This window comes from Terrilactibacillus tamarindi, from assembly GCF_009718825.1.
GTDB classification, from domain to species: Bacteria; Bacillota; Bacilli; order Bacillales; family Sporolactobacillaceae; genus Terrilactibacillus; species Terrilactibacillus tamarindi.
The window spans coordinates 1-55750 of record NZ_WNHB01000022.1 but is presented as its reverse complement, the minus strand read 5'-3'; the positions used below and the strand labels follow the sequence as shown (position 1 = coordinate 55750).

Annotated in this window: 53 protein-coding genes; 5 read left to right on the top strand and 48 right to left on the bottom strand. The window is 36.6% G+C overall.

The genetic code is table 11. The features are described 5' to 3' along the window. Nucleotides 1-124 precede the first annotated feature (124 nt). A complete protein-coding gene (locus GMB86_RS12915; RefSeq protein WP_408033841.1) occupies nucleotides 125-754 on the top strand; it encodes a LysE family transporter in 630 nt (209 codons plus the stop codon). A gap of 25 nt (nucleotides 755-779) precedes the next feature. On the opposite strand, the gene GMB86_RS12910 is transcribed toward GMB86_RS12915, so the two are convergent. Next, nucleotides 780-1625, bottom strand: coding sequence for an MBL fold metallo-hydrolase (locus tag GMB86_RS12910; RefSeq protein WP_155220580.1), 846 nt, complete (start codon nucleotides 1623-1625; stop codon nucleotides 780-782). 221 nt (nucleotides 1626-1846) lie between these two features. On the opposite strand from GMB86_RS12910, the gene GMB86_RS12905 reads away from it, so the two are divergent. Next, entirely contained in the window at nucleotides 1847-3211 is a 1365-nt protein-coding gene (locus GMB86_RS12905) for an amino acid permease (RefSeq protein WP_230459112.1), read from the top strand. A gap of 93 nt (nucleotides 3212-3304) precedes the next feature. On the opposite strand, the gene GMB86_RS12900 is transcribed toward GMB86_RS12905, so the two are convergent. Then, nucleotides 3305-4600 carry a GH25 family lysozyme gene (locus GMB86_RS12900; protein ID WP_155220576.1) on the bottom strand — a complete coding sequence of 432 codons (1296 nt, stop codon included), beginning with the start codon at nucleotides 4598-4600 and terminating at the stop codon, nucleotides 3305-3307. Between the two features lie 169 nt (nucleotides 4601-4769). Here GMB86_RS12900 and GMB86_RS12895 point away from each other — a divergent pair, with 169 nt between their 5' ends. Next, nucleotides 4770-4868 carry a YjcZ family sporulation protein gene (locus GMB86_RS12895; RefSeq protein WP_155220574.1) on the top strand — a complete coding sequence of 33 codons (99 nt, stop codon included), beginning with the start codon at nucleotides 4770-4772 and terminating at the stop codon, nucleotides 4866-4868. An 84-nt stretch (nucleotides 4869-4952) separates the two neighbouring features. Here the strand turns inward: GMB86_RS12895 and glnA are convergent, their stop codons facing one another. The 24 genes from glnA to recA all read right to left on the bottom strand — a co-directional run bounded on the left by glnA (nucleotide 4953) and on the right by recA (nucleotide 30587). After that, nucleotides 4953-6290, bottom strand: a complete 1338-nt coding sequence (glnA, locus tag GMB86_RS12890; protein WP_155220572.1) for a type I glutamate--ammonia ligase — start codon at nucleotides 6288-6290, stop codon at nucleotides 4953-4955. 60 nt (nucleotides 6291-6350) lie between these two features. Beyond that, on the bottom strand, nucleotides 6351-6755 hold the full coding sequence (locus tag GMB86_RS12885; protein ID WP_155220570.1) for a MerR family transcriptional regulator: 405 nt from the start codon (nucleotides 6753-6755) through the stop codon (nucleotides 6351-6353). A gap of 163 nt (nucleotides 6756-6918) precedes the next feature. Next, nucleotides 6919-8175, bottom strand: a complete 1257-nt coding sequence (locus tag GMB86_RS12880) for a methionine gamma-lyase family protein (protein ID WP_155220567.1) — start codon at nucleotides 8173-8175, stop codon at nucleotides 6919-6921. Nucleotides 8176-8186: 11 nt separating this feature from the next. After that, nucleotides 8187-9428 carry a GTPase HflX gene (hflX, locus tag GMB86_RS12875; protein ID WP_155220565.1) on the bottom strand — a complete coding sequence of 414 codons (1242 nt, stop codon included), beginning with the start codon at nucleotides 9426-9428 and terminating at the stop codon, nucleotides 8187-8189. 74 nt (nucleotides 9429-9502) lie between these two features. Continuing rightward, a complete protein-coding gene (locus GMB86_RS12870; protein ID WP_329602918.1) occupies nucleotides 9503-10447 on the bottom strand; it encodes an AAA family ATPase in 945 nt (314 codons plus the stop codon). A 395-nt stretch (nucleotides 10448-10842) separates the two neighbouring features. After that, a complete protein-coding gene (hfq, locus tag GMB86_RS12865) occupies nucleotides 10843-11073 on the bottom strand; it encodes an RNA chaperone Hfq (protein WP_155220563.1) in 231 nt (76 codons plus the stop codon). A gap of 318 nt (nucleotides 11074-11391) precedes the next feature. Beyond that, nucleotides 11392-12336 carry a tRNA (adenosine(37)-N6)-dimethylallyltransferase MiaA gene (gene miaA / locus GMB86_RS12860; RefSeq protein ID WP_155220561.1) on the bottom strand — a complete coding sequence of 315 codons (945 nt, stop codon included), beginning with the start codon at nucleotides 12334-12336 and terminating at the stop codon, nucleotides 11392-11394. A gap of 265 nt (nucleotides 12337-12601) precedes the next feature. After that, nucleotides 12602-12775, bottom strand: coding sequence for a hypothetical protein (locus GMB86_RS15585; RefSeq protein ID WP_196220226.1), 174 nt, complete (start codon nucleotides 12773-12775; stop codon nucleotides 12602-12604). Between the two features lie 770 nt (nucleotides 12776-13545). Continuing rightward, nucleotides 13546-15456 carry a DNA mismatch repair endonuclease MutL gene (gene mutL, locus GMB86_RS12855; RefSeq protein WP_155220559.1) on the bottom strand — a complete coding sequence of 637 codons (1911 nt, stop codon included), beginning with the start codon at nucleotides 15454-15456 and terminating at the stop codon, nucleotides 13546-13548. A gap of 146 nt (nucleotides 15457-15602) precedes the next feature. Continuing rightward, entirely contained in the window at nucleotides 15603-18242 is a 2640-nt protein-coding gene (mutS, locus tag GMB86_RS12850) for a DNA mismatch repair protein MutS (protein WP_155220557.1), read from the bottom strand. 193 nt (nucleotides 18243-18435) lie between these two features. Then, a complete protein-coding gene (gene cotE / locus GMB86_RS12845) occupies nucleotides 18436-18981 on the bottom strand; it encodes an outer spore coat protein CotE (RefSeq protein ID WP_155220555.1) in 546 nt (181 codons plus the stop codon). A 143-nt stretch (nucleotides 18982-19124) separates the two neighbouring features. Next, on the bottom strand, nucleotides 19125-19511 hold the full coding sequence (locus tag GMB86_RS12840; RefSeq protein WP_155220553.1) for a RicAFT regulatory complex protein RicA family protein: 387 nt from the start codon (nucleotides 19509-19511) through the stop codon (nucleotides 19125-19127). Further along, on the bottom strand, nucleotides 19508-21016 hold the full coding sequence (gene miaB / locus GMB86_RS12835) for a tRNA (N6-isopentenyl adenosine(37)-C2)-methylthiotransferase MiaB (protein WP_155220551.1): 1509 nt from the start codon (nucleotides 21014-21016) through the stop codon (nucleotides 19508-19510). The genes GMB86_RS12840 and miaB overlap by 4 nt, the downstream gene beginning before the upstream one ends. A gap of 244 nt (nucleotides 21017-21260) precedes the next feature. Next, nucleotides 21261-21452 (bottom strand): transcriptional regulator, encoded by a 192-nt coding sequence (locus GMB86_RS12830; RefSeq protein ID WP_155220549.1) that lies wholly within the window; start codon nucleotides 21450-21452, stop codon nucleotides 21261-21263. Beyond that, nucleotides 21445-21750, bottom strand: a complete 306-nt coding sequence (locus GMB86_RS12825; protein WP_155220547.1) for a YxlC family protein — start codon at nucleotides 21748-21750, stop codon at nucleotides 21445-21447. The genes GMB86_RS12830 and GMB86_RS12825 overlap by 8 nt, the downstream gene beginning before the upstream one ends. Then, nucleotides 21737-22273: an RNA polymerase sigma factor SigY gene (gene sigY / locus GMB86_RS12820; RefSeq protein WP_155220545.1), complete on the bottom strand. Its 537-nt coding sequence runs from the start codon at nucleotides 22271-22273 to the stop codon at nucleotides 21737-21739. The genes GMB86_RS12825 and sigY overlap by 14 nt, the downstream gene beginning before the upstream one ends. A 27-nt stretch (nucleotides 22274-22300) precedes the next feature. After that, nucleotides 22301-23893: a hypothetical protein gene (locus GMB86_RS12815; protein WP_155220543.1), complete on the bottom strand. Its 1593-nt coding sequence runs from the start codon at nucleotides 23891-23893 to the stop codon at nucleotides 22301-22303. After that, nucleotides 23886-24599, bottom strand: a complete 714-nt coding sequence (locus tag GMB86_RS12810; protein ID WP_155220541.1) for an ABC transporter ATP-binding protein — start codon at nucleotides 24597-24599, stop codon at nucleotides 23886-23888. Before GMB86_RS12810 ends, GMB86_RS12815 begins: the two co-directional genes overlap by 8 nt. Nucleotides 24600-24734: 135 nt before the next feature. Then, nucleotides 24735-25193, bottom strand: a complete 459-nt coding sequence (locus tag GMB86_RS12805) for a CBS domain-containing protein (protein ID WP_155220539.1) — start codon at nucleotides 25191-25193, stop codon at nucleotides 24735-24737. A 132-nt stretch (nucleotides 25194-25325) separates the two neighbouring features. Continuing rightward, nucleotides 25326-26252: a dipeptidase gene (locus tag GMB86_RS12800; RefSeq protein ID WP_155220537.1), complete on the bottom strand. Its 927-nt coding sequence runs from the start codon at nucleotides 26250-26252 to the stop codon at nucleotides 25326-25328. Nucleotides 26253-26321: 69 nt separating this feature from the next. Next, nucleotides 26322-26582 (bottom strand): stage V sporulation protein S, encoded by a 261-nt coding sequence (locus tag GMB86_RS12795; protein ID WP_141189340.1) that lies wholly within the window; start codon nucleotides 26580-26582, stop codon nucleotides 26322-26324. Nucleotides 26583-26735: 153 nt separating this feature from the next. After that, entirely contained in the window at nucleotides 26736-27530 is a 795-nt protein-coding gene (locus tag GMB86_RS12790) for a TIGR00282 family metallophosphoesterase (RefSeq protein WP_155220535.1), read from the bottom strand. A 138-nt stretch (nucleotides 27531-27668) separates the two neighbouring features. Continuing rightward, a complete protein-coding gene (gene rny / locus GMB86_RS12785; RefSeq protein WP_155220533.1) occupies nucleotides 27669-29234 on the bottom strand; it encodes a ribonuclease Y in 1566 nt (521 codons plus the stop codon). 315 nt (nucleotides 29235-29549) lie between these two features. Beyond that, the gene (gene recA / locus GMB86_RS12780) at nucleotides 29550-30587 is read right to left on the bottom strand and encodes a recombinase RecA (RefSeq protein WP_155220531.1); all 1038 of its coding nucleotides are present in this window, start codon (nucleotides 30585-30587) and stop codon (nucleotides 29550-29552) included. A 309-nt stretch (nucleotides 30588-30896) separates the two neighbouring features. Here recA and GMB86_RS12775 point away from each other — a divergent pair, with 309 nt between their 5' ends. Both GMB86_RS12775 and GMB86_RS15580 read left to right on the top strand, forming a co-directional pair. Then, on the top strand, nucleotides 30897-31148 hold the full coding sequence (locus GMB86_RS12775; protein WP_155220529.1) for a hypothetical protein: 252 nt from the start codon (nucleotides 30897-30899) through the stop codon (nucleotides 31146-31148). Next, nucleotides 31129-31287, top strand: coding sequence for a hypothetical protein (locus tag GMB86_RS15580; RefSeq protein WP_196220225.1), 159 nt, complete (start codon nucleotides 31129-31131; stop codon nucleotides 31285-31287). The genes GMB86_RS12775 and GMB86_RS15580 overlap by 20 nt, the downstream gene beginning before the upstream one ends. A gap of 2 nt (nucleotides 31288-31289) precedes the next feature. Here the strand turns inward: GMB86_RS15580 and GMB86_RS12770 are convergent, their stop codons facing one another. From GMB86_RS12770 to dpaA, 22 genes are all read right to left on the bottom strand, one after another. Then, nucleotides 31290-32537, bottom strand: a complete 1248-nt coding sequence (locus tag GMB86_RS12770) for a competence/damage-inducible protein A (RefSeq protein ID WP_155220527.1) — start codon at nucleotides 32535-32537, stop codon at nucleotides 31290-31292. Nucleotides 32538-32644: 107 nt separating this feature from the next. Further along, nucleotides 32645-33223, bottom strand: coding sequence for a CDP-diacylglycerol--glycerol-3-phosphate 3-phosphatidyltransferase (gene pgsA / locus GMB86_RS12765; RefSeq protein ID WP_155220525.1), 579 nt, complete (start codon nucleotides 33221-33223; stop codon nucleotides 32645-32647). Nucleotides 33224-33351: 128 nt separating this feature from the next. Beyond that, nucleotides 33352-34230 carry a helix-turn-helix domain-containing protein gene (locus GMB86_RS12760; protein WP_155220523.1) on the bottom strand — a complete coding sequence of 293 codons (879 nt, stop codon included), beginning with the start codon at nucleotides 34228-34230 and terminating at the stop codon, nucleotides 33352-33354. 97 nt (nucleotides 34231-34327) lie between these two features. Then, complete coding sequence (locus GMB86_RS12755; protein ID WP_155220521.1) at nucleotides 34328-34423, bottom strand: DUF3388 domain-containing protein; 96 nt, start codon at nucleotides 34421-34423, stop codon at nucleotides 34328-34330. A 256-nt stretch (nucleotides 34424-34679) separates the two neighbouring features. After that, on the bottom strand, nucleotides 34680-34937 hold the full coding sequence (locus GMB86_RS12750; protein ID WP_155220519.1) for a DUF3243 domain-containing protein: 258 nt from the start codon (nucleotides 34935-34937) through the stop codon (nucleotides 34680-34682). A 116-nt stretch (nucleotides 34938-35053) separates the two neighbouring features. After that, nucleotides 35054-35788, bottom strand: a complete 735-nt coding sequence (gene ymfI / locus GMB86_RS12745) for an elongation factor P 5-aminopentanone reductase (protein WP_155220517.1) — start codon at nucleotides 35786-35788, stop codon at nucleotides 35054-35056. Between the two features lie 56 nt (nucleotides 35789-35844). After that, the gene (gene yfmH, locus GMB86_RS12740) at nucleotides 35845-37128 is read right to left on the bottom strand and encodes an EF-P 5-aminopentanol modification-associated protein YfmH (protein ID WP_155220515.1); all 1284 of its coding nucleotides are present in this window, start codon (nucleotides 37126-37128) and stop codon (nucleotides 35845-35847) included. Continuing rightward, on the bottom strand, nucleotides 37125-38411 hold the full coding sequence (gene yfmF, locus GMB86_RS12735) for an EF-P 5-aminopentanol modification-associated protein YfmF (protein WP_155220512.1): 1287 nt from the start codon (nucleotides 38409-38411) through the stop codon (nucleotides 37125-37127). Before yfmF ends, yfmH begins: the two co-directional genes overlap by 4 nt. 238 nt (nucleotides 38412-38649) lie before the next feature. Next, nucleotides 38650-39747 (bottom strand): BMP family lipoprotein, encoded by a 1098-nt coding sequence (locus GMB86_RS12730; RefSeq protein ID WP_155220510.1) that lies wholly within the window; start codon nucleotides 39745-39747, stop codon nucleotides 38650-38652. Nucleotides 39748-39877: 130 nt separating this feature from the next. Then, nucleotides 39878-40843, bottom strand: coding sequence for an ABC transporter permease (locus tag GMB86_RS12725; RefSeq protein ID WP_155220508.1), 966 nt, complete (start codon nucleotides 40841-40843; stop codon nucleotides 39878-39880). Then, entirely contained in the window at nucleotides 40844-41905 is a 1062-nt protein-coding gene (locus GMB86_RS12720) for an ABC transporter permease (RefSeq protein ID WP_155220506.1), read from the bottom strand. Continuing rightward, a complete protein-coding gene (locus GMB86_RS12715; protein ID WP_155220504.1) occupies nucleotides 41902-43425 on the bottom strand; it encodes an ABC transporter ATP-binding protein in 1524 nt (507 codons plus the stop codon). The genes GMB86_RS12720 and GMB86_RS12715 overlap by 4 nt, the downstream gene beginning before the upstream one ends. Before the next feature lie 192 nt (nucleotides 43426-43617). Beyond that, on the bottom strand, nucleotides 43618-44691 hold the full coding sequence (locus GMB86_RS12710; protein WP_155220582.1) for a BMP family lipoprotein: 1074 nt from the start codon (nucleotides 44689-44691) through the stop codon (nucleotides 43618-43620). A 171-nt stretch (nucleotides 44692-44862) separates the two neighbouring features. Next, nucleotides 44863-47190, bottom strand: a complete 2328-nt coding sequence (locus GMB86_RS12705) for a DNA translocase FtsK (RefSeq protein ID WP_329602916.1) — start codon at nucleotides 47188-47190, stop codon at nucleotides 44863-44865. Between the two features lie 150 nt (nucleotides 47191-47340). Continuing rightward, complete coding sequence (locus tag GMB86_RS12700; RefSeq protein ID WP_196220223.1) at nucleotides 47341-47583, bottom strand: YlzJ-like family protein; 243 nt, start codon at nucleotides 47581-47583, stop codon at nucleotides 47341-47343. Between the two features lie 2 nt (nucleotides 47584-47585). After that, the gene (locus GMB86_RS12695; RefSeq protein WP_329602919.1) at nucleotides 47586-48344 is read right to left on the bottom strand and encodes a ClpP family protease; all 759 of its coding nucleotides are present in this window, start codon (nucleotides 48342-48344) and stop codon (nucleotides 47586-47588) included. Nucleotides 48345-48579: 235 nt separating this feature from the next. Next, on the bottom strand, nucleotides 48580-50247 hold the full coding sequence (locus tag GMB86_RS12690) for a ribonuclease J (protein WP_155220496.1): 1668 nt from the start codon (nucleotides 50245-50247) through the stop codon (nucleotides 48580-48582). Between the two features lie 421 nt (nucleotides 50248-50668). Further along, a complete protein-coding gene (gene dapA, locus GMB86_RS12685; RefSeq protein ID WP_408033840.1) occupies nucleotides 50669-51553 on the bottom strand; it encodes a 4-hydroxy-tetrahydrodipicolinate synthase in 885 nt (294 codons plus the stop codon). A gap of 12 nt (nucleotides 51554-51565) precedes the next feature. After that, entirely contained in the window at nucleotides 51566-52807 is a 1242-nt protein-coding gene (gene dapG, locus GMB86_RS12680; RefSeq protein WP_155220492.1) for an aspartate kinase, read from the bottom strand. Between the two features lie 18 nt (nucleotides 52808-52825). Beyond that, nucleotides 52826-53878, bottom strand: a complete 1053-nt coding sequence (gene asd / locus GMB86_RS12675) for an aspartate-semialdehyde dehydrogenase (RefSeq protein ID WP_329602915.1) — start codon at nucleotides 53876-53878, stop codon at nucleotides 52826-52828. Nucleotides 53879-54068: 190 nt separating this feature from the next. Continuing rightward, nucleotides 54069-54662 carry a dipicolinate synthase subunit B gene (gene dpaB / locus GMB86_RS12670; protein WP_155220490.1) on the bottom strand — a complete coding sequence of 198 codons (594 nt, stop codon included), beginning with the start codon at nucleotides 54660-54662 and terminating at the stop codon, nucleotides 54069-54071. Beyond that, the gene (dpaA, locus tag GMB86_RS12665; protein ID WP_155220488.1) at nucleotides 54659-55558 is read right to left on the bottom strand and encodes a dipicolinic acid synthetase subunit A; all 900 of its coding nucleotides are present in this window, start codon (nucleotides 55556-55558) and stop codon (nucleotides 54659-54661) included. The genes dpaB and dpaA overlap by 4 nt, the downstream gene beginning before the upstream one ends. Nucleotides 55559-55750: the final 192 nt, after the last annotated feature.

Genomic DNA, 55750 nt, shown 5'->3' with positions numbered 1-55750 from the left:
ATTTTTCTATATAATTCCTCCTCATTCCATATTTCTTTTTCCCTTTAAAATGTAACTGAAATGGTTTTAACCTCCTTAGGTTGTACATAAAATATATAAGCCCCTATCTTAAGGAGTGAGCCAATTGAACTTCAGCTTAATGATTAGTTTCGTTTTTTTAGGGTTATCTTTAGCCGCACCAATGGGTCCAGTGAATTCTGCTGAGATAGATAAAGGAATTAAAAATGGCTTTTTTCATGCTTGGTTAGTGGGAATCGGTGCGATGATCGCGGATGCTTTTTTTATGTTATTAGTATATTTAGGTCTTCTGCAGTTTTTAAATATACCCCCTGTTCAGGTTTTTTTATGGCTGTTCGGATCCTTTGTTCTTATTTACACTGGCTTTGAAGGTCTTCTAAATTTAAACAAGCTCACGCTAATGGATTACAGAAAAAAGGATTCATTATTTTCCTGTCTTTTATCGGGATTTCTGTTATCCATTTCAAGCCCATTGTCTATCCTTTTTTGGTTAGGCATTTACGGTTCTATCCTTGCGAAAACAACCGAAAGTTCGCCAAATCAGATCTTAATCTATAGTACGATGATCTTTCTTGGTTTAGCGTTGTGGGATTTATTTATTGCTGTTCTAACTAGTGGTTTAAGACCATTACTCAACACACGAATATTAAAAATGATCTCCCTACTATCTTGTTTATCGCTGATAGCGTTTGGTGTTTACTTCGGTATAGAAGGTGTTCAAACTTTATTAAATTAATTTTATCTATCTCATAAGTAAGGTTTTAATTCAGGTAACGACCATAATCCGGTATGGCTAGTTGATCAAAATTGGTTGCAAGAGTGGTTAGTCCCTTCTCGAGTGTCACGCCTTGTACAGGCCTACCGTGACCAGTAATCGCTACGTTTGGTTTGAGTGCTTGTAACTTTTCTACTGACTTCCATGCTTTCTGCCAATCCATGGTTAAATATCTTGGAGGGCCACTAATTTTTAGATTTTGAACAAGGACATTAAACAGTGAGTCTTGTTTAACCGTAATAAAAGCATCCCCGGCAATTAAAGTTTGGTCCTTATTTCTAAATAATGATATATGGCCTGGTGTGTGTCCAGGTGTATGAATCCAGCTCCATTCAGGCATTTCGGGGATTTGGTTATTTGCTGGCAAAGGCTGAACATGTTGTCCTAAATTGATAGGATCATGTGGAAGTATGAAGGACATTTTAGCAATTAAACCTCCCTCGACAGTTGGATCCGGCTCTGGATAACTTTTTTGCCCTTTTAAATAAGGTAATTCACTTTCATGTGCGTAAACTGGAACATTCCAATAGTTGACCAAATCAACAATTGCTCCAACATGATCAAAGTGGCCATGAGTTAGAATAATCATCTTAGGCGGTCTAGAACCAAACCGATTCTCCGCTTCTAAAATAATCTTATTGGCCGATTTGGGCATTCCCGCATCGATCAAAATCCACTCGTTATTCTTTTCTGGATCACCCACAAAACAAACATTAACAATCTGAACGGTATAACAATAAAGATCTTTTAATACTGCTTGACCCAAACCTGAATCTATGGAAGTCATCGGTATATATTTATGATCATCACTATAATGCATATCTTCGTTCAATATTCCACCCTCCCTCTAGAATCCATTCACGGACCTTATTATCCCTTTCTACATTTTTACTATTCGGATGAAAAAATGATCTCCCTTTGTTTGATCGTCTAGAGCTGATCATTAGATATAGATCACACAGATCATCACCTATAAAAAAGTTATGTATCACAATAAAAATGTAACGCATACTATCCATTAGTCTAGAGTCGTAACGCTTGGAGGGATACCACTTGAGTAAACAATCTCATTCCTGTAACTCAGGATCACAAAAAAAACAGAATGAAAAAAACAAGTTAGAATGGTGGCAACTATCATTAATAGGGGTTGGCTGTACCATTGGAACGGGGTATTTTCTCGGATCTAGTATTGGTATCATAACAACCGGTCCTTCCATCGTTTTTTCATTTATTATGGCTGCTGTTGGAACCTACATTGTTTACCGTTTCTTAGCTAAAATGACAGCTGATGACCCATTGGAGGGATCCTTTTGCTCTTACGCCAAAAAAGCCTTTGGGCAATGGGCTGGATTTAGTTGTGGATGGATTTATTGGAGTTCAAACATCTTAATCATGGGAAGTCAATTAACCGCTTTATCTATTCTCTCCAAATTTTGGTTTCATCAAATCCCCCTCTGGGTCTTTTCGACAGGATATGGAGTTACAGCGATTATCGTTGTGCTATTGGGGACAAAAGGCTTCGGTAAAATAGAAAATATTCTTGCGATCATTAAAACCGCTGCCATCGTCATGTTTATTCTACTTGCCTTTTCAGCGCTTCTTAACTGGATACCAGGAGACTCAAGTGATGCACACGTTCCTCATTCAATGAGAGAACTATTCCCACATCAATTCATTGGATTCTGGTCTTCTCTTATTTATGCTTTTTATGCTTTTGGCGGGATTGAAGTCATTGGACTTATGGCGATGCAGTTAAAGAAAAAAGAAGATGCACCAAAATCAGGCAGTATAATGTTATTAGTTTTAACCATCATCTATGTCCTGTCCCTGGGACTCGCTGTTTGTATGCTTCAGTACCAGCGTTTTAGTGAGGATGAGAGCCCATTTGTAAAAGCAATGGAAAATACCCATCTTAGTTTTTTTCCACATGTTTTTAATGGAGCCATCATCATTGCCGGATTTTCAACTATGACGGCAGCTTTATTTGGCGTGACGAATTTACTTGTCACATTAGCTAAAGACGGTGATGCGCCTTCTTTTTTTGCATTAAAAGTTAAAAAAATCAATAACCTGCCTCTGCCTTCGTTAGGAATAGCAACCTTAGGTATGCTTATTTCTATTATCACCGCTTTGTTATTACCAGATAAAACATATGAATACATTACCACTGCCGCTGGTATTTTACTTTTATTCAATTGGCTTTTTATTATTATTTCAGCCATTCGCATTCTTAAGTTGAACGTATTAGATAAATGGATGGCATCCATAGGAATCTTATTCCTTATCGGTGCGATATCAGGAACCATGATGGAGAAAATGATACGCCCTGGCTTTTTTGTTAGTATCATATCTGTTGCCGTGATTGTAATTATATCCTTGATTTTAACTAAACTAAAAGCTAAGAAAAAAGAAAAATGAACAAGAGACATGAATTGCCTGTCATAGAATAGAATCACATCATTTATCCCGCCTTAACGGCAAGTAAAGACCCCCACTGATGGAAGTATCACTTTATTTAATCCTTAATCTTTGGTTTGGAGAAATCTTATCTGATTTCAATCCATTCATTGATTTGATTTTTTTTACTGAAACTTTATATTTTATGGCGATCTTCCCTAGATAATCTCCTCTTTTGACCCTATAGTACTTTTTTGAGGTTGCCTGAGGATGATTTGTTCCGGCAATTTTAATTTTTTGGTTTATTCGGATGAGATTTACGTTTTTGATGTGATTTAAAGACTTTAATTTTGATATGGATGTTTTAAATCTAGATGCAATTTCACTCAAAGTATCTCCAGATTTGACTTTATAGATGGTGGTTTTAGTTTTTGAATTTGAAGGTGTAATGGCTTTTGTTGTGAGTTTACTATTATTTAGATTAACTTTTGCGGGTTTAACACCAGATTTCAATTTTGAAAGCAAAGCGATGTTTTGCGATGCCTTACCTAAGTAATTTGGAATACCATATGCTTTTGCTAACTTTGCCCGATGGTTATATGAAAAATTCATTTTTTGAGATTTCATGTAATCAACGAGGGATATCGTTTTAATTTTCTTAACCCTTTTAGTAGAAGATTCGACCTGCCTTGTATACTTCCCTGCGTAATCCTCACTTGCATCAAAATGCCCATAGTTTTTCATTCCTAAGAAATAATAGTCACTTGTCCATTGCCAGGCCCCTTTCCCATCACTAAATATCGCGGTTGGTTTATTTTTTAGTGGATTTTTGGGATAAGAAGCGAGCCAAGGTTTATTTATAATTAACGATTCAGGATCTAAGCGATGGTTATAAAAGTACGAACCAGTATAGATATCAATCTTTGGATAGCCTAATCGTTTCATCTCTTTAATAAATGTGTTCGTATACCCAGTTAATTTCTTTGGGCTTTTCGATAGATTCATAGCTTCAATATCAACAACAACATAGCCATCTTTTGTCTTATTAAACCCGACTAATTTTAATTTTTTATCAAACCAATTGGCCTCTGATTTAGCTCTTGAATGACTATTATAATGAGCATAGTGATAAGCATTTACGACCATACCAGCCTGTTTTGCATTAGCAATGTTTACACTCGCTGCAGGATCAACATAATAAGTTCCTTCGCTTACCTTAACAACGACACTTTTTGTTCCACTATTTTTTATCGTTTGATAAAACGCAAGCGGTAATCCGCTTTGTCGATTATGGTGGGATACATCAATGAAGTCAGCATCGGGTTTTTCTGCCATACTACTTTGTATAAATAAAAAAACGACCCCGAAGGAGAAGGCTAGTGTGATGATACATTTAAACCATTTATTCAATTTAGGATTCCCCTTCCTATATTTCTTCTTTCATTATCCTATTCAGAAGCCCGATAATCGTGTTTGGTGATGTTCCACCGCGCGATTTTCATCTAAATAAGCATTTATACGTTTCGATGATGTCATTTCTTGCATATCTTATATTGATTAATAAAAAGGGGGTGTTATTATGGGATACGAAGGTGGAAATAGCTACGGCAACGGATTTGCCTTAATCGTTGTTCTATTTATCTTACTTGTCATTGTTGGTGCATTTTATTGCTACTAATATTAAAAAGTATGTATCTCGACTCCTTTGGTCGAAAAAACCCCTTGATACGAGTGTATCAAGGGGTTTTCTTAATCTATTAGATTAATATAGGTTGAGGTATTGATCGCGTTCCCAAGGGTGAACTTGAGTTCTGAACATATCCCATTCAATTTCTTTAGCTTCAACGAAACGAGAAAGTACGTGTTCACCAAGAGCTTCTGTGATCACAGGGTTACTGCTCATCACATCAAGTGCTTCTTTAAGCGTTGATGGAAGGTCGTGTATTCCAAGTTCTTCTCGTTCTTCTTTATCCATAACATAAATGTTACGGTCAACTGGTGCTGGTGGAGTTGATTTAGATTGTACTCCATCAAGACCTGCTGCAAGTAGGACAGCCATACCTAAGTAAGGGTTGGTAGAAGGGTCAACGCTACGTACTTCAATACGCGTTCCCAATCCACGTGAAGCTGGGATACGAATAAGTGGGCTACGGTTTCTGAGAGACCAAGCGATATAACTTGGAGCTTCATAACCTGGTACCAAACGCTTGTAAGAGTTGACTGTTGGGTTTGTTACAGCAGTAAACGCACGAGCGTGTTTAACGATACCTGCAATAAATTGTTTAGCTGTTTCACTTAAGCCGTCAGCAGAAGATTCATCGTAGAAAGCATTTTCATTGCCTTTAAACAATGACATGTTTGCGTGCATGCCTGAACCATTCACTCCAAAGAGTGGTTTTGGCATAAACGTTGCATGTAAACCATGTTTACGTGCAATTGTTTTAACAACTAATTTAAATGTTTGGATGTTGTCGCAAGTTGCAACCGCATCAGCATATTTAAAGTCGATTTCGTGTTGTCCTGGAGCTACTTCATGGTGAGATGCTTCAATTTCAAATCCCATGTCTTCAAGCTCAAGAACGATGTCACGACGGCAATTTTCACCTAAGTCAGTTGGTGCTAAATCGAAGTAACCACCTTGGTCGTTTAATTCAAGAGTTGGTTCTCCTTTTTCATCAACTTTGAACAAGAAGAATTCTGGCTCTGGCCCAATGTTGAAACTAGTGAAACCAAGTTTTTCCATTTTTTTGAGTTGTCTTTTCAAGATACCACGTGGGTCACCTGCAAAAGGTGTTCCGTCTGGATTATAAATGTCACAAATCATACGTGCAACTTTACCTTTTTCAGCAGTCCATGGGAAGATCACCCAACTATTGTAATCCGGATATAAAAGCATATCTGATTCTTCAATGCGAACAAATCCTTCAATTGAAGATCCATCAAACATTACTTTATTGTCGAGAGCTTTTTCCAATTGATCAACAGGAATTTCAACGTTTTTGATAATTCCTAATAAATCTGTAAATTGTAAGCGAATAAATCTTACATTTTCCTCTTTAGCAATTTTAAGAATGTCTTCTTTGCTATAATTCTTTGCCATGCCTGATCCTCCCCAAAATCTTTTTTCTTTTTTTAGTAAAACCCATTTATACAAAGGAATCTATTTTTGGTTAAAAAACCTCGAAAATTCCCCTTGTATCCTTGCTTGATCTCCAAACTTACCTGCATTAATTAATTCGCGTTTTAAATATTTCATTAAATCAGCGTCAGATAAGTCAGACTTCTTTTGTTTTACAGCATTAAGGGGTTGATTGGATTCAACAGGTTTCGAACTGAGTACATGCTTTATACCAGCTAAGTTCACACCTTCGTCCAATAAAGATTTGATATCTAGCAACTTCTCAACATCATTAAACGAAAAGACGCGCCTATTTCCTTCTGTTCGTTCGGGCTCTATTAAGGCATTCTCTTCATAATAACGAATCTGACGAGCAGTTAATCCAGTTAGGTTTTGAACAATACCCATTGAAAATAAAGGCATTGAACGACGTAAACGATCGTCCATATTCAAACCCCCCTTCAACATTTAATATTATACGGTAAGCAAAATATCATGTCAATCTATGTTAGTTTTTCTTACAGAAAAAATGTTATAAATTGATAAAAAATTCCGTTTTTCGACACGATTTTATCACCATTTAGTAGATAAACGATGGTTATACTTACCTCTACTTCCAGCGATCGATCAATTGATCTAGTGTGGTTAACAAAGCCACTTTCACGTGCTCATAGGTAAGACCACCTTGAACAAATACCGTATAAGGCTTCCGGATTGGTCCATCTGCGGATAATTCGATACTTGATCCTTGAACAAATGTTCCAGCAGCCATAATCACTTGATCTGAATAACCAGGCATCGGACTTGGATAAGGAGTCACATGTGAGTTAATAGGCGAAGCCATTTGAATACCCTGACAAAAGGTTACCATATCTTGCTCATTTTCAAAAGTGACCGATTGAATCAGATCTGTTCGTTTAGTTTTCCAATTAGGTGTTGTAGACATACCTAACTCTTCCATTAAAGCAGCTGTGAAAATGGCTCCTTTTAAAGCTTGGCTGGTGACATGTGGGGAAAGAAAGAAACCTTGATACATATCAGATAACTGTGTTAGTGTTGGGCCTACTTCTTTACCCAATCCGGGTGCAGTAAGTCTTTCAGCACATTGCTCAACGAGGTCATCTCTACCAACAATGTAGCCTCCTACTTTTGCTAATCCACCACCCGGATTTTTTATTAATGATCCTGCTATCAAATCTGCACCTACATGACAAGGTTCTTTCAATTCGACAAATTCCCCGTAACAATTGTCTACAAAAACGATAACGTTAGGATGGACTTTTTTAATCCTTTGAATCGCTTCTTTAAGTTGATCAATGTTAAAAGAAGGTCTTCTAGCATATCCGCAAGAACGCTGCAAAGCAATCATTTTTGTTTTTGGAGAAATAGATTGAATGACACTCTCTGTATCTATTTTTTGATCTTTTAAAGGAATAATTCTCGATTCAATTTGGAATTCTTTAAGGGAACTTTTACTTTCTCCATTTATCCCTATAACACCTTCTAATGTATCATACGGGTTCCCTGTGATGTACATTAATTCATCACCTGGACGTAAAACCCCAAAAAGAGCCACAGTGATAGCATGTGTACCTGATATCAACTGTGGTCTTACAAGAGCCGATTCCCCGCCAAACACATCCGCATAGATAGCCTCTAACCCTTCTCGGCCAAAATCGTCATAACCATATCCCGTAGACCCATTTAAATGTGCATCACTAATTTTGTGTTTTCGAAAACTTTGTAGAACTTTAAATTGATTTGTTTGAGCAACTTTCTCTATTACTTTGAAATGTTCTGCAATCTTTTTTTCAATATGATCTGTCATTTCTTCTAAATAAGAGCCATGTTTCAATTCACTGTACATTTCAGTACTCCTTACTCTGTTTGCATAGGTGGCAAAATTTTCCCGGCTAATGGGTGCTTTGGATGAATGTAACCCGTAAATTCAAATTGTTCATCCGACTCGATCCAAGTCTGACTCATTAGTATCGTTTTATCTTTCAACTGATCGATAAGGTGACCTTGATTGGATGGAAGTTTTACCCGATAAGGTATCATCTGATCAATAATATGTTCTTGTATCCGGTCCTTAAGTCTTAAAATATCTTGTCCACTCTTAGCAGATATTAAGATCGAATCCTTTGGTGTAATAAATGACGTGGCCAATTGATCTTTTTTATTGAAAACTTTAAGACTTGGAATGTGCCCTGCACCAAGTTCATCTAATAAACGATTGACGGTTTTCTCATGTTGTAACATATCTGTTGATGAAACATCAATGACATGGAGAATTAGATCTGCCCTGCTTGCCTCTTCTAGCGTCGATCTGAATGCTGCAACTAATGTTGTTGGTAAATCTTGAATAAATCCAACGGTATCTGAGACAAGTGAGACAAATCCATTTGGACAAATTAACCGTCTAGTTAATGGATCAAGTGTGGCAAATAGTTGATTCTCTTCAAATGTACTTTCTTCTGTCAACTGATTAAAAATAGTTGATTTTCCGGCGTTTGTATATCCAACAAGAGCAATTTGAAATTGGTCATTTTGATGGCGTCTTTCTCTATAACGCTCTCGATGGTGAACAACGGTTTCAAGTTGCTTCTTTATATCGGAAATCCGTTTTCTTATGTATCGTCTGTCTGTTTCAAGCTTAGTTTCACCTGGGCCTCTTGTTCCAATGCCCCCACCTAATCGGGACAACGTCGTCCCTATTCCACTTAACTTAGGAAGTAAGTATTGAAGCTGTGCCAGCTCTACTTGTAGTTTCCCTTCACGCGAAAGAGCCCTCATAGCAAAAATATCTAAAATCAATTGCGTGCGGTCAATCACTTTTGCTTCAAGTTTCTCATTTAACCTTCCCAATTGTCCTGGAGTTAGTTCACTATTAAAGATAATCGTACTGGGCTCGAGAGCCTTATCCAAAGCCTCAAGCTCATCCAATTTTCCCTTTCCAATATATGTACCCACATCTATTTTTTGACGTTTTTGCACAACCGTTGAGATGACTTCTCCCCCAGCTGTATCCGTGAGTTCAGCCAATTCCTCCATAGAAGAATTAAATGCTTGATCTGAATGATGAGGTAGTTGACATCCGACTAATATGACTTTTTCCATTAGCTTCACAACCTTTGTTCCAATTCATAAACTAATACTTACGATATTAGTTTAACCCATTTACCTTCTATTATTTAATGACCAACTTCTTTGTTCTCTTCAATGATAAGGTCACAAGCTCTAACCGTCAATAACGACTCTCGATCGAATCGACCTTCTCTTAGTAATCTAACGGCTTGTTGACGAATCATTTTCTCAATGAGGTTTCGGACGAATCTCCCATTACTGAAGGATTCATTTTCCTCAATGGATTTAATGTCTAAATATCGCTTTAATTTTTTCTCCGCTTCGGATGTTAATTTATATTCTTGTTCATCGAGCATTTGGTGTGCAATCAAAAGTAATTCGCTGCCACTATAATTTGGAAAAGAAATAATGATAGGGAATCTAGAGGGTAATCCAGGGTTTTGTGATAAAAAATCTTCCATTTCGTCTGAATATCCCGCTAAGATTAAAATAAAATCCTCCCGTAAATCTTCCATTTGTTTAACAAGCGTATCAATCGCCTCTTTACCGAAATCTTTTTCTCCCCCACGAGCTAAAGAATAGGCTTCATCAATAAACAAGATACCGCCTTTTGCCTTTTTAACCAATTCTCGCGTCTTTTGAGCGGTTTGTCCGATATACTCTCCAACAAGATCTGCTCTTTCAGCTTCGATAAGATGTCCTTTTGAGAGGATTTCCATATCACACAAGAGTTCACCTAATAGTCTTGCGACGGTTGTTTTACCTGTTCCAGGGTTTCCCTTAAAGAGCATGTGAAGAGATTGTGAAGGTACTTTTAAATTTCTCTCTCCCCGACGTTGATTGACATAGATCCAAGCATAGATTTCTTTAACGACTTTCTTCACTTCTTCAAGTCCAATGAGCTTACTTAATTTACTTTCGATTAACTCGAGAGGTTGATGTTTTAATCTTTCTTCTCGGTAATGAGGTAACGTAGCTGTATCATTGGCTTTCTTTTGATTAAATATCACATTTATTTGACTTTTTTGCGTAAAAGTATAAGATTCAGTCACACATTCCACCTCACTGTTTCATTGCTTACTTTAAACTAGACAGTTATAGGCATTGAATCAACGAATTTTACCATACATTTTTTAAAACAAAATAATGAAACTAGAAATAAGAAATGATGTTATGTTATTTATAATCGTATGTTAAAAAATTGTCTTTCAGAAGTTTTTTTAAAACGGAAGCAGTAAAAATGGAATGTTGAAAATGCATTTGAAGATTTTTTAAGATAAAAAATGTCTCTAGCCCATCGCTAGAGACATTTCTCTGTGTTTATCCCTTTGTAAAGGTTTAAAACCATTGGTTTCCTTATGCTTATGTTCAAAAGGGCAGAATGAACAGGTTTTATTTATCCCGCCTTAATGGCAAGTAAAGACCCCCACTGATGGAAGTTTCACTTTTATCCTTCTTGATTGTTAAGTTGAACGGACCTTGAAGGAGCAAATGTTGAAATCGCATGTTTAAAAATGAGTTGCTGCTTTCCATCGGTTTCTAAAAGGACAGTGAAATTATCAAAACTTTTGACTAGACCTTTTAATTGGAATCCATTTAATAAAAAGACGGTAACTAAAATGTTTTCTTTTCGTAATTGATTTAAAAACGTATCTTGAATATTAACATTCGGTTTCATGGTTGTATTCCTCCTCTTTTCTCTCTAAACCTATTATTCGACTCTAATGTCAAAAATTCCTGCATCAAATGTCATTATACACTACATTAATCAAGGAAAACATTAAAAAGCCTGTCTATGTAATAATTCTCCCTCTTAAGGAATTTATAAACCATCTTCTTCTTACGCTGAAAGATGTGCATTAAAGATAACAGCTGTTTCAAAAATAACAAAATGCGTCTACCTAACATGTAGACAAATAGACGTTCTAAAAAACTGACCATATCTAACAAATTAGAAAACTCGGTCCAATGACATGGATATCTGGTTAATGTCGTCTTACAATGGTTGTAACCCTTGCTTTTCTAAAAAAAGGACAACCTCATCTACTTTATGTGAAAAGTTTTGTATAGCACGATCCATGTTAAACCAATTGACATCCATTTGATGCTTAAACCATGTAAATTGTCGCTTAGCATAGCGTCTTGAATTTCTCTTCAGTAAGTTTATAGCTTCATCTAGCGAACATTCTCCATCAAAATAGAGAAATAACTCCTTATATCCGATGGCTCTTGCTGCTTGACTATCTCTAATATTTAAGTCATATAAGTCCTTCGCTTCATCTAATAATCCTTTTTTTATCATCTGATCGACTCGATCGTTGATACGTGAATAGAGGAGTTCTCTATCCATTGTTAATCCAATAACGGTGATATCGAATAACGGTTCTAACCTATTTGGGTCATTGGATTTATCCCCTTTTCCATCATTTGAATAAGCCTTTTCAAGGGCACGAATAACACGTTGAATGTTATGAGGATGTATGGTTTGAGCAGTATCAGGACTTAATGATTGAAGGTGTTGATGAAGAAAATCTGGCCCTTTCTTACTCGCCATCTTTAAAAACTTTTGACGGAGAACTTCATTCGCTTTTACTTCAGTAAATTGATAGTTATAAAGAGCTGCCTTAATATAGAGTCCCGTTCCTCCAACAACAATAGGATATTTTTTCCGTAATTGTATCTCTTTAATACATTTCCTAGCATCTTTCTGGTAATCAGCCACGGTATAGGCCTCTTCAGGACGACATATATCAAAAAGGTGATGAACAATTCCTTCTTTTTCATCCTCTGTTATTTTAGCTGTTCCAATGTTTAGACCTTTATAAACTTGCATGGAATCGCCATTAATCACTTCTCCATTAAATCGTTTTGATAATTCTACACTCATCTTAGTTTTGCCAACTGCAGTTGGTCCAACAATGACAATGACTTTATCCTTCATTCTAATTCCTTTCTTTTTAAATCAGCTATCTTGTAGGTGCTAGTAAACATGATATCCGATAGGTATGATATATATATCTATCCGCTATAAATACTAAATATATTCATTTATCTCGTATTAATAGCCAGTCTCCCTACTGATTGAGTTTCACTATCTATGTAAGTTTATTATTATAAAATTTCTTTATCGCATTAAATAATAAAGCGTTTACTGTATACGCTTTAGTTTCTTACCGCCCCTTTTTGTGGGGACGGGAAGAATTATATTACTGTCGTTTTTTTTCTAAAATGGTGAACCCTCTTTTTAATGCAGCAACCTTGATTAATTCTAATTCTTGATACATAGCATCTGACAATATACCTTTGTCAATATTATTTTTGATTTCAAAATAAAACTGAGTTAAAACATCACTTGGTAATTTTTCATATAGAGTAATCATAATCACCTCTAAATTCTTGCCCTTCCCAACAAAGAAGAGGTTTCTGCTGCTATATGCTATGTATATGTAATGTGCCTGATAACATCTATGCATTATCAAATCACAGAATGATAGTAACACTAATTGTTGAGTTTTTCCATCATTTTGTTTAATTCTTTATTTATCCCGCCTTAACGGCAAGTAAAGACCCCACCTCAAGATTCTGAGGTATTCAAAGAAGATTGGTAGGGGATCAACTGCCCGTAAAGGTCCGATTGGTTCAGCTAACCATCGGTGGGGGATGAAGATAACCCCCATATTGGGTTGATGGAGTGAAACGATAAAAATGAAATGGATCATTTATGAATATCTCATCTTTCATTTGCACATTCTATAATGGAGGAGGGAGTCAAGTGATCCTATTAATTTCGACTATTATTAGTGCGCTGATTATCATAGGTATTCTTTTCTTCATAAACAAAGCACTTAAGAAATCTAAACTTAGTAAAAGCGATAAAGCCCTTTGTCTCTTTTCGTTAAGCTTTTTTCTGAGTATTCTATCCGTGATATGTGGATATGAAATTACCCACCTTTTCTTTTATTAAATTAGTTGGTCATTGTTGAAGCCGATCTGAACCTCTCATGACTATAGTCACGAGGGTCTAAGGTACTTTCATTCAACCTTCGTTAAAATTAAAAAACCCTTTATAACAGATTAATTCAATTTCCATTAATCCATCCATTATAAAGAGATTTTGAAAAGGTTGAGCAAAGAAAAAGCAGACAGACCTCTACATCACACGTTTAAACATTTTTTCCATATCATATGTGGAGAATTTAATAATGACCGGACGACCATGTGGACAAGTGAACGGATCTGAAGCTTGTCTCAATTGATCAAGCAAAGCTTCTATTTCATCATTTCTTAAATAGCGATTCGCTTTAATTGACCCTTTACAAGACATCATAATAGCTAGAGATTCGCGTAGCTTTTTAATTGAAATATGACGTTCTTGTATTAACTGATGCACAATGTCCTCTATCGTTTCTTTTTCTTTTCCTTTAGGAAACCATCCTGGATGGGATCGCACGATCAATGTATGTTGTCCAAACTCTTCAAAATATAATCCAATGTCTTCAAGATAATGTTGATACTCCTGTATGGTTGCATATTCAGCTGCAGTAAATTCAAAAGTCAAAGGAACAAGGAGTTCTTGTACTTCTTTTGTTGTCTGCCCCACCTTCTCACGAAAAAATTCATACTTGATCCTTTCTTGAGCCGCATGTTGATCTATAATATAAAGTCCTTCTTCGTTTTGGGCGAGTATATAAGTCCCATGCATTTGACCAATTGGATATAGTTTTGGAATTCGTGTAGAAATCTCCTCTTTCTTCGAAGGTTCTATCGGCTCATTACCCGAATTTTCCCAACAACTTTCAACATCTAAATCGTTTTTTGATTCATTGACTTGTTTACTCTCTAATGTCTTTTCATACACCTCTGATGGTAACGGTTCTGAATAAAGTGGGTCTTGGAGATGTGGATCATTACGATTTTTTTCACTTTCCGTAACTTCTGTTTCTAACGTCTCTTTGTCACGCCATGTTGTCTCCATTGAATGGCCTGCATTTGGGTTAACGTCTCCAAATTTTAAAAACTGTTGTTCGGAGTTTGCCTTTTCATTTCTTTCTTTTCTTTGAATCTCAGGTATAAGATTCTCTTGATGAAAACGGGCTCGAACAGTATTTTCGATTAACTCACATAATTCATTTTCTTTACTTATACGTGCTTCAAGTTTTGCTGGATGGACGTTAACATCAATAAGCGTTGGATCCATTGTAATGTGTAAAATGGCGATTGGGTTTCGACCGATCGGTAAAAGGGTATGGTAGCCATTCGTTATCGCATTAAAAAGACGAAAGTTCTTAATGTACCTTCCATTAATGAAGATATAGACATATTGACGCCCTGCACGAGTTAATTCAGGTTTAACAAGTAAACCGTGAATTTTAAAATCAAGTGATTCCCCTTTAAAAGACAATGTTTTTCTAGCCGTTTGAACTCCGTAGATAGCGGCTAAAACTTGAGCTAATTCACCGCTGCCATTCGTTTGGAATAGTACCTTATCATTATGTTTTAAGGTAAATCTCGTACTCGGGTAGCTTAAAGCAAGCCGGTTCATCATATCTGTGATTTTACCAAGTTCGGTATGAATGGTTTTTAAATATTTTAATCTTGCAGGTGTATTATAGAATAGATTCGTTACGGTTATAATACTTCCTTTTCGACTTTGGGCATGATTCTTTTCAACAACACGCCCACCCTCTAATTTAAGGTGAGTACCAGGCCCCTCCCCAGTTGAAGTTACGAGATCTAGGTACGAGACTGATGCAATACTCGGGAGAGCTTCACCTCGAAATCCTAGCGACCGAATATGAAAAAGATCCGATTCATGAAGTATTTTACTCGTAGCATGGCGTTCAAAGGCAATTTCGCAATCTTCAGGAGCAAAACCATGACCATTATCAGAGATTCTTATTCCCTTGAGGCCACCTTCTTCAACTTCGACCTCTATCACCGTTGCTTTAGCATCAAGCGCATTCTCAACAAGTTCTTTAATAATTGAGGCAGGTCGCTCGACTACTTCCCCTGCCGCAATTTTGTTCGCTAGTGGTTCACTCAGTCGTTTGATGATTCCCAAAATAATCACTCCTTTGACTGATTACTCATTAATATAAATCATTTAAACATCCCATTAACGGCGAGTCTTGACCCCCACCTCAAGGAATGAGCATAAACGAGCATACCTAGGTGAGGGATGGAAAACCCCCGCTGATAAGTTTCACTTTATTTTAATTTCTTTTGTAATAAAAACAACTGATTCATGGCATCCATTGGCGTCATCATCATCAATTCTAGATTTTTTAGAGTTTGAATAACGTCCTCTTCTCTTTTTGAATAGGATTGATTTTTTGGCTTCGAGGTCGTTTGATCAGGAAAAAAGTTCAACTGCTCTGATTCTTCTTCAACTTGACTTTGTTCAATCGATATAGCGGCTTCTTCATTTACATCATCATTTGATGTTAATTCGTGCTGATTTTCATCCATTATTTTCTCTGGTTTTTTCTCTTCCAAGTCTGCAAGTATTGTGGTCGCACGATCCAATAAAGAGTGCGGGAGACCAGCAAGTTCAGCGACGTGAATTCCATAACTTTTATCGGCTTGTCCACGCTTGACTTTATGAAGAAACACGACATGTCCGTTCTCTTCAACCGCTTGAACATGAACATTTATAAGGTTTGGCAACGTTTGATCTAGAAAAGTTAGTTCATGATAATGTGTCGAAAATAATGTTTTACAAGAAATGTGATGATGGATATGTTCAACAATGGCTTGTGCAAGTGCGATACCGTCATAAGTAGACGTTCCACGCCCAATTTCATCTAATAAGATAAGACTATCCTGCGTAGCATGTGTTAACGCATACTGTGCCTCTAGCATTTCCATCATAAACGTACTTTGACCGGAAACAAGATCATCCGTTGCACCAATCCGTGTAAAAATCTGATCAAAGATCGGCAATGTCGCCTGTGTAGCCGGGACAAAGCACCCAATTTGCGCCATAATTGCACAAAGGGCCGTTTGCCGCATAAACGTACTTTTTCCTCCCATATTAGGTCCCGTAATCAAAAGAATATGACATTCTTCTTCCATCACAACGTCATTGGCTACGAACTCATTATTTTTCATCACTTTTTCAATGACAGGATGACGGCATTCTTCAATTTTTAACGTTCGATCATGAGAAAATTGAGGTCTAACATATCGATTTGCTTCACTTACAACGGCAAAACTTTGCAGAACATCAAGATGACTAATAAATTTAGCTAATTTCTGAAGTCGACTTGTATAGGTTTTTACTTTTAGCCTTAACTCTGAAAACAGGGTATACTCTAAGTCCATCTGATTGCTTTCTGCTTCCAAAATAAGTCTTTCTTTTTCTTTTAGTTCTGGAGTAATATAACGTTCAGCATTAGCCAGTGTCTGCTTTCTTTCATAAAGCCCATCTGGAAGATATTTAATATTTGCTTTTGTCACTTCAATATAATAACCAAAAACTTTGTTGTATCCAATTTTTAGTGATTTAATGCCCGTTGTTTCTCGTTCTTTTCGTTCAAGTTCAGAAATCCATTGTTTTCCATTCCTGCTTACATGTCTATATTGATCAAGGGTTTCATTATAACCATCACGTATCATATTTCCTTCTGTTGTCGATAAAGGAGGTTCATCGGTTATCGCTCGCTGAATAAGCTCATAGACTTCTTGACATGAATCCATCTTTTCACCTAAAGTCTTTAGACTTTGTTCATCGACATTTTTCAAAATATCTTTGAGTACCGGGATTTCGTGAAGGGATCGTTTTAATTGTACCAATTCACGAGGATTCACATTCCCAAAAGAAACACGACCTACGAGCCGCTCCATATCATAGACGTTGTCAAGGGCTTCTCGAATTGCATCACGTTCAAAGAAATGTTTGATTAGTGCTTCAACACATGAAAGTCTCTCCTCTATCTCATCTTGATTCAATAAAGGTTTCTCAATCCATTGTTTTAATTTCCGTCCACCCATAGCCGTCTTTGTCTCATCTAAGAGCCAAACTAGGGAACCATAAGTTTTATGATCACGTATGGTTTGTGTAAGTTCTAGGTTTCGTTTGGAGTTACTATCAAGAAGCATAGTATCATTCACATAATAATGCTCAGCTTTTTGTAAGTGATCAAGTGAACGCTTCTGTGTACGTATTAAATAGTTTAATAATCTTGACACCGTTTCTTTTAGAACACTCTGCGATAAAGGTTCAATGAGATACTCTAAGGAAGTCGGAACCGCGACGTTATTTTCGTATGAAAGAGTTACATCCAAATCGAGATCCCGAGTCAAGTTTTGGTCCTCATCTGGTGCTACAATTAATTCTTTAATTCCATAAGTTAATATTTCTTGTCGCAATGAATTAAAGTCTTGTAAAAGAGTGACACGGATCTCTCCAGTTGTTAGATCACTGACAACAAAACCGATTTGCCTTGCATCCGTTTGTGTAATGGAACCAAGATAGTTATTTTGTTTCGGTTTTAATGACTGATCGTCCATAATCGTTCCTGGCGTGATAACTTGAATCACTTCTCGCTTAACGACGCCTTTTGCGGTTTTTGGGTCCTCTACTTGTTCACATATGGCGACTTTATATCCTTTTTCAATTAAAACTTTAATATATTGTTTGGCAGCATGATAGGGTACCCCGCACATGGGTATTTTTTCTTTTACTCCGCCATCACGTGCAGTTAGAGCTATCTCTAATTCTTTGGATGCTTTTAATGCATCCTCAAAGAACATTTCATAGAAGTCACCTAATCGAAAAAACAAAAAAGCATCCTTATAGTCTGCTTTTACCTTTAAATATTGTTGAATCATAGGGGTGTAAGCCATTAAATCGTCGCTCCTAAATGTAGATCTTCTTAAATATGTATTATACCATATCTCATCCTTTTATGAGACAGTCGTCTTAGGGACGATATTCTAAATAACGATAGGACCGAATTAAACATCCTTTATCATTTTTGTGATTTAAACAACATTATAAATATAAAAGGAGAAGAATTTCTTCTTCTCCTCCCAGCTGTTATTCTTTTTCAAGAAATTCAGAATCCAAGTCTTTGAGAGAGTCTTCAATGTCGATGTCTTCTTCTAAATCAGTATCTTCCCAAAGCCCTTCATCTTCAACTTGAACTTTCACTTTTGTTTCACCAATGACTTCAACTAGAAATTCTCTTTCAACTTGGGCCACGATTTTTGATCCGTTTGGAGAAATATTGGCTTCTAAACAATTCGGTTCTTGGATTGCTTTACAAGTCACATCCATTTTGTTTGAGATCACTTTCTTATCTCTTAAGGTTAGTGGAACAATATCTTTGTAAGAAACTGTTTCACTTACAACCTCCGTTTTGGAGTTCTCATTGAAAGAATACCAAATGTTAATGTCATACGTTCCTTCAACCACAACAACATCTTTTTGGTAGCTAGTTTTAAACTTATGATTGATAACCCAGCAACCAAGAATACTTGAAGGTTTATGTGTTGGTGAGATTGCATGTGCTGTTTGGTTGAATTTTTTCCCTCTTCCACAGATCGCCTTGGTTATAATTTCTCTATAAGCATGTTCTGACAAGAGTCAAACCTCCTTTACCATCTTCTCTGTCATGTTATGCGGGACGAATAACTAGTGTGATTGAAAAAATAAAGATATTCGCCCGCTCATTCTTTTTAATCACAGAATATGAAGAAAGGTAAAAGAGGTGATGCTTTAGACATTTATTTTTCAAAACTGTTTGGTGATTCAGTTTGCTCTAAGGCTTTTAATACCTTCTGAGTCAAATCACTTGATACAAATTGCAGTAAATCATTAACTTCCTCTTGATATTGTCTGAAAGATTGAACAATCGGAATGCTGTTCAACTCTTTATTTAAGGCATCTATTTTGGCTTCATTTTGTTTATACGCCTCATGCTTTTGAAAATGTTGAAGATTAACAGATTCTTTTTGTAATCTTTTAATTTGAGCAATGAGATCTTGAACTTTTTTATTTTTATCAATTTTTTGCTCTGCTTGACGGTAGATTTCAACCAATTCCATTTTCCCAATCTTGTCTGCAATGGCTTCTGCCTTTTTCAGGATATCCTCTTTTGAATAGTGCGTCATTCGCTTATGACACTCGCTTCTTTCACCATTTCACCGGTTAAAGACCATGTTTTCGTTTCTGTAATACGAACATTGACCAATTCACCAATTAGGGATTTTGGTCCACGGAAGTTGACAACTTTATTCGTTCTCGTATGACCACTTAGGACGTCGGAATTTTTCTTACTTGTTCCTTCTACAAGAACTTCGACAACCTCACCGTATAATTGACTATTTTTTTTCAATGCAAATTCATTAACAAGTTTATTCAAACGTTGGAGACGTTCCTTCTTCACTTCCATCGGGATGTTATCTTCCATTTTTGCCGCTGGTGTACCCGCACGTGGTGAATAAATAAACGTGTAGGCACCATCAAATTCACATTCTTTTACAAGAGACATGGTGTCTTCAAATTGTTCATCCGTTTCATTTGGAAAACCAACAATGATGTCCGTCGTAAATGAGGCATGTGGAATCGCATTTTTAATTTTGTGGAACAAGTCAAGATAACGTTCTCTTGTATAGCTTCGGCCCATAATTTTTAATATATCACTGTTTCCAGACTGAACCGGCAAATGTATGTGTTCGACTAAATTTCCACCTTTCGCCAACACTTCAATGAGGTGGTCATCAAAATCACGTGGATGACTTGTCGTAAAGCGAATGCGTGGAATATCAATTTTACGAATCTCGTCCATAAGATCGCCAAGACCATAGTTTTCTAGTTCTTTAAGATCTTTTCCATAAGCATTTACATTTTGACCAAGCAGGGTGATTTCTTTATAGCCTTGTCTTGCAAGAGAACGAACTTCTTCGATGATCTCTTTCGGATGGCGGCTCCGCTCTTTTCCTCGTGTATAAGGTACAATACAGTAAGTACAGAATTTATCGCAGCCATACATAATGTTCACCCAACCGCGAATATTCCCGTTTCTAACTTTAGGCAAGTTTTCAACAATATCGCCTTCTTTTGACCAAACTTCCATGACCATTTCTTTACTAAATAAGGCTTCTTTCAGAAGTTGTGGCAATCGGTGAATATTGTGTGTCCCAAAAATGAGATCGACTTGTGGGTGTTTTTGCAAAATGGTATTAATAACGGATTCTTCTTGAGCCATGCATCCGCAAATTCCTAGGATAAAGTCAGGTCGTTCCCGTTTCATTGTTTTTAGATGGCCGATTTCTCCGAACACACGATTCTCGGCATTTTCACGGATAGCACATGTATTGAGGAGAATAACGTCAGCAACTTCAGGATCTTCCGTAGCTGTATACCCCATTTCCGATAAAATACCCGCCATGACTTCTGTATCATGTTCGTTCATTTGGCAGCCGTACGTTTGGATCATAAACTGTTTTCCTTGCCCAATGGTCTTCATATCTTCAGGAATACTAAAATCATTCAAATACTGAATGGTATTTTTACGGCGTCTTCTTGCCTCTTTCAATGAAGGGGCTTTAAAGGTCGATTGAAAGTATTTCGAGTAGTCCTTTTCTTGTTTTACCTCTTTTTGATCTTCAGACATGAAAAGAGCCTCCTTTTTGTTTTGGTTTATCTTTTCTTTTTTTTTGGCGAAGAAAATGTGCTTGATGTTATCAAAAATTAAAATTTATATTATAGTTGATCAGACCGTTCATTAACCAATTGTAAAATAAGCGTCAGTCTCTATTTTTGACAAAAAAATAAGCTATAAAACTCTTGCTTCATGATAACAAATCTTCCTTAGTATAACAAAAGGGATAGAATTAGAAAAGATAATAGATCTCTTATCACGTCTTATTATATCGTTTAATCACAACGAAATAATAAACAAGACTCGGTACTGGGAATTGAATTAATCCGACAATACCCCATAACCAAGCATGTCGTTGTCTCTTTCTTGCATCTAAAAACAAAAGGGTGCCTTGTGTTAGTAGGATGATTGCCGCTAGTATAACAACCACGATTTGCTGGCTACTCATGATGCCACCTGCCGATTGGATTGTTGCTTCGATTTTCAATATAAACTAAGAAAGGAATGAGGATAAGAACGAAAATCTGTAATACTATAAAAAGGATGGGTAGTTTTAAGAAAGATATCGTAAATCCAGTCATCAAAATTAATCCTATCAAGAAAAAGAAGCTAACCTCTTTTATCAGTTGACGCTGATATTGACGTTCTTTTTTTCCCAGCTGCCATAAAATATCTTCTTTTGTTATTAACTCTTCTGTTATTCGATCTATCTTACTTAATTCGTTGTTTAAATCATCCTTCTTCATCACCTAATAACCCCTTTCTTAATTGGATAAGACCTACATGAACACGAGATTTCACGGTTCCACTTTTAACTCCCATCAATTTCCCAATTTCATCATAGGTATATCCATAATAGTGTTTTAATAGTACGGCAGCTCGTATATCTGGTTTTAACTCTTTAAAACTCTCTAATGTCGCACTCCATCTGTCATTGTTCTGTTGTAGTTGCCAGCTTAGTTTCCTCTGTCCAAGGATCTGTTGTTGTTTTATCCAGTTTCTTTCCCTTTTCTTCTTTCTTAGAATGTCAAAATAAATGCGATTCGCTATTGTGATTAACCACGAGGTAAAGGATGATGATCCGTTATACTTTTTTATATTTTGATAAGATTTTAACATGGTGTCTTGAACAATATCTTCACTTAAGTCAGGATTCAATGTTAATTTTAATAGATATCGATATAGAAAGTCACGATGTCTAAGAAAGAGCTCCGCGAAGGCATCTTTATTTTTATTCTTTGCTTTATCAATTAATAGTCTATCAGACATCTTTCTTAAATCCGCCCTTCTCATCCTTTACAATTGATTGAAATAATCCACGCCTTTTGTTTTAAGTAAGTGCCAAAGGAGAAGATTAACGAGGACTAATAAGATTATCAGTATTCCAGAAAAATAGAGGAATGGAACTTTATTCATAAATATAAAATAGCTTCCTACCGAGAGAGAGAAAACGGTGGTTTCAATTAACATCGTTAATAGAACACTTAGACTTTGTTTCACGACAACCATTGGTGATCGCCAAATGAGTTTTGGAAAGCGCAAGTTAACGAGGAGACCTGTTAACGAAACATTGGACAAGTGCAAACTTGGGATCACGAGGAGTAAAATTCCTTCAACAATACTCATGTTTTCTCTAAGAGCGACGATGCATACATCTAAGCCTAATAATGGCATGACGAGTATAAGATTTACGGCGAGTTTACTTTTTAATATCGTGAATCTTTTTATTGGAAGCGATTTTATTATCCATAGGTTCTGACCTTCCAAGGAGATTGAACTCGATGTTGTACACGACAAAGAGGCTACCAGGCTAAATAAACCGATCCACATCTGTACTATTTGGTCATTAGGCATAAATTGATGCAAAATCATCTCGTAATTTATAGAAAGGAGTGAGGAAGTAACGAGAAGAAAGGTAAGCAAAATAATACCAAAAGACGTATTCATCACGACTGTAAAAGAGCTCAAATAGTTGGTTAGTTCTTTTTTCACACAAGAAGCAAAAATAGGTAACTGTTTTAAATGTGTCTTCTTATATGTTTTTATTTTACTTTGTTCTGACATAATAGAATTAATATGAACAAATGATTTTGATAGAACTAGGATAAAAAGGTTAAATGGGATTAAATAAATAAACATAAATAGCAAAATAAACTCAATATGAATGCCTACTAAACCTATTTTTAAAATATTTAATGGGAAAATAATCGTCGTTATCTTTCGAATGGCTGTTTGTAGGTCTTCCACTGATATAGAGTCCAATAAATGATAACCAACTAATGAGGCTATTAGGATTATTATAATCCAGCAAATCATCATACCCATTTTCTTGGATTTTAGCTTTATATTGACTCTTCCTAAACTCATCGTAAATAGAGATCCTAAGATCATTGGCCATAATGGCAAGATAGTGATAACTAAGATTGAAAATAAATAATAGATAAATCCAAAGTGGAGGTTTAATCCAAATATAATAAAGGAAGGCAAACAGATCAATACACTGATTAATTCACATACTATATAAACGTAGCATAGTTTACTTATGATCATCTCATAAGCTTTTATTGGAAGAGACATTAGTAAATTAAAATCTTTGAATCCTAATAAATAACCTGATGTCCAATATAAGCATAAAATGAACATGACAAGAGATGCCAGAAACGATGAGACTGGGACAAAATAGGAAAACAGATGATGCTTAGTTAGAAATATCCCCAAACCATACATATACATGGTTGAGCTCGTCATAGCTAAACTCATTCCAATAAAAATAATCAAAATAATAAAGGTCATCTTCATTTTTATGTTTATTGCTGATCGTTTGAAAAATTTATTCCAATCACAAACATTAAGAAGATTGACTTTTAAAAGTATCAAGATATTACTCATTTCGTGTCAACTCCAAAAAAACTTGTTCAAGTGATGAATGTCCTTTTACTAATTCAGTCTCTCCATTTGCAATAATTGAGCCAGATTGAATAATAGCAATTTTATTACACAGTTTTTCAACCACCTCAAGAACATGGGATGAAATAAAAATAGCCGTACCCTTTTCCACAAGTGATTTCATTATTTTTTTGAGTTCGAAGGCTGCTTTTGGATCTAATCCAACAAAAGGTTCATCCAATAGTAATAATTTGGGATGATGCATAACAGCTGAAATAATGGCTAGTTTTTGCTTCATTCCATGAGAATAGGATGAAATCGAATTTCCTAAAAACTCCGTTAAGTTAAAAAGGTTCGCATAATGCTCTATCTCTTCTGTTCTTTGAAATTGATTCATTTTATAGATGTCAGCGATAAAATTCAAATAGTGAATTCCACTCATATTTTCATATAGATCTGGGTTATCAGGGATATACGCCATCACTTGTTTACATTCGAGTGCATGACGTTTCAGTGATAATCCATTAATCGTAATCTCACCATGATCAAAATCATGAATTCCAGTGACACATTTTATCGTCGTCGTTTTCCCGGCCCCATTTGAACCTAGAAAGCCATAAATATCTCCAGCTTGCACTTCTAAATTAATATGATGTATTCCACAATTTCCACCTCGATAGTGTTTTGTTAAATTTTCTATTTTTAGCATTCTTCTCCCACTTTCTTATTCACTGTTTGGCTCATTCTAAAATAGTACGTTTAATAAGATGTATTCGTTCGTTTTAAACAGGATTTAAATAAAAAAATAGAACGTAAGCTTTTATTCTTACGTTCTAATGTACGTTTATTCTAACATTTGCTTTGTAATATAACGAATAACGTCCCCTCTACTTACGACACCAACCACTTTATTGTCGTCATCAATGACCGGGATTTTTTTAAAATGATGATGTGATAGAATATTCAATATATCTTGAAGGCTGTCTTCTGGTTTTACATACTCAATTTTTCTTTTTGTCATGACTTGTTCAACTGATTTCTCAAGGAATCTTCTAATTTGCTCTTTTAACTCAGGTTTTTCAACAAGGACAATTAGTGAATAGAAATCAAATATATTCTGTTCTCTTGGCGATAATGCACGAATAACATCTCCATCGCTGATCATACCAAGTAAATGGTGGTCCTGATCTACGACAGGGACGCCGCCTATTTTATTTTCTGTAAGGCATTTCATTAAATTGGTTACGCTTTCATTTTTATCAATCATTAAGACATCTTCAATCATGATTTCTTTGACTTTCATGTGAATGCATCCTCTCTGACATTGATATTTTCCAAACACTACATCTCTATTTTACCTCATTTTGTTTAAAAAAACAGGGATAGATGCAATCACATTTTATTAATTATTGTCATTTCGATGACACACCCGTTTCTATACAGGTAAGCAATCATAGAAATTTTTAAAAAGAAAGCCTTTTACTTGTTCTTCAGAGTAATGTTTAAGAAGTGTTTCAACTAATTTAGGATAATCTCCATAGTTTGTCAAGTCTTTAGGCGTTTTATCTATTCCATCAAAGTCAGATCCAAAACCAATGTGACTCACACCACCCAGTTCACACAGATAGTCGATATGTCTAAGGATATCCGAAATAGATGCTTCAGCTTGGGTTGTTAAGAATTTCGGTACGAAGGTCACGCCAATAAATCCATCTCTAGTAAAAAGGGCCGAAATTTGTTCATTTGTTAGATTTCTAGGATGTTCACATAATCGTTTCACATTGGAATGGGAAGCTGTGGGAAATTGGGCTGCTTCAATGACATCCCAAAAACTCCTTTCACTTAGATGAGAAACATCCGTCATAACCTTATGTCTATTATTTTCTTTTACAACTTCAAAACCAAAACGCGTAAGTCCACCACCCCTTGGTTCAAGTGCTCCGTCTGCGCAAGCATTCGCATGATTCCATGTCAATCCTACCGATCTGATACCTAAACGAAATAACGTTCTTAATTTAATTATGTCATGACCGATCGCATCACAACCCTCTAACGTGAGCATAGCTCCAATCTGGTGGTCTTGAAGTTCATTAATTTCTTGTTTTGTTCGTACAAGGACCATATCTGGATTAGGTTCAATCACTTGATTGAAAAAAATATCGATCATGTGTAAGACATTCGAAAACTTAGATTCCTCAGAAATGCCCTCACCAACATACAGTGCAAAACATTGAATTTTTGCGCCTCCTTTGCGTAATAAAGGAGCGGAACTATGTAAACCATTCTCTTTGTTAAAAGATAAATTTGGATCATCATCAAGTCTAAATAACACATCGCAATGGCCATCAAAAATAGGTAGCATGATTTCCTCCCCATGCCTAAAACCTGCTTGTTCTTTGAACAAACAGGTTCATAGTTCTTTGTTATCGAATTAACGAGGCTCTACTATCAATTTAATCGCGGTTCTTTCTTCTCCATCAATGAGAATATCAGTAAATGCTGGAATACAAATTAGATCTAATCCCCCTGGTGCTACAAATCCTCGTGCAATCGCAACTGCTTTTACAGCTTGATTTAAGGCACCTGCGCCGATCGCTTGAATCTCTGCCGTCCCTCTTTCTCGGACAGTGTTAGCAAGTGCACCAGCAACGGAGTTAGGTATAGATTTTGCTGAAACTTTTAATATATCCATTCCTGTTCCTCCCTATAGATTGTCATCCGCATATCTAATTATATTCACTAAAAGGACGGGTATTCCTGCTTTAATCATAATTTTATCACGATTGATGCATTTACCTTCTATATCTTGGAACTAGGCACTGTTGTTAATAACTAAATTTGATTCTTATTTTAAGAATGGGTGGTCTGGATTAATAAGACACCTCTCGATTTTCTTGGCACTTCCTGTACTTTCATCGATATCAATAACGACAGCACTCAATTGCGCTGCTCCCGTTTCGCTTTCAAAACGAGCCGGCATTTGCGTCAAAAAGCGTCTAATGACGGTTTCCCTTTGTACACCAATTATTCCATCATATGGCCCCGTCATCCCTACATCTGTTAGATACGCTGTCCCCTTTGGAAAAATACGTTCATCGGCTGTTTGTACATGTGTATGTGTCCCTACAACCGCTGATACCCTTCCATCCAAATGCCATCCAAGAGCTATTTTTTCACTGGTGGTTTCAGCATGAAAATCAACAAAAATAATGGGGGTTTCTTTCCTAATCTCTTTAATAATTGATTCTGCCTTAGAAAACGGATCGTCTAAAGGTGGTAAAAATACGCGACCTTGTAAATTAACAATGCCGACCTTCCATTGATTAATTTGCACAATCCGAAAACCTACGCCAGCCGTACCTTCTGGAAAATTCGCAGGTCTTACTAATTTATGAGCTCGATCGATAAATTCAAATATTTCGCGATTATCCCATGTATGGTTACCCATGGTGATCACATCTGCACCTTGTTCCATTAATTGTTTGTAGATTTTCTCTGTGATTCCTTTTCCGTGGGCGGCATTTTCTGCATTGATTATGGTAAGTGTCGGATGATAATGTTTCTTTAATCGTGCTAGATGTTCATCAATCATTTGTCTTCCTAATTTTCCATACACATCACCAATAAATAATATTCTCATTATTATCTCCTTACTATAGTGTTAAACATACCAGTCAGTTTAACTATTCTTTCCTATTATAGCTTGAATTCTTTCCGGGAGTAAACCCTTAGGATTATTCAAATAGGCCAAAATAAAAAAGCGACTTAAGTCGCTTTTCTATTTTGCATATTCAACGGCCCTTGTTTCGCGAATGACCGTTACTTTGATATGGCCGGGATAATCGAGCTCATTTTCAATTTTTTTCGTAATATCATGTGCTAATTTGTAAGAACTTGCATCATCAATGACATCTGGTTGAACCATGATACGAATTTCACGTCCAGCCTGAATGGCAAATGATTTTTCCACGCCTTTAAAAGACTCTGAAATTTCTTCTAGTTTCTCCAAACGTTTAATGTAGTTTTCTAGCGTTTCACGTCTTGCACCTGGTCTAGCAGCTGATAAGGCATCTGCTGCTGCAACTAGAGTTGAAATGACAGAAGTTGATTCAGTATCACCGTGGTGTGAAGCAATACTGTTGATCACAACAGGATGTTCTTTATACTTCGTTGCTAGTTCAACACCAATTTCAACATGACTTCCTTCAACTTCATGGTCGATCGCTTTACCAATATCATGGAGAAGTCCAGCACGGCGTGCAAGGGTAACATCCTCACCTAATTCAGCAGCCATCAAACCCGTTAAATAGGCCACTTCGATTGAGTGTTTCAACACATTCTGACCATAGCTTGTTCTAAAGCGTAATCTTCCCAGAATCTTGATAAGGTCTGGATGCAATCCATGAATTCCAACTTCAAACGTTGTTTGTTCACCGTATTCACGAATCATTTCATCTACTTCTCTTCTTGATTTTTCTACCATTTCTTCAATACGAGCAGGATGAATTCGACCATCTTGAACAAGTTTTTCTAATGCGAGTCTTGCTGTTTCTCTTCTTATTGGATCAAAACCAGAAAGAATAACCGCTTCAGGCGTATCGTCAATAATTAAGTCGATTCCCGTCAATGTTTCGAGTGTCCGAATATTTCTTCCTTCTCTACCAATGATTCGACCTTTCATTTCATCATTTGGTAAGTTGACAACGGAAACGGTCGTTTCTGCAACATGATCAGCTGCACAACGTTGGATAGCGAGTGAAAGTAAATTCTTTGCTTTCTTGTCTGCTTCTTCTTTAGCTCGTGTTTCAATTTCTTTAATGAGCTGTGCCGCTTCATGGGCTGTTTCTTGTCTAACTTGGTTCAAAATGATATCTTTTGCTTCCTCATTGGTTAAACCAGAAATACGCTCAAGCTCAGTATGTTGAATGCGTAGCAGTTCCTCCACTTTGCTTTCCATCTCTTCAATTTGTCGATATTTTTTATTGAGAGAATCCTCCCTTTTTTCTAAAACTTCCTCTTTTTTATCAAGGGTTTCACTTTTCCGATCGAGTAAATCTTCTTTTTGAACAAGGCGATTTTCTTGTCTTTGAAGTTCATTTCGACGCTCTCTTATTTCACTTTCTGCCTCAGTACGTAAAGTGTGAATCTCATCTTTTGCTTCAAGAAGAGCTTCTTTCTTTAGTGCCTCTGCCTCCCGCTTTGCTTCTTCTACAATTTGCCTTGCAGCGTTTTCAGCGGTTGCAATTTTGGCTTCTGCGATTAATTTTCGAATAAAATAACCAACGAAAAGACAAACTACAGAGATTAGAGCAATGGAGATGATGAATACAACAGAAGATAACATCTTTTCACCTCCTTGCCTTTTCTTATTGTCATTAAAATTAATAAAAATTTACGTTTTTAGCATATCATTTCAAATTTAATAATTTAATAATATACATGTCAATTGTATATTTGCTCTAAGAGGTTGTCAACCTGACGGTTTAATTCTTTCCGAGCTTGATCATTTTAATAGAGATGGAATTAAAAATGAACCATTATTTTACACATACTATGTCTCTTATTTCATAGAGACTGAGCTACTTTTATAATAAACCAATAGAAATAGAGGATAGATGTCCATTTGCTCCACATCTATCCCCATTATCGTCATTTTTGATTAAAGTAATTCACTTTGTTCTTCTACTTGCTCATCTTTTTCACTTGCGATGTTATCCAAGTGATGGTACTCACGGATTTGTTTCACAACAGCATTGCAAATTTCTTCATTCTCTTTCAAGAATTGTTTGGCATTTTCGCGTCCTTGACCAAGTCGTTCATCGTTATAAGAGTACCACGCACCGCTTTTTTGAATGAAGTCTAGCTCTGACCCAATATCCAAAATTTCGCCTTGTTTTGAAATACCTTCACCATACATTATATCCACTTCTGCTTGTTTAAATGGTGGGGCTACCTTGTTTTTTACCACTTTAATACGTGTACGGTTACCAACAATATCATTTCCTTGTTTAAGTGCTTCAGCACGACGTACTTCAAGACGGACAGATGAATAGAATTTTAATGCTCGCCCACCTGGTGTCGTTTCTGGATTTCCAAACATAACCCCTACTTTTTCACGGATTTGATTGATAAAGATCGCCGTGGTTTTAGATTTGCTAATGACACCCGAAAGTTTTCGAAGGGCTTGAGACATAAGACGGGCTTGTAGTCCGACGTGAGCATCACCCATATCACCTTCGATTTCAGCTTTTGGAACAAGAGCAGCAACAGAGTCGATAACAATAATATCGACCGCTCCGCTTCGAACAAGAGCCTCAGCAATCTCTAGTGCTTGTTCTCCTGTATCAGGTTGCGATAACAAGAGTTCATCAATATCGACACCCAAGTTTTCGGAATAAACAGGATCAAGGGCATGTTCCGCATCTATAAAAGCCGCTTGACCACCCATTCTTTGTGCTTCCGCAATAGCATGCAGAGCAACTGTTGTTTTACCTGAAGATTCAGGACCGTAAACTTCGATAATTCTTCCACGAGGGTAACCACCTACACCCATCGCAATATCAAGGGCAAGAGAGCCACTTGACACGGTCGATACACGTTGTTCTGGTTGTTCACCTAATTTCATGATGGAACCTTTACCAAATTGTTTCTCTATTTGTCTTAAAGCCATATCTAAGGCTGCTTTTCTATCACCCATCAAATCACTCCTTAATTAACTTGCTTCTTCAAGTTTGTTCAAAAAACGATCATGGTCATTGATAATTGAAGATAATGACTCATTTACCTAATGTAAGCACTTCTTGAACTCATATTAATATAATAGCTTTTTTTTTAAAAGATAACAATAGTTTTGACGAACATTTATTCGTTTTTTTATTTTATTCACTTAACGGGTAGTAACACATCTGTAGATTTGATTAAGATGCGTGTTCAAAAAGGTGACAAATTAGAAGCAAGAAGATAAGAGCGCGCAGTTCCTGAGGACCGGAATGTAGGTTTTTACTACATGAGGACCGGAAAAACAAGCCAACGCCGAGATTCGCAGCTTATCATTTGGTGGCTTTTTGAACATCCTCTTAAAATGCGTGTTCAAAAAGGTGACAAAATAGAAGCAAGAAGATCAAGGCGGCGCAGTTTTGAGGACCGGAATGTAGGCTTTTACTACATGAGGACCGGAAAAACAAGCCAACGCCGAGATTCGCAGCTTACCATTTGGTGGCTTTTTGAACATCCTTTATATGCGTGTTCAAAAAGGTGACAAATTAGAAGCAAGAAGATCAAGGCGGCGCAGTTTTGAGGACCGGAATGTAGGCTTTTACTACATGAGGACCGGAAAAACAAGCCAACGCCGAGATTCGCAGCTTATCATTTGGTGGCTTTTTGAACATCCTCTTTAAGATTATTTTTCAAAGGGCGATAATTGACGAAAATATCGCCTAACAAGATCATAGCCCGTTTTAGCCGACTGAAGACGAATTCGTGATCTTGTACCAGAAAATTGATACGGAAAGCTATAGACATTTTGGCCGTCTGCAAGTCCAATGAATACTGTGCCGACCTCTTTGTTTTCACTTTTATCAGGACCTGCGACCCCTGTAAAACTTAAACCAATAGTTGCTTTGCATTTTGACTGACTATTTTTTGCCATGTACTTGGCACACTCTGCACTGACAGCACCGTAAGTTTCAAGTATCTGAGTGGGCACACCCAAAACTTCTGATTTCACTTCATTTGTATAGCTGACAATAGAACCTTTAAATACTTCAGAAGCTCCTGGGATGTCTGTCATTAATTGACTAGCAAGTCCTCCAGTTAAACTTTCAGCAAATGCCATCGTTTTTTGATGTTTTTTTAATAAACAAAAGACTACTTCAGGTAATGACTGTTCATCGTAACCATACAAATAATCGCCGACTCGTAAGGAGATTTTTTCTTCTATGTCATCAAGTAATTGTTTTGCCATGTCTTTCTTTTCGTGTGTAGCTGTCAAACGAATGGTTACTTCACTTTCCTTTGCCAAAGGGGCAATCGTCGGATTAGATTGTGTATCAATCAAATCCATCAACTTCGTTTCTAATGCCGATTCGCCAATTCCAAAAAAGCGCAAAACACGAGAATGCAAGGGATTTGTCTGCACCTTTGCAAGTAGAGGAACCGCAGCATTCACAAACATGGGTTTCATCTCATTCGGAGGTCCCGGAAGTAAAATATAGGTTTTGTTCTTAATTTCGATTAACATACCAGGCGCCATGCCATGATGGTTAGGAAGCGAGGTGGAACCTTCAATAATAAGAGCTTGTTTTCGATTGTTTTCAGTCATGACCCTTCCCGTTTTTTCAAAGAATGACAAGATGCTGTTTAAAGCTTCTTGATCTACGACCAGTTTTCTCCCTAGTTCACGACTTATCGTCTCCTTTGTTAGGTCATCCTTTGTGGGTCCAAGTCCTCCTGTAAATATGATCATATCAGACCTTGATTCTGCTATCTTGATAGCAGAAGATAGTCGCTCTTTATTATCACCAACAACCGTATGGTAAAAGACATTAATCCCTAGTTGTGCTAATTGTTCCGAAATAAATTGAGCATTTGTATTTGCAATTTGACCAAGTAACAATTCCGATCCTACAGCAATTAACTCTGCATTCATGGCAATCCCCTCTCATCTTCTGACAAATAGACAACGTGCTATTTTCTCACTTTTATCATACTCTCGAGCCACTTACATTAGCAACTTATGAACATTATAATGAACGATCATTTTGATTTTAAAATAATGTCTCTATTTTTATAAAAATAATCAAAACCTGATATAACAGTCATTAAAACTGCAATCCAAAGAACGATATAGTGAAGGGGAAAGTGATCCAAGCCAAATGGAACGTTACTAAATAAGTAGAGAATAATGGCGAGCATTTGTGAGAAAGTTTTCCATTTTGCAATTTTACTTGCAGCAATAACAGATCCTTCCTCAACAGCGACTAATCGAAGACCTGTAACAGCAAACTCACGGGCTAAAATAACAATGACCATCCAAGCCGGCATTTGGTTCATACCCACAAATGACACAAAAGCAGACATCACTAATAATTTATCTGCTAGCGGATCAAGAAATTTACCGAAATTCGTTACGAGATGAAGTTTCCGAGCATAATAACCGTCTAGCCAATCTGTGAATGAAGCGATAATGAAAATAATACCACTGATGAATTGAGAAATTGGAATGTTTGCTTGCCCTAAAGTGAAATGTCCTAAGTCCATAGGAACTAAAAGAAAGATGAGAAATACGGGGATTAAAAAAATTCTTGATACAGTTAACTTATTAGCTATATTCATGCTAAATTCCTCCTAAAAATACAAAATAAATAAAATTATTTTTTGCGTTGTATTCAGTCTTGATTCTATATGTACTCTATATATGTAATCTTTTTTTCAGTTGAAAAGAGCCATCTTTTGCGATGACTCTACTGCTCTTGCTTATCAAATGTAATATTAAACTTCTGTACACTATTTTTGTTAGGAAATTTAAATAATTTACCGTTAATTTTCATTTCAGCAACCGTTGAACTTCCGATGTTAAAATGGACTTTTTTGCTATCGGTCGCATCAAAGTGAATCGGCTTTTCGCTTGTAGCCATCCCATAGGCTAAGCGCTTTGATGATGATAGATCTTCAGCTGTTACCCAAGACTGTTGGCCATCTTTCACTTTAATGTTGACAACAAATTCACTTGTATTCGATAAAGTATAATTTGATATGCCACCTTGTGTATTGTCCAATTTGATTGATTGTTGATCTTCGGTTTTCGTATTGTCTTTCGCTTCCTTTTCCGTTGTTTTCTTTGTTGAAGATTGTTTTTTTGGTTTCGGTGTATCTTTTTGTTCATAAGATATCGTGCTATTATTTTCATCTTTCTTCAATGATGAAGGGTTTGCTGCCTGTTGTAAAAACATCCAAACAATGATAAGAACAACAACGATAAAGATAACAATAATTGCAGTTGGTAAAATGGTTCTTAACCCACTTTTCCCCTGACGCACTCTCGGAGCTGATTTCTTCGTTCGATTTGATCTAGGAGGCAACTGTGGTTCAACCGGCGCCTGCTTTGTCTTGGGAATTTCATTCGCGTATTCTTCAAAGATAGTACCAGAATCAAGACCTACGGCTTCTGCATAATTTTTAATAAAAGCTCTAGTATAAAATTCACCTGGTAATTGATCAAATTGACCTTCTTCAATGGCTGTTAAATAACGTTTTTGAATTTTAGTAATTTCAAGCACATCATCGAGTGACATACCTTTTTCTTTACGTGCTTCTTTTAATGCCTGACCTAATTCACTCACTCACAAACACCTGCCAATATTAATTAAAATCTATATATAATCACGACTATCTTAATTTGGTTTCATCATGAATCAGCTTCTCATGAAAATGATTTCTTCATTCTATTAAATAATCAAAATCCTCTAGAGAGTATTCGTTATCCTTAACAAAAACATCAGGGTGTTCAATAATTTTAATTACTGGGAAGTTCATAATTATTAATGCTAGATAACGCCCACTAATAACCCTAGTCTATGACGATTAATTTCATACTCAAAATACCCTTCTTGACCAGCCGGCGTTTCGCTGTCCTCTTGTAACCTTCATTCAAAAATCCATTATCTTTAATGTATAATAAATAGTCTCAGCTTTCAAGGAAGATCTTCGCATTATGAATAAAAGACGCTTGTTTTCGTTAAAAAAGGAATGCCGAAAAGGCATTCCTTTTTACTGCATGATAAGTTTAGCTTTAGTGAGTTCCGTTATTGTCAACAAGTTTGATCATTAAGTTTGCGATCATGTGTTGTTCATTTTGATCCGCTACACTCCATAAATCAGAAAGCACGCGCTCTTGTTGATTTTTTGGATCAACCTTTGATGATAAATAATCGCCGACTTGAGTGGCAAAGTTAGTAATAGTATCTTTACTCAATCCAACAGATTCAGCTTGATGGAGACGATCAGCTAGGAAATCCTTCCATTGATCCCAATTTTCTAATACTGTCATCATAATCCTCCTAATAAGTAAAAATTGACTTGCATTATTAGGATGACTCATTCTCGCTTAAATATGTATCCTCCCTCATTTTTCCTCGTACAATGGATAAAAGTGTTGACAAAATATTAACAATACCAGGCACCGTTAATGGAAATAATTTGTCCGTTTATATAATTGGCAGAAGGAGAAACAAGATAACCAATCAAATCTGCTATTTCGGCTGGATTGGCTAGGCGACCCATCGGGATATCCTCCTTAATAAAAGCCAAATCCTCAGCACTAAAGTCTTTCATCATTTGTGTATCCACCGCTCCAGGTGCAACCCCATTAACTGAAATTTGACTTGGTGCGACCTCTTTTGCTAACGCCTTGATTAATGTATTCTGTCCGCCTTTTACCATCGAATACATCACTTCCATAGAAGCACCTGTGATTCCCCAAATGGACGAGACAAAAATAATTTTACCCTTTTTTTGATGAATCATATGAGGTAGCAATTCTTGAAGGATAACAAATGGACTTGTTAAATTTAATTGAATAAAGGCATCTAATGTTTCATGATCGACTTCCGTCATTAATGCAACATGACTTTTACCACAATTGTAAACGACACAATCGATAGGATCCATTAATTGTTCAATTAGTTCCTTAGGTCCAGTTTTTACAGATAAATCGGCTTGAATCGTAGAAAAAAACTGTTTTGGGTACATAATAGCCAACTCATCAGAAAGAGATTGAATTGGCGTACTGCCTTGATAATAATGTAAGTAAAGTGACCAACCTTCAGCTGCTAATTTCCTTGCTGTCTCTAGACCAATTCCTCCACTCGCCCCAGTAATTAATGCTGTCCCTTTGTTCATTACAGTCACCTTTTTATCTTTTGGCTATGTTAAATATCTTGATTTTTTAACAAAGCCTATTTTTTTAATATTGTACAAGACGTAAAGCCTTCCTCAGAAAAATGTTCATGAAGGGTTTGCTTTAAATCGTCGGTGGTTAATTTTTCTAACTCAGGTATTAACTCAAAAAGGTCCATTTGATTAAATTTGTATCGGGTAAATTGATTTGCGATATAGTCTAATGAATTCAACGATCTCAAAATACTTCCCATTCTTTTGCGTCTTGCATTATCAAAAGATTTAGTATCAATGGTTCCATTTTTAAAATTTATGACCATTTCCTTCAGTCTTTGTTTCAATTGCTTTGGTTGCTCTGTATTCCCTCCTATAGCTGAAAAGCCAAACCCATATTCCTCTGTATATTCAAAAGAAAAACTCTCATCAATTAATCCTTCATCAATCAACGTTTTGTATTGTTCAGTCCCTCTTCCAAACATGAGTTCAAGTAATAAATTAACAGCGATCTCGTGTTTCATCAGTTCTTTTCCAGACCGATATGGTTTAGGTTCTTTGAAACCAATCAGACATTTTGGTGTCTGCACGGCCATGTGTAAAATGGATTCACTTTTAGCAACCTGACGAGGTTCATCTGGAAACACGTGTTCAATCGCCTTTTTATTCGAGTAGTCCTTTTTCTTTTGGTTTTCCTCAATGAGATGAATAATATGTTCTGGGTCAATTGGACCTGTGACAAACAAAATCATATTACTTGGATGGTAGAATGTATGATAACAATCGAGAAGCAAATCCTTTGTGATATGACTGATGGATTCAACAGTACCGGCGATATCAATTTTTATTGGGTGATGATGGTACATATTTTCAATTAGCCCAAAAAACAAGCGCCAATCTGGATTATCATCATACATTCTGATCTCTTGCCCAATAATCCCCTTTTCTTTTTCTACACTTTCATCCGTCCATGCTGGTGTTTGAACAAAATCAATCAGTGTGTTTAAATTCTTATCAACGTTTGACGTACTTGAAAAAAGGTAGGCCGTTCGATTAAAAGAGGTAAACGCATTGGCAGAGGCTCCTTGCTCGCCAAAATCATGAAAAACATCTGTTCCATCTGGTTTTTCAAACATCTTATGTTCTAGAAAATGAGCAATCCCATCTGGTACAGTAACCACTTTTTCTTGATTGAGTGGTTTAAATGTATTATCAATTGAGCCATATTGTGTTGTAAATGTGGCAAACGTTTTGTTACTTTGTTTTGGCAACATGTAGACTTTCAAACCATTGTCAAGTGTATGAAAAAAAATCGTTTCATCTAATTGAGAAAAATAGTGTTTTTTCAATTTGTTTTCACCGCACCTTGTAAAAAATATGTAGTATCTAATTTCGTTTGATTGGCAACTTCAATAATCTCTTCCGTCGTTACATTCTCTATTCCATCAATAAATTCTTCAATTGTAAATTGAACTTTTGAAGCAACCTGTTGATACAAGATGTCTGCAATAGAAAATGGATTGTCTAGTGATTCTAAAATTGAATTTTTTAGCAGTGCTTTTGTTAATGACATGTCATGCTCAGAAAATGCACCATTTTGAATTTCTGATAACTGTTCAATAATGATCGTTCGGGCTTTTTCATAATTAGAAAATTCGATGCCACTCATGACAATGATAAATCCTTTGAAGCTCTCATAGCTTGAGGAGCAATAATACGCCAGACTATTTTTTTCTCTAACATTCATAAATAATTTTGAGTGAGGAAAAGCCCCGAACAAGCCATTGAAAACTTGAGAAGCATAATATAGCGGATCGCCAAGTCGTACGTTCGTTCGAAATCCTAAATTTAATTTCCCTTGTTCAATAGGTTGGCTTTCTTTAATCACGCGTTCTTGGTCTGGAATGATGGTATCCTGATTTTGAATTCCGCCGAGTTTTTCCACTCTTTTTGTGAATGGAAAGATATGTTCCAACTCAGGAAGAATTTTTTCTTCATCGATTTGTCCAATCATAAATAAGTCTACCGCATCTTCATTAATCATTTTCATATAATACTCAAATAAATCAGTTGGAGTCACATTATCCAAATCTTTTTCATAACCATATGTATGAAGGTGAAACGGTTCATTTTCACACATCTCATCAATCAACCGTTGACTGGCATAGCGCATTTTATCATCATAAATGGATTGAATTCTTGCTTTTAGGGCTCTCTTTTCTTTATCAACGGTTTTACTATCAAAAGCATGTTCATCAATGAGAGGATCGAAGACTAATTCTCCTAGTAGCGAAAGGGCTTGTTTTAGTAGTTCCTGCTCGTTAGATAGGAAACGTTCATTTGCTATGGTCATGACAAAAGTTATAATATGTTGCTCTCCTTTTTTAGAAAGAGCTGATGATAAAGTTGCTCCATATAAATAATCTAGCCGACTTTGGAGTTCCTGTGATGTTGGAGACTTTGCTGTTGCGCTTTTTAATACATAACTCAATAATGCACGTTTTGTTACGGTTGCCTCTTCAAGTGGTGCCCTAAATTGTAACAATAACGTATTTGTTTTAAATTTATCTGTTTGAACGAGATGGCTTGTTAACCCACCTGTTGACGTCACTTTTTCCTGAATATAAGTCATTTTCTCACTCCTTCACACTTCTCTATTTATTATTCTACCCCAATAGTCATATACATAACCAGAAGTATACTCATATAACTATTCAAAAATGTATTCGCAAACAAATTATATTATGATGTCCTTTTTATTTCCAACATTGAAATAGGATAACATCTGATTTCTAATAGCTTCCAACGAGGTTCCCTAAAAGAAAAAAGAAAAATCCCTACTTGATGATGTAGGGATTTAGAAATATAAATTATTTTAGTGTTGAAAGGAACGTTTTATATTCTTTATCGGTCGATGGTACAGTAATCGATCCATCGATAATTTTTTGTTTATAATCATTAACTTTATTAAGGATATCTTTTGACAGATGTTGAGTTGAAGGTGCAATGCCTACTCCGTTCTCTTTAAGACCATATTCGAGAACTTCTCCACCTGGAAAATCTCCATCTTTTGTTCTTTTGGAGACATCATAAACGGCTTTGTCGACACGTTTCACCATTGATGTTAAAGTAACATCTTCAGGTAACCCTTGATCATATTGGTCTCTATCTACACCGATAACCCAGACTTTTTTGCCATCTTTTTTCTCTGATTTAGCTTCTGTAAAGACACCATTACCCGTTGCGCCAGCTGATTGATAGATAATGTCTGCGCCTTTACCATATAATGTTGAAGCGATTGTTTGACCTTTATCTGGAGCATCGAAAGCGCCAGCATACTGCGCATAGATTTCTGCTTTAGGATTAACAGATTTAACGCCTGCTTTAAATCCGTTTTCAAACTTTTTAATTAATGCAGAGTTTATTCCGCCTACAAATCCAATTTTATTCGTTTTAGTCGATAATCCAGCAACAACGCCAACAAGGAAAGAACCCTGTTGTTCTTTAAATGTAATATTCGCAACATTTTTTAAAGGCTTTTTATCTTTTCCTGTAACAACACTGTCAATGATGGCTAGTTGAGAATTTGGGTTTTGAGAAGACACCTTTGAAATATCCTCAACCATCGTAAAACCTGTCGCGAAAACTAGATTAAAGTTTTGGTGTACAAGTTGGTTAAGGTTAGGAATGTGATCAGAAGCTTGATTTGATTGTAAATAACGAACTTCGGAGTTTGCTTTACCAGCAGATAATTTATTATCTTTAGCAAAAGTAGTTAAACCTTCCCATGCGGATTGGTTAAATGACTTATCATCAACGCCACCCGTATCCGTTACCATGCCAACTTTGAACTTACTTTCGCTTTTTTTGCTACCATTGTCAGAACTTGCGCCTCCACAAGCAGAAAGAACCGTTCCTGAGATTGTAATCACAGCTGCTAAGGCTAATAGTTTTTTCTTTAGCAACATTTATACCCCCCTAAAATTAAACTCAATAATTACTATAGCTTATCTCTTGTCAAAGATAAATATTATTTGTCGAAAAAGAAGATCTTTTTGTTCTTTTATATTTTTTCTCATTAAAAGCGGAATATGCACGTCATCGTTTTCCCTTAATATATGGGATTCCGCTCGCTTTTGGAGCATCAGCACGTCCTACAAATCCTGCAAGTGCCAAAATAGTAATGACATATGGTGCGATGAGCAAGAAGACATCTGGTAGATGATTGAGAACTGGCACTTGTTGACCTGTAATACTTAATGATTGAGCAAGTCCAAAGAATAAAGCGGCCCCCATAGCACCTACTGGATGCCATTTTCCAAAAATCATGGCAGCAATAGCTAAAAAACCTTGACCAGCTATCGTAGACACACTGTAATTTGACGCAATCGTTACCAAATAGACACCGCCACCTAATCCTCCAAATATACCGCTAAGGATAACCGCAATATACCGTGTTTTACTCACATTAATCCCTAGTGTATCAGCGGCTTGAGGGTGTTCACCTACAGAACGTAGTCGCAAACCAAAAGGTGTTTTATAGATGACATACCATACAACAAATGAAATGATGACAGCGATATAAGAAATATAAGTTACATTTGAGAAAAGTAATGGGCCAACAACAGGAATATCATGTAATACCGGGATATCTATTTTGTCAATCCGATGGGCAATATAAGGCGTTTGACCTTTCCCATCAAAAATTAATTTTACAAGAAATAAACACAAACCCGAAGCTAAAAAGTTAATAGCTACCCCACTGACCACTTGCTCTGCTCGAAATGAAATAGAGGCAACAGCATGAATGATCGAAAAAACGCCACCTAATAGAGCAGCAATTAAGAGCGCCAGCCATGGGGATGCAGCTCCAAGTCCATGCTGCTCAAAGAAATAGGTGAAAACAGCGGCACTAAATGCACCAACGACCATTAGCCCTTCTAAACCAATATTAACAACACCTGATCTTTCACAAAAAACACCCCCTAATGCTGTAAAAATTAAAGGTGTTGCGGTCAAAATGGCTGAAGGAATAACAATGGTCAAAATTTGCATGAAGTCCATTTATTTTCCTCCTTTCGTAAGGCGCAATAAGCACCAACGAATAATATAACTTGAACCAATAAAGAAAATGATAACCGCAATAATAATAGAGACTATTTCTGTTGGTACTCCAGCTGTTGATTGCATCGTGATAGACCCCGTTTGCAGAATAGCAAATAAAGTCGCTCCAATAATCACACCAATCGAGGTATTCATGCCTAATAAAGCTACAGCGATACCATTGAATCCTATTCCTATAAATGTGGAATTTATCATCATATATTGATACGTACCAAGTCCTTCCATCGAACCTGCAACACCCGCCAGTGCGCCGGATATTACCATGGAAAGGACAATATTATTGTTTACATTCATACCAGCATACCGCGATGCATGTGGATTATAGCCTACCGCACGTAACTCGTATCCTTTTGTTGTTCGCCATAATAGAAACCAAACGAATACTGCAGCCAGTAAGGCAACGATAATCCCCCAGTGTAGCCTTGATCCTTGCGAAATATTGGATAAAAGCGTCGAAGCAAGCGATGCAGATTCTGGAATATTCGGTGTTTTTTCACCTTCTGCATATAAAAAATGTTTAATAAGATAATTTGTTGTATATAAAGCAACATAGTTCATCATAATTGTAATAATAACTTCGTGAACTTTTAAGCGTGCTTTTAAAAGACCTGGAATAAATCCCCATAGTCCTCCAGCAAGGGCTGAAACTAAAATAGCTAATGGAAGTAAGATTAATTTAGGTAGACCTGAAAACATAATACTGACGGCAACAGCACTAAACCAGCCTACAAGCAGTTGTCCTTCAACCCCAATATTGAATAACCCCGTGCGAAAAGCAAAGGCAACAGCTAAGCCTGTTAAAATAAGAGGTATGATAGCTCGAATTGTTTCACCAGTATAATAAGGTTGTAAAAATACAGACTCCAATATGGATTGATAGGCAAGTATTGGGTTGTATCCTGTAAGGAGCATAATAATGGCCCCAACTAACAAACCGAGTAGTACAGCGATCATCGGTACAACAATATTAAACCAATTTGAATTTTTTAATATTTTTGTCATCCCTCTTTAACCGCCTTCCTATGTCCCGCCATTAATAGCCCTAACTCATTTTCATTTGTCTCTTTTGCATTGACAATGTCGATAATTTTTCCTTCATAGATAACAGCAATACGATCACTTAAATTCAAAATTTCATCTAATTCAAATGATACAAGTAAAACGGCTTTACCTTTATTTCGTTCTGCTAATAGCTTTCCATGAATGAATTCAATGGCTCCAACATCTAACCCTCTTGTTGGCTGTGCTGCAATGAGTAATTCTGGACTACGATCAATTTCACGTGCAATGATCGCTTTTTGTTGATTTCCTCCAGATAAAGATCTTGCAAGTGTTAACTCACTTGGTGTTCGAACATCGTATTCTTTAATGAGTTCTTTTGCTTTTTTCGTTATTTTTTTATTGTTAAGAATACCTGCTTTAGAATAAGGGTTTTTGTAATAGGTTTGCAAAACAATGTTTTCTCTAACAGAGAAGTCTAATACAAGGCCATGTTTATGTCGATCTTCTGGAATATAACCTAGACCGGCTTCCGTTATTTTCCGTGTGCGCTTATTGGTTACATCTTGTCCATTTAGAGAAATCGATCCTTCTTTTATTTTCCTGAGTCCTGCAATTGCTTCAACAAGCTCCGTCTGACCGTTTCCATCAACACCTGCAATACCCACAATTTCATGACCATGTACTTTAAGATCAAGACCGTCTACGGTTGACACTTTACGTGAATCTAAAACCTTAAGACCTCTAATATCAAGAACGGTTTCTTTTGGATCATAGGCTTGGTCATTGACTTTAATATCGACTTTCCGACCAACCATCATAGTGGCAAGCTGGTCAGGCGTTGCTTCAGATATATGAACGGTATCAATACTTTTACCCAGACGAATGACGGTGCATCGATGACAAACTTCCATTATTTCTTTCAATTTATGGGTAATTAAGATAATCGATTTTCCCTCTTGTACAAGTGTCTTCATAATATTCATGAGTTCTTTAATTTCTTGAGGTGTTAAGACAGCTGTTGGTTCGTCAAAAATCAAAATGTCTGATCCACGATACAGTGTCTTAAGAATTTCAACTCGTTGCTGCATCCCAACAGAAATATTTTCAACTTTTTCCATTGGATTGACATCAAGATTATATTTATCTGATAGGCCTTGTACCACTTTTATAGCTTCCTTAAGATTGAGTTGTCCATATTTCGTTGGTTCACTGCCTAAAATGATATTTTCTGCAACTGTAAACTTGTCAATCAACATAAAATGTTGGTGTACCATCCCTATACCAAGTTCATTCGCTACATTGGGGTCAGAAATATGGACTTTCTTTCCTTTAACATAGATTTCACCTTTATCAGGTTGATATAAACCAAAAAGAACATTCATAAGTGTTGACTTTCCAGCACCATTTTCTCCTAATAAAGCATGAATTTCGCCTTTTTCCACTTGTAGGGTAATATTATCATTTGCCACAACCCCGGGAAACTCTTTTCGAATGTTTCTCATTTCGATCACAAATGACATTTGCTACTACTCCCCCGTCATGTAATATTCCTATTTTTAAGTTGAAAATGTGAGCTCAACTTGTATCCGTCTCATCTTATTCTTCTTCACATTTGTTTTTTTAAACACAGCTACTAAAATTGATGCCATATTAAAAGGATGGACAAGGTAAAATGAACCCTTGTCCATCTTTAAATCGTATTTAATGATGAATTATGATTTAAATGCTTTAAATTCTTTATCCGTGGTCGGTACTTTAATGGATCCATCGATGATTTTCTCTTTATAACCATTAACTTGATTAATGATGTCTTTTGATACGTTTTGTTTTGATGAAGCTATGCCAACACCGTCTTCCTTTAAGCCAAACGATAAGATTTGCCCACCTGGAAAGTGACCATCTTTCGTTTGTTGTGATACATCATTGACAGCTTTATCAACACGTTTGACCATAGAAGTTAAAGTGACATTTTCCGGTAAACCTTCTTCATATTGATCGCGGTCTACACCGATGACCCATACTTTTTTACCGTCTTTTTTCTCAGATTTTGCTTCAGTAAAGACGCCATTGCCTGTAGCACCAGCCGCTTGGTATATAATGTCAGCACCTTTTCCATACATGGTAGCCGCGATGGCTTGTCCTTTATCAGGTGCGTCGAAAGCACCAGCATATTGTGAATATATTTCTGCTTTTGGATTTACAGATTTAACACCTGCTTTAAATCCATTTTCGAATTTTTTAATTAATTCTGAATTAATTCCACCAACAAAGCCAATTTTATTTGTTTTGGTTGTAAGGCCTGCAACGACCCCAACTAAGAAAGAACCTTGTTCTTCTTTAAATGTAATGCTCGCTACATTTTTCAAAGGTTTATTACTTTTGTCAACGATGGCACTATCTATGATGGCTAAATTGGCTTTTGGATTTTGCTGTGCAACCTTCGTCATATCACCAGCCATTAAATAGCCTACGCCAAATACTAGATTAAAGTTTTGGTGAATCAATTGATTCAAGTTCGGGGTATAATCCGTGGCTTGAGTAGATTGCAAATAACGAACATCATCATCTGTTTTTGTTCCTGCTGATAAATCGTTCTTTTTCGCAAATGATTGTAACCCTTCCCATGCTGACTGGTTAAACGATTTGTCGTTGACCCCACCTAAATCAGTAACCATTCCTATCTTAACCTTTTTTTCTTTTTTACTGCTATTGTCTGAAGAGCTAGCCCCTCCACATGCAGAAAGAAGTGTTCCTGCTATAGCGACGACAGTAGCAAGTGCCATCATTTTCTTTTTTAGCACCCAAAAGCCCTCCCTTTAAGTTAGTATAAGTAGCACACAATATTTACTATATATTATCTAATAAAAAAGATAAATAAAAAACGACGAAAAAAATAATTAATTCGTCATTTTTTGTAATTAATTGACTTTTATCAAGTAAGCGATTCGATTCACTTGCTATTGACTTAATGCATCATCATCTGGTTGCTTACTAACAAGCACTGTTCGAGGCTTACTTCCTTCATATGGACCGACGATTTCTCTTGCTTCCATTGCGTCAATTAGCCTTGCAGCTCTTGTGTACCCGATTCGAAATCTCCTTTGAAGCATTGACACAGAGGCTGTTTGCATTTGCGTCACTAATTGAACAGCATCGTCATAAAGGTCATCAACAATCTCTTGAACATTAGATTCTGGTTCATCCGTCGGTATCATATTTTCTTGATATTGAGCCTTTTGTTGAGATATCACATAATCGACCACTTTCTCTACCTCGTCATCCGTCAAAAATGCACCTTGAATACGCGTTGGTTTTGAAGCGCCTATAGGGAAGAAGAGCATATCTCCTTTACCCAAGAGCTTTTCAGCTCCACCAGAATCTAAAATTGTACGGGAGTCGGTAGTAGACGACACACTAAAGGCAATACGCGAAGGAATATTCGCTTTAATTACGCCTGTAATGACATCTACAGATGGTCTTTGTGTAGCAATAATCAAGTGAATGCCGGCAGCACGTGCCATTTGGGCAAGACGTGTAATCGCTTCTTCAACGTCTTTTGATGCCACCATCATTAAATCAGCTAATTCATCAATGATGACCACGATATATGGCATAAGCGGTTGATCTTCATTATTTTCCTCGTTATAGCGTTTAACGTGTTGATTATAACTTTCTAGATTCCTTGTCCCACTGTGCGAAAAGAGTTCATATCGTCTTTCCATTTCACTGACCACTTTCTTCAGAGCTTGCGAGGCCTTCTTCGGATTTGTAACAACTGGTGACATAAGATGTGGGACACCATTATAGACATTGAGCTCAACCATTTTAGGGTCCACCATAAGTAGCTTCACTTCGTGTGGCTTGGTTCGCATAAGAAGACTTGTAATAATACTATTAATACAAACACTCTTCCCGCTCCCTGTAGCACCGGCAACTAATAAGTGGGGCATTCGATTCAGTTCAGCGAGTATCGGTTCACCTGAAATATCCCTTCCAAGACCTATGGCTAATTTTGACGTTTGTTTTTTAGCATTGTCTGATTCTAACACTTCCCTGAGACTGACCATCGTAATCTCTTGGTTAGGAACCTCAATTCCAACCGCTGATTTCCCAGGGATGGGTGCTTCAATCCTTATCTCTTTCGCTGCTAAAGCTAGTGCTAAATCATCGGTTAAGCTGACGATCTTACTGACCTTTACACCAACATCAGGATAAACTTCGTAACGAGTTACGGCTGGTCCCAAATGGACTTTCTTTACCTTTGCCCGCACGCCGAAACTATGAAATGTTCGTTCTAATTTCTCTATATTATTTGTTACATGTTTTTTCTCACTTTGTTGAGTATTTTTCTTCGGATGATTTAATAGACTTAATGAAGGAAGCTGATAATCGGCATCTTCCGGTGTCGTCATAGCAAACTCAGGTCCAGATTGCTCTTCTTCGTGCTTATTTGAAGCGGTAGGCGTTGGTGGTGCTTCTTCTTTCTGTGGTGCCTGCTCAACCACTTCTGCTTCTGAAAAATCATGTATGATGGGAGCTTGCTCATGGGTATTTTCCATTTGATCCCATTCTTCTTTTTGTGCTTCTATTTGTGCTTCTATTTGTGCTTGTATTTCTTCCTTACGTTTTTCTTTTCTTTCTTTTTTTAATTGTTTAGCAGCTGAAAGTTTTATACGTTTCGTTTCAATGGATTGAGACATCTTTTTATAGAAACGCTCAAACACTCCGCCAAAGGTTTCTTTTAAAGATCGACCTGTAATAAGGATTAAAGATATAACAATAAAGAAAAAGGAAATAAACATCGTCCCTGGAGCATCAAATAAAATATAAAAAAAGGCAAAACCAATAGCACCGATCATTCCCCCGCCAAGACGATCACTGTTAATCACTCCGGTTAACTGCCCTCGATACAACTCCCAAGTGTTCATGATAACCGATGTGTTCTGCCACTCGTTGGCTGAAGAAAGATCCGTAAATAATTTAACATGGCTTAATAATAAGATTGAAAAATACAGGAGATAAAATCCGATTAAACGCCGAGTAAAAAACACAGGTTGTTTATGTTTAATAATGTAATAGATTGCAAGTATTAGTAAATAGATAAAGACGATCATGTACCATTCACCAACGAAAAACCTTAACCCCTGGATAAGAACCTCACCAGCAATTCCATAGTTTGCGAGTCCAATACAAATCAAGGCAAACATAACTAAACCAATCACTTCATATATAAAAACATCTTTCCAACCTTTTTTCTGCATTTTTCTTTTTTTTCTTTTTGCCACTTTTATCACCTCTGACATTTTGGGTGAATAATAAAAGGCTAAAAGGTCGTCAAACCGATTAACCTGTTATCATTCATTTTTCTCCCGCATTAACGGTAAGTAATTAGTGGGGGATGATGAAAACCCTCACTGATTGAAGTTTCACCTTATCTAATACGAAAGGCCATTATTTTTTGAGCGCAGTAAAGGTTTCATCACAACTTGTTCACCAGGTTGAAATCGTTCATCCAAAAAGTCTTGAGGATTTGAACTAATGAGCCGGATTATTTTTAACTGATTTTGGTTTTCAACTTCTACAACCAGCGTAACACCTTGAATATTTAATGTCATTTGATTATTACTTTTAGGTTCCGTATCACTAAATATCACTTCTTCAGGATAGATGGTGTACAATATCATTGTACCACCTGCTCATCTGACTTGCCTTTATAAAAAGAAATTAATTCATTCAATTTAATTAATGACTTGCCTAATCCACCAATGCCATCAATAAGACCATACTTCACTGCATCTTCTCCAATGACATTCGTTCCTATATCTCGAGTTAAATTGCCTCGACTATACATCAGTTCTTTGAATCGCTCTTCAGTAATCTTAGAATTTTTGACCACAAAATTAGTAATGCGATCCTGCATCTTCTCTAAATATTCGAATGTTTGTGGTACGCCTATAACCATCCCAGTTAATCGAACAGGATGAATGATCATAGAAGCACTCTCAACTATAAAAGAATAATTAGATGCAACAGCAATTGGAATACCAATAGAATGACATCCTCCCATTACAAGGGTGACCGTTGGCTTTGATAATGTCGAAATCATTTCGGCAATAGCTAGTCCCGCCTCAACATCGCCACCAACTGTATTAAGGATAACTAAAAGGCCCTCTATTTGCTTACTTTGCTCGATTGCTACTAATTGAGGAATGAGATGTTCATATTTTGTTGTTTTGTTTTTTGGAGGAAGGGCCAAATGACCTTCAATTTGTCCTATGATCGTTAAACAATGGATATTTGAAACGGGTTGTTCAGGAGCTTTCATTTGACCTAACTTTTGTATTTGATTAAGTATCTCGTTTTGTTCTGAAGGATGGTTAACTTCGACTTCAATCTCCTTCTCCAATTCTTCATCAGACATATTCTCCAACTCCTTTATTTATCACTTTTCTTAGTATGAGAAGGAGTCTCTTATTTGATACAAATTTTTATTTTATATATTTCTTAGGACCTCGTTTTCTCTACTTCAAAAGAATGAATTGAAAGATGGCTCATGCAAAGAGGGTTACATCAATGAGTCAAAAATAATGATGTTCTCTAAAACTTGATTATGTATCTATATTTAAGCCGACCCACACGAAAAAGAACATCACTTATGTGACGTTCTTTTTCATTTATATTTCCATGATAATTGGCAATATCATTGGACGGCGTTTGGTTTTCTCGTATAAATATTTGCTTAATACATCTCGTATCCCATTCTTTAAAGACGACCACTCAGAAACATTCTTTGTTAATGATTGAGAAATCACTTCAGACACAATTTGACTCGCATCTTCAATTAATTTTTCCGACTCTCGTACATAAACAAATCCACGTGTAATGACCTCAGGTCCTGATAAGATTTTCTTTGTTTGTCTACCAAGTGTGACAACCACGACAAGCGTCCCGTCTTGGGAGAGAAGTCTTCGGTCTCTGAGAACAATATTCCCAACGTCTCCTACTCCAAGACCGTCAACCAAAAGATGACCAGCTGGGACTTTTTCTGCTTGTCTTGCTGTTCCCTCATTAAATTCAACGACATCACCTTTATCTAATAAAAAGATGTGATGATTTGGAACACCTGATTGAATAGCTAGTTCTTGATGAGCAATGAGCATTTTAAACTCACCATGTATGGGAACAAAATATTTTGGTCTCATTAATTGCAGCATGAGTTTCAATTCTTCTTGTGCTCCATGACCTGATACATGAACACGTTTGCCATGTATGACGTGAACACCCATCCGCATTAACTCATCGATCGCTTTCGTCACGATTTTTTCATTTGATGGGGTCGAGGATGCAGCAAATATAAATAAATCATTTTGTTTGGGTGTAATTCGTTTATGTGCATGATTAGCAATACGAGTCATGGATGATACTGGATCACCAGCGTGTCCTGTTGTTAAGATGGCTATGTCACTATCGTTTTGTTTTTTTGCTTCATCCCAAGTAATGAATGTATTTTCTGGAATTGATAAATATCCCTGCTTTATAGCAATTGATACAATCCGTTCTAAATAACGACCATCAAGAACGACTTGACGATCATTCAAAACTGCTGCATCAATAAATTGTTGAATTCGATGTATATTTGTAGCATATAAGGATGCAATAACTCTTCCTTCTGCAACATAGAAAAGATCTCTTAAATTGGCTCCAACAACGGCATCTGAATCCGTTTTTCCTGGTATTTCAGCGTTTTTACTATCTGAAAGTAAACAAAGTACGCCTCGGTCTCCAATACGAGCCATTTTGCTGATATCCGCCTTTTTCCCGTCAACCGGTGTATAATCAAATTTAAAATCACCAGTATGTACGATTGCCCCTTGGGAAGTATAAATTGCCACTCCAATTGAATCAGGGACACTATGATTGGTCCTAAAAAAAGAAATTCTTCGAAAACCTAATTTCAAACTTCTTCCAGGTTCAATCGTTACAAACTTATCCTTTCCTTTACCCTTTCCGAATTCTTTTAATTTTTCTTTTAAGAGTGCCAAGGTAAATTTAGTCGCATAAACGGGAGCATTTAACTTTCTTAATAGGTAAGGAAGACCTCCAATATGAACTTGGTGACCATGTGTTAGAAAAATACCCCTAACACGCTCCTTATTTTCTATTAAATATGTTGCATCAGGAATGACTGTATCGATTCCTAGCATATCCTCATGTGGATGCATAAGTCCTGCATCAATGATAAATATATCATCATTCACTTCAATGACTGTCATGTTATTTCCTAATTCGCCAACGCCGCCCATTGCATAAATCTTCACTTCGTCTGATTTAGAATTTGACAATGGGTATTCCTCCTATTTTCTATAGCAGCCATCAATCCGAACAACCCGAACTAATCATTGACTTTATTATACCCAAATCCTCATTCAATGTACAACTTCTATCACCTTTTTACAAAAAATATCTTTGCCTCATCAGTTGGAGATGTCATGTTATTTGAATCAACAAGGCATAAAAACGAATTCAAAACGCTTGTCAGAGAAGTAGGTTAACATCCATTGTTTCCGCATTAACGGCAAGGATTGACCGGTAATGAGTGTAAACGAGCCTTCTTAAATAGGGGATAACTAAGTTTCACTTTTTTCTTTCTATAGAACACAAAAAAGAACTTAACTCCAAATCTCCTTGTAAAAGGAAGAAAACTTTTTTGCTCAGGGTTTTCTATATTTGGAGTAAAGTCCTTTTGTCTAATTAAATGAACTTTTAGGCTAATGGTTGTAGGGTTTTACTAGCTATGTCTAACAATTCTTTCTCTTCTGTTTCAGTTAAATTGACCATAGGTAACCGAACACTACCTACATCAATTCCTTGTCGATTTAATAAGGTTTTAACTGGCACAGGATTAGGTGCTTTAAATAGTTCACGCATAAGCGGAAGTATAGATAAATGAATTTTTGCTGCTTTTTCATTTTGACCAACTTTAAATAAGTCGATCATTTCTCTCATTTGTTCACCTATAACATGCGATGCCACTGAAATAACCCCGTGACCTCCAACAGAAAGAATAGGCAGTGTAAGACCATCATCGCCACTATACACATAGAAATCGTCATCTGTTCCTTCAATAATTGTGGCAATTTGATCCAAATTTCCACTGGCTTCTTTGACTGACGTAATATTTTTTATTTTAGATAAAGCTATAATTGTTTCGGCACTAACATTCACAGATGATCGACCTGGAATATTGTATATCATAACTTCTTTCGTAACATTTTCCGCTATCGTTTTAAAATGTTCATATAACCCTTTTTGATTGGGTTTACTATAATAAGGGGCAACAAGCATGAGGGCATCCACACCAAGAGCTTCTACTTTTTTAGAAAAAGCGATGGTTTCCTTTGTGTTATTGTTCCCTGTTCCAGCTATAACTTTTACACGTCCACCCGCAACATTAACAACATGTTCAAATAGTTTCAGCTTCTCATCTAATGTGAGTGTTGGTGATTCACCTGTAGTCCCAGCAACAACGATACCTTCTGATTTTGATTTAATTAAATGTTCAACTAGCTGGGTTACTTTGTCGTAACTTACATTCCCATCATCATCAAACGGTGTCACCATCGCAGTTAGTAATGTCCCAAAATCCACGGCTCTCATCTCCTATTTCGTATGGTCTAATCTATCATCACTATCTTGTTTTTCTAGTTCAAACACACTGTGCAGCGTATTAACAGCTTCTATCATATCGTTTTGTTTGACAAGGACCCAGATTGTATTATGTGAGTCAGCAGATTGTAAAATTTGAATTCCTGCTTGAGTGAGAGTGGTCACTATTTTCGATGCTACACCTGGAACACCCGCCATGCCTGCTCCAACTGCAGATACTTTTGCACACCCAGGCAAAACGATCGGTTCGTAGCCTAATTCTTTTAATGTTTGAGTAGCTATCTCCGTTACTTCTTCAGGGACAGTATAAATAACCCCCCGTGGGCTAATATTGATTAAGTCCACACTGATTTGTTTATCTGCCATCGATTTGAACACTTTGGAATGAAGATCAAAGTCATCTTTTTTTGCTTGTACTCGAATTTGTGTCACATTTTTCACATATGTTATTCCTGTAATGGGTCTTTCTTGAACGTCCTTACCGTAATTGGACTTTTTTATGGACGTGATTAATGTACCAAGATCATTCGACATTGTTGAACGAATATGAATAGGTATCTTTGCATTCATCGCAATTTCAACGGCTCTCGGGTGAATCACCTTCGCTCCTTGATAAGCTAAATTGCAAATTTCTTGGTAAGTCAAAACAGAAAGTGGCCTGGCATCATTCACAATCCGAGGATCCGCTGTCATGACACCGTCAACATCTGTAAAAATATCAATCCATTCAGCTTGAAGCGCGGCACCTAAGGCTGCTGCAGACGTATCACTTCCACCTCTGCCAAGCGTCGTTATTTCACCTGTCTCTGTTTGACCCTGAAAACCAGCTACAACAACAACATCGAGCTTTCTTAACAAATATGTCAATCGATCGACTTTCATATCGAGAATTCTAGCATTCGTAAACATATCAGATGTCAAAAATCCTGCCTGACCTCCTGTTAATGCTTCAGAGGCGATTCTTTTAGATTTAAGTAAATTCGAAAATACGATCGAAGAAATAATTTCACCGCATGACATGAGTAAATCTTTTTCACGAGGTGAAATATAATGGTCATTGACTAAACTGAGCAGAGTATCTGTTGCATAGGGAGCTCCAGATCTACCCATGGCCGATACGACGACAACAACTTTGTAACCATCTTGTACTGCTTTTGAGATATGTTCAATGGCTTTTAGTCGATTCTCTTCCGTTGCTACTGATGTACCGCCAAATTTCTGAACAATTATTTTCATCTCATGATGGCTCCCTCTTTAAGCTTTAACTAATCCTAATTTTTGCAAGCTTTCAGCAATTTGAACAGAATTCCATGCGGCACCTTTAAGAAGATTATCAGAAACGATCCATAGATGAAAACCATTTGGTACATCAGGATCTTTTCTTATTCGACCAACGAAAACTTCTTTTTTATCAATAGCATGAAGTGGCATTGGATAAATTTGATTAGCTGGATCATCTTCAAGCACAATACCAGGTGCTTCACTCAAAAGTTGTTTAATATCACTTGAAGATACATCATCTCGATCAATTTCTATATAGACAGATTCTGCATGACTGATGGCAACAGGTAATCTCACGCAAGTCGCCGATACTTTAATGGAGTCATCACCCATAATTTTTTTGGTTTCATTTATCATTTTCATTTCTTCAAACGTATAGTCGTTTGGTTGGAACAAATCAATTTGTGGAATGGCGTTAAAAGCTAATTGATAATGTTTTTTGTCACCTTTAACTGGTAAAATTTCTGGTGTGATTTCTTCCCCTTTTAAAAATTTTTCAGTTTGTTCATTTAATTCTTTAATAGCTGAAACACCAGCACCTGATACAGCTTGGTATGTGGAGACGATCACTCGACTTAAACCATACGCTGAACGTATCGGTTCAAGGGCAGCGACCATTTGAATAGTTGAACAATTTGGATTAGCAATTATCCCATTGTGATTAAACAATTCTTTTTCATTCACTTCTGGAACAACAAGCGGTGTATCTTTGTCCATCCGAAATGCACTTGTATTATCAATAACCACGGCACCTCTCTTAACAGCTTCTGGTGCAAGTTCTTTTGAAACTGATCCCCCTGCACTGAATAAGGCAATTTGAACAGATTCAAATGCTTCAGGCTTAGCTTCTTTGATTGCCCATTCTTTACCGCCAAACTCAACTGTTTTACCAACTGACCGTTTTGATGCTAAGGGGGTTATTTTACCGACTGGTAACGGTGAACCTTCTAGCATTTTTAACATACGAGTTCCAACAGCGCCTGTAACACCGACCACTGCAACATGAAAACCATTCGATTGATACACTCAACATCTCTCCCTATCCATTGCAACATGACAAGAGTAATACTCTATATTTAATTAACTAAGTTAAAACCCTCAGTAAGAAAGTTGCATCTATTTTTAAAGTCAAAGGAGAAACAAGAGAAAGATGTTTCTCCCTAATAATTACGTTCTATTTTAACATATACAACGTAAAATAAAAGATGAATGAGGATTAATCACGAAATTTTTCTATTAAAATAGGTTGAATTTGTTCACCATCAAGGGCGTGTTCCACTGTTTCTTTTAGAAGAGACATTCTTGCCACTAATGAATTGGGTTTGTGGGCGGGATTATCTTGACCATATGGAATAAAATAGATATCTTTTGCGACTAATAATTGTGCGATATTTTTACCATTTAAACCTAAACCATCATTCGTTGAAATCCCTAGAACGACAGGCCGGTGACTTCGAAGGGTCGCTTTTGCTCCCATTAAAACAGGTGAATCAGTCATAGCGTTAGCAAACTTACTCATGGAGTTTCCTGTTAAGGGAGCGATAACCATACAATCAAGGGGGGTTTTGGGTCCAAATGGTTCGGCTTTTACAATGGAATCGACAACTTCATGCCCTGTCATTTCCTCAACTTTTTTAACCCAATCCTTTCCATCTCCGAAACGTGTTACGGTATTTTTGACTGTATATGTGACAAAACAAACAACATCCGCTCCCGCATCCAATAATGATTGAATCTGCGGTACGACTTCTCCATAAGTACAATGCGACCCTGTTATTCCAAATCCAATCCGTTTGCCTTTTAAATTCATGCGTTATTCTCCCCTTTTTCAAACTTTTGAAGTAAAAGTTCAGCTAACACATTAGCAATAATTCGGCCCGCCGTTTTTGGTGCCACCATTGCAGGTAAACCAGGTGTTATAATGGCTTTTATCCCACGTTTTTCAGCATATCTAAAATCCGTACCACCAGGTAAAGAGGCAACATCAATAATAAAGGCATTGGCGGGCATTTGCGAAAGTACCTCACTCGTTAAGATGGGTGCTGGAACCGTATTAATGCAAACATCAATATCACGTACCTCTTTGGCCAAATCACGTGTATAGAAGGGTTTTAGGCCCATCTCCGTTATTCTTGCGATATGAGCGGGATCCCTTACACCCACTTTTACAATAGCGCCAAGAGCATCAAAAGCTCTTGCAATCGACATACCTGTTCTACCTAAACCAAGAACAACAACTTTTGATTGATGTATCGTAATATCCGTATGTTGAATCACCATCATGATGGTTCCTTCAACTGTAGGAATGGAATTATAAATAGCAACATCATCACGTTCAAATAGTTTGACCATCTCTCGCTTGCATTCTGATGTCAGTTCATCAAGATATGGGGTTGATATACCTGTATATACGGAGCAATATTCCGGCGTTTCTGTAAACCATTTTTTTATAAGACGAACCGGTTTATCTGAAAAAATGGCCTTTACTTCACCATCTTCTTTTGCACCACCAACAGGTAGGATAATCCCATCTACCTCTTTTGGATTAATTTCTTCAAGTTCAACTTTTGATGCCCCGTTGAAATGTCGATTGAGTTGATCAAATCCAACAAGAGACAAACGTGCATCAAGTTCATTGAGTTTTTCAATGACTTCGATTTGCCTAGCATCACCACCTAAAATGACAAGGTGTTTATTCGTAAGCATTCATTGGTCTCTCCCCTCTTTTTCCATCTCCCTTATGATTCACCTAAATGAATGACTAAAGGGACAAACGAATGAGCCATTTTATGAATTGCGATATTTAAAACAATTCACCGTACCAGATCTTAACGCTCACCATATCATATGATTTCTAGGCTCCTTTGTGCTACAAAATGATTTGAAATACGTTATAAG

Bases quoted from the DNA above. Each gene is read 5' to 3' on its own strand.
- GMB86_RS12895 (WP_155220574.1), top strand. From the start codon at position 4,770: ATGGGATACGAAGGTGGAAATAGCTACGGCAACGGATTTGCCTTAATC.
- glnA (WP_155220572.1), bottom strand. From the start codon at position 6,290: ATGGCAAAGAATTATAGCAAAGAAGACATTCTTAAAATTGCTAAAGAG.
- GMB86_RS12885 (WP_155220570.1), bottom strand. From the start codon at position 6,755: ATGGACGATCGTTTACGTCGTTCAATGCCTTTATTTTCAATGGGTATT.
- GMB86_RS12880 (WP_155220567.1), bottom strand. From the start codon at position 8,175: ATGTACAGTGAATTGAAACATGGCTCTTATTTAGAAGAAATGACAGAT.
- hflX (WP_155220565.1), bottom strand. From the start codon at position 9,428: ATGGAAAAAGTCATATTAGTCGGATGTCAACTACCTCATCATTCAGAT.
- hfq (WP_155220563.1), bottom strand. From the start codon at position 11,073: ATGAAACCGAATGTTAATATTCAAGATACGTTTTTAAATCAATTACGA.
- miaA (WP_155220561.1), bottom strand. From the start codon at position 12,336: ATGAAGGATAAAGTCATTGTCATTGTTGGACCAACTGCAGTTGGCAAA.
- GMB86_RS15585 (WP_196220226.1), bottom strand. From the start codon at position 12,775: ATGATTACTCTATATGAAAAATTACCAAGTGATGTTTTAACTCAGTTT.
- mutS (WP_155220557.1), bottom strand. From the start codon at position 18,242: ATGGCTTACACCCCTATGATTCAACAATATTTAAAGGTAAAAGCAGAC.
- GMB86_RS12840 (WP_155220553.1), bottom strand. From the start codon at position 19,511: ATGACGCACTATTCAAAAGAGGATATCCTGAAAAAGGCAGAAGCCATT.
- miaB (WP_155220551.1), bottom strand. From the start codon at position 21,016: ATGTCTGAAGATCAAAAAGAGGTAAAACAAGAAAAGGACTACTCGAAA.
- GMB86_RS12830 (WP_155220549.1), bottom strand. From the start codon at position 21,452: ATGAGTAGCCAGCAAATCGTGGTTGTTATACTAGCGGCAATCATCCTA.
- GMB86_RS12825 (WP_155220547.1), bottom strand. From the start codon at position 21,750: ATGAAGAAGGATGATTTAAACAACGAATTAAGTAAGATAGATCGAATA.
- sigY (WP_155220545.1), bottom strand. From the start codon at position 22,273: ATGTCTGATAGACTATTAATTGATAAAGCAAAGAATAAAAATAAAGAT.
- GMB86_RS12815 (WP_155220543.1), bottom strand. From the start codon at position 23,893: ATGAGTAATATCTTGATACTTTTAAAAGTCAATCTTCTTAATGTTTGT.
- GMB86_RS12810 (WP_155220541.1), bottom strand. From the start codon at position 24,599: ATGCTAAAAATAGAAAATTTAACAAAACACTATCGAGGTGGAAATTGT.
- GMB86_RS12805 (WP_155220539.1), bottom strand. From the start codon at position 25,193: ATGAAAGTCAAAGAAATCATGATTGAAGATGTCTTAATGATTGATAAA.
- GMB86_RS12800 (WP_155220537.1), bottom strand. From the start codon at position 26,252: ATGCTACCTATTTTTGATGGCCATTGCGATGTGTTATTTAGACTTGAT.
- GMB86_RS12795 (WP_141189340.1), bottom strand. From the start codon at position 26,582: ATGGATATATTAAAAGTTTCAGCAAAATCTATACCTAACTCCGTTGCT.
- GMB86_RS12790 (WP_155220535.1), bottom strand. From the start codon at position 27,530: ATGAGAATATTATTTATTGGTGATGTGTATGGAAAATTAGGAAGACAA.
- rny (WP_155220533.1), bottom strand. From the start codon at position 29,234: ATGTTATCTTCTGTTGTATTCATCATCTCCATTGCTCTAATCTCTGTA.
- recA (WP_155220531.1), bottom strand. From the start codon at position 30,587: ATGGGTGATAGAAAAGCAGCCTTAGATATGGCTTTAAGACAAATAGAG.
- GMB86_RS12775 (WP_155220529.1), top strand. From the start codon at position 30,897: ATGAGGACCGGAAAAACAAGCCAACGCCGAGATTCGCAGCTTATCATT.
- GMB86_RS15580 (WP_196220225.1), top strand. From the start codon at position 31,129: ATGCGTGTTCAAAAAGGTGACAAATTAGAAGCAAGAAGATCAAGGCGG.
- GMB86_RS12770 (WP_155220527.1), bottom strand. From the start codon at position 32,537: ATGAATGCAGAGTTAATTGCTGTAGGATCGGAATTGTTACTTGGTCAA.
- pgsA (WP_155220525.1), bottom strand. From the start codon at position 33,223: ATGAATATAGCTAATAAGTTAACTGTATCAAGAATTTTTTTAATCCCC.
- GMB86_RS12755 (WP_155220521.1), bottom strand. From the start codon at position 34,423: ATGAACTTCCCAGTAATTAAAATTATTGAACACCCTGATGTTTTTGTT.
- GMB86_RS12750 (WP_155220519.1), bottom strand. From the start codon at position 34,937: ATGACAGTATTAGAAAATTGGGATCAATGGAAGGATTTCCTAGCTGAT.
- ymfI (WP_155220517.1), bottom strand. From the start codon at position 35,788: ATGAACAAAGGGACAGCATTAATTACTGGGGCGAGTGGAGGAATTGGT.
- yfmF (WP_155220512.1), bottom strand. From the start codon at position 38,411: ATGACTTATATTCAGGAAAAAGTGACGTCAACAGGTGGGTTAACAAGC.
- GMB86_RS12730 (WP_155220510.1), bottom strand. From the start codon at position 39,747: ATGTTGCTAAAGAAAAAACTATTAGCCTTAGCAGCTGTGATTACAATC.
- GMB86_RS12725 (WP_155220508.1), bottom strand. From the start codon at position 40,843: ATGGACTTCATGCAAATTTTGACCATTGTTATTCCTTCAGCCATTTTG.
- GMB86_RS12720 (WP_155220506.1), bottom strand. From the start codon at position 41,905: ATGACAAAAATATTAAAAAATTCAAATTGGTTTAATATTGTTGTACCG.
- GMB86_RS12715 (WP_155220504.1), bottom strand. From the start codon at position 43,425: ATGTCATTTGTGATCGAAATGAGAAACATTCGAAAAGAGTTTCCCGGG.
- GMB86_RS12710 (WP_155220582.1), bottom strand. From the start codon at position 44,691: ATGATGGCACTTGCTACTGTCGTCGCTATAGCAGGAACACTTCTTTCT.
- dapG (WP_155220492.1), bottom strand. From the start codon at position 52,807: ATGAAAATAATTGTTCAGAAATTTGGCGGTACATCAGTAGCAACGGAA.
- dpaB (WP_155220490.1), bottom strand. From the start codon at position 54,662: ATGAATTTAAAAGGCAAACGGATTGGATTTGGAATAACAGGGTCGCAT.
- dpaA (WP_155220488.1), bottom strand. From the start codon at position 55,558: ATGCTTACGAATAAACACCTTGTCATTTTAGGTGGTGATGCTAGGCAA.